64 protein-coding genes and 1 riboswitch (2 of these 65 cut by a window edge) are annotated in these 56,361 nt (G+C 37.2%); of the genes, 36 read left to right on the top strand and 28 right to left on the bottom strand.

The annotated features are described in order from the left end of the window. The 3 genes in view from HHL20_RS02330 to HHL20_RS02340 are tightly spaced (at most 44 nt apart) and all read left to right on the top strand, a layout consistent with a single transcriptional unit that may run on beyond the window. Window positions 1-1,401, top strand: partial view of a BatD family protein gene (locus HHL20_RS02330; RefSeq protein WP_169229581.1) — the 3' portion only. Its footprint begins 342 nt before the window's first position; only the last 1,401 of its 1,743 coding nucleotides appear in the window; its start codon lies off the left edge, out of view; its stop codon occupies window positions 1,399-1,401. Between the two features lie 44 nt (window positions 1,402-1,445). After that, entirely contained in the window at window positions 1,446-2,048 is a 603-nt protein-coding gene (locus HHL20_RS02335; protein WP_066441188.1) for a MarC family protein, read from the top strand. Between the two features lie 5 nt (window positions 2,049-2,053). After that, the gene (locus tag HHL20_RS02340) at window positions 2,054-2,248 is read left to right on the top strand and encodes a hypothetical protein (RefSeq protein ID WP_169229582.1); all 195 of its coding nucleotides are present in this window, start codon (window positions 2,054-2,056) and stop codon (window positions 2,246-2,248) included. Between the two features lie 83 nt (window positions 2,249-2,331). On the opposite strand, the gene HHL20_RS02345 is transcribed toward HHL20_RS02340, so the two are convergent. The 9 genes from HHL20_RS02345 to HHL20_RS02385 form a co-directional block, all read right to left on the bottom strand. Continuing rightward, window positions 2,332-3,306 (bottom strand): chorismate-binding protein, encoded by a 975-nt coding sequence (locus HHL20_RS02345; RefSeq protein ID WP_169229583.1) that lies wholly within the window; start codon window positions 3,304-3,306, stop codon window positions 2,332-2,334. Window positions 3,307-3,326: 20 nt separating this feature from the next. After that, the gene (locus tag HHL20_RS02350) at window positions 3,327-4,178 is read right to left on the bottom strand and encodes a hypothetical protein (protein WP_169229584.1); all 852 of its coding nucleotides are present in this window, start codon (window positions 4,176-4,178) and stop codon (window positions 3,327-3,329) included. 51 nt (window positions 4,179-4,229) lie between these two features. After that, window positions 4,230-5,345: an RNA polymerase sigma factor gene (locus HHL20_RS02355; RefSeq protein WP_169229585.1), complete on the bottom strand. Its 1,116-nt coding sequence runs from the start codon at window positions 5,343-5,345 to the stop codon at window positions 4,230-4,232. Between the two features lie 5 nt (window positions 5,346-5,350). Next, on the bottom strand, window positions 5,351-6,412 hold the full coding sequence (locus HHL20_RS02360; protein WP_169229586.1) for a hypothetical protein: 1,062 nt from the start codon (window positions 6,410-6,412) through the stop codon (window positions 5,351-5,353). A 98-nt stretch (window positions 6,413-6,510) separates the two neighbouring features. Further along, window positions 6,511-6,945, bottom strand: coding sequence for a PaaI family thioesterase (locus HHL20_RS02365; RefSeq protein ID WP_169229587.1), 435 nt, complete (start codon window positions 6,943-6,945; stop codon window positions 6,511-6,513). Window positions 6,946-7,017: 72 nt separating this feature from the next. After that, a complete protein-coding gene (locus HHL20_RS02370) occupies window positions 7,018-7,614 on the bottom strand; it encodes a 1-acyl-sn-glycerol-3-phosphate acyltransferase (RefSeq protein WP_169229588.1) in 597 nt (198 codons plus the stop codon). A gap of 316 nt (window positions 7,615-7,930) precedes the next feature. Then, on the bottom strand, window positions 7,931-9,652 hold the full coding sequence (locus HHL20_RS02375) for a PspC domain-containing protein (RefSeq protein WP_169229589.1): 1,722 nt from the start codon (window positions 9,650-9,652) through the stop codon (window positions 7,931-7,933). A gap of 11 nt (window positions 9,653-9,663) precedes the next feature. After that, complete coding sequence (locus HHL20_RS02380; RefSeq protein WP_029295092.1) at window positions 9,664-9,993, bottom strand: PadR family transcriptional regulator; 330 nt, start codon at window positions 9,991-9,993, stop codon at window positions 9,664-9,666. Window positions 9,994-10,204: 211 nt separating this feature from the next. After that, a complete protein-coding gene (locus HHL20_RS02385) occupies window positions 10,205-11,545 on the bottom strand; it encodes a cytochrome P450 (protein ID WP_169229590.1) in 1,341 nt (446 codons plus the stop codon). Window positions 11,546-11,697: 152 nt separating this feature from the next. On the opposite strand from HHL20_RS02385, the gene HHL20_RS02390 reads away from it, so the two are divergent. Beyond that, on the top strand, window positions 11,698-12,288 hold the full coding sequence (locus HHL20_RS02390; protein ID WP_169229591.1) for an HD domain-containing protein: 591 nt from the start codon (window positions 11,698-11,700) through the stop codon (window positions 12,286-12,288). A 285-nt stretch (window positions 12,289-12,573) separates the two neighbouring features. Here the strand turns inward: HHL20_RS02390 and HHL20_RS02395 are convergent, their stop codons facing one another. The 5 genes from HHL20_RS02395 to HHL20_RS02415 all read right to left on the bottom strand — a co-directional run bounded on the left by HHL20_RS02395 (window position 12,574) and on the right by HHL20_RS02415 (window position 17,774). Continuing rightward, complete coding sequence (locus tag HHL20_RS02395; protein ID WP_169229592.1) at window positions 12,574-12,957, bottom strand: acyl-CoA thioesterase; 384 nt, start codon at window positions 12,955-12,957, stop codon at window positions 12,574-12,576. 101 nt (window positions 12,958-13,058) lie between these two features. Continuing rightward, window positions 13,059-13,238: riboswitch (cobalamin riboswitch) on the bottom strand. Window positions 13,239-13,278: 40 nt separating this feature from the next. Next, on the bottom strand, window positions 13,279-14,076 hold the full coding sequence (locus HHL20_RS02400) for a hypothetical protein (RefSeq protein WP_169229593.1): 798 nt from the start codon (window positions 14,074-14,076) through the stop codon (window positions 13,279-13,281). Between the two features lie 28 nt (window positions 14,077-14,104). After that, on the bottom strand, window positions 14,105-14,767 hold the full coding sequence (locus tag HHL20_RS02405; protein ID WP_169229594.1) for an ATP-binding cassette domain-containing protein: 663 nt from the start codon (window positions 14,765-14,767) through the stop codon (window positions 14,105-14,107). A gap of 361 nt (window positions 14,768-15,128) precedes the next feature. After that, window positions 15,129-15,620: a YcxB family protein gene (locus HHL20_RS02410; protein ID WP_169229595.1), complete on the bottom strand. Its 492-nt coding sequence runs from the start codon at window positions 15,618-15,620 to the stop codon at window positions 15,129-15,131. Window positions 15,621-15,626: 6 nt separating this feature from the next. Next, on the bottom strand, window positions 15,627-17,774 hold the full coding sequence (locus HHL20_RS02415) for an endonuclease MutS2 (protein WP_169229596.1): 2,148 nt from the start codon (window positions 17,772-17,774) through the stop codon (window positions 15,627-15,629). A 96-nt stretch (window positions 17,775-17,870) separates the two neighbouring features. Here HHL20_RS02415 and HHL20_RS02420 point away from each other — a divergent pair, with 96 nt between their 5' ends. Beyond that, the gene (locus HHL20_RS02420; protein ID WP_169229597.1) at window positions 17,871-18,383 is read left to right on the top strand and encodes a GNAT family N-acetyltransferase; all 513 of its coding nucleotides are present in this window, start codon (window positions 17,871-17,873) and stop codon (window positions 18,381-18,383) included. An 87-nt stretch (window positions 18,384-18,470) separates the two neighbouring features. Here HHL20_RS02420 and HHL20_RS02425 read toward each other — a convergent pair whose 3' ends face one another. Genes HHL20_RS02425 through HHL20_RS02435 form a run of 3 tightly spaced genes read right to left on the bottom strand, consistent with a single transcriptional unit; the run spans window position 18,471 to window position 20,871 of the window. Then, on the bottom strand, window positions 18,471-18,977 hold the full coding sequence (locus tag HHL20_RS02425) for a hypothetical protein (protein WP_169229598.1): 507 nt from the start codon (window positions 18,975-18,977) through the stop codon (window positions 18,471-18,473). Window positions 18,978-19,031: 54 nt separating this feature from the next. After that, a complete protein-coding gene (locus HHL20_RS02430) occupies window positions 19,032-20,303 on the bottom strand; it encodes a hypothetical protein (protein WP_169229599.1) in 1,272 nt (423 codons plus the stop codon). A 31-nt stretch (window positions 20,304-20,334) separates the two neighbouring features. After that, window positions 20,335-20,871: a YceI family protein gene (locus HHL20_RS02435; protein ID WP_169229600.1), complete on the bottom strand. Its 537-nt coding sequence runs from the start codon at window positions 20,869-20,871 to the stop codon at window positions 20,335-20,337. A gap of 503 nt (window positions 20,872-21,374) precedes the next feature. Here HHL20_RS02435 and HHL20_RS02440 point away from each other — a divergent pair. Continuing rightward, entirely contained in the window at window positions 21,375-22,016 is a 642-nt protein-coding gene (locus HHL20_RS02440; protein WP_169229601.1) for a uracil-DNA glycosylase, read from the top strand. Here the strand turns inward: HHL20_RS02440 and HHL20_RS02445 are convergent. From HHL20_RS02445 to HHL20_RS02455, 3 genes are all read right to left on the bottom strand, one after another. Continuing rightward, window positions 22,003-22,497, bottom strand: a complete 495-nt coding sequence (locus tag HHL20_RS02445) for a hypothetical protein (RefSeq protein WP_169229602.1) — start codon at window positions 22,495-22,497, stop codon at window positions 22,003-22,005. The genes HHL20_RS02440 and HHL20_RS02445 overlap by 14 nt on opposite strands. 12 nt (window positions 22,498-22,509) lie before the next feature. After that, the gene (locus HHL20_RS02450) at window positions 22,510-23,001 is read right to left on the bottom strand and encodes a DUF456 domain-containing protein (RefSeq protein ID WP_169229603.1); all 492 of its coding nucleotides are present in this window, start codon (window positions 22,999-23,001) and stop codon (window positions 22,510-22,512) included. 75 nt (window positions 23,002-23,076) lie between these two features. After that, a complete protein-coding gene (locus HHL20_RS02455; protein ID WP_169229604.1) occupies window positions 23,077-24,261 on the bottom strand; it encodes a hypothetical protein in 1,185 nt (394 codons plus the stop codon). 272 nt (window positions 24,262-24,533) lie between these two features. Between HHL20_RS02455 and HHL20_RS02460 the strand changes: the two genes are divergently transcribed. The 15 genes from HHL20_RS02460 (at window position 24,534) to HHL20_RS02530 (ending at window position 39,422) form a co-directional block, all read left to right on the top strand. Then, complete coding sequence (locus HHL20_RS02460) at window positions 24,534-25,793, top strand: mechanosensitive ion channel family protein (protein WP_169229605.1); 1,260 nt, start codon at window positions 24,534-24,536, stop codon at window positions 25,791-25,793. A 195-nt stretch (window positions 25,794-25,988) separates the two neighbouring features. Further along, window positions 25,989-26,708, top strand: coding sequence for a pyridoxine 5'-phosphate synthase (locus HHL20_RS02465; RefSeq protein WP_169229606.1), 720 nt, complete (start codon window positions 25,989-25,991; stop codon window positions 26,706-26,708). A 97-nt stretch (window positions 26,709-26,805) separates the two neighbouring features. Next, entirely contained in the window at window positions 26,806-27,585 is a 780-nt protein-coding gene (locus HHL20_RS02470) for an alpha/beta fold hydrolase (RefSeq protein WP_169229607.1), read from the top strand. 117 nt (window positions 27,586-27,702) lie between these two features. After that, the gene (locus tag HHL20_RS02475; protein ID WP_169229608.1) at window positions 27,703-27,936 is read left to right on the top strand and encodes a microviridin/marinostatin family tricyclic proteinase inhibitor; all 234 of its coding nucleotides are present in this window, start codon (window positions 27,703-27,705) and stop codon (window positions 27,934-27,936) included. A 41-nt stretch (window positions 27,937-27,977) separates the two neighbouring features. Further along, window positions 27,978-28,199, top strand: coding sequence for a microviridin/marinostatin family tricyclic proteinase inhibitor (locus HHL20_RS02480; RefSeq protein ID WP_169229609.1), 222 nt, complete (start codon window positions 27,978-27,980; stop codon window positions 28,197-28,199). A gap of 86 nt (window positions 28,200-28,285) precedes the next feature. Then, a complete protein-coding gene (locus tag HHL20_RS02485; protein WP_169229610.1) occupies window positions 28,286-29,242 on the top strand; it encodes an MvdC/MvdD family ATP grasp protein in 957 nt (318 codons plus the stop codon). Continuing rightward, a complete protein-coding gene (locus tag HHL20_RS02490; RefSeq protein ID WP_169229611.1) occupies window positions 29,235-30,239 on the top strand; it encodes an MvdD family ATP-grasp ribosomal peptide maturase in 1,005 nt (334 codons plus the stop codon). The genes HHL20_RS02485 and HHL20_RS02490 overlap by 8 nt, the downstream gene beginning before the upstream one ends. Window positions 30,240-30,444: 205 nt before the next feature. After that, window positions 30,445-31,458: an NAD-dependent epimerase/dehydratase family protein gene (locus tag HHL20_RS02495; RefSeq protein WP_169229612.1), complete on the top strand. Its 1,014-nt coding sequence runs from the start codon at window positions 30,445-30,447 to the stop codon at window positions 31,456-31,458. Then, window positions 31,455-33,224: an AMP-dependent synthetase/ligase gene (locus HHL20_RS02500; RefSeq protein WP_169229613.1), complete on the top strand. Its 1,770-nt coding sequence runs from the start codon at window positions 31,455-31,457 to the stop codon at window positions 33,222-33,224. The genes HHL20_RS02495 and HHL20_RS02500 overlap by 4 nt, the downstream gene beginning before the upstream one ends. Window positions 33,225-33,267: 43 nt before the next feature. Continuing rightward, complete coding sequence (locus tag HHL20_RS02505; protein ID WP_169229614.1) at window positions 33,268-34,323, top strand: diphosphomevalonate/mevalonate 3,5-bisphosphate decarboxylase family protein; 1,056 nt, start codon at window positions 33,268-33,270, stop codon at window positions 34,321-34,323. A gap of 272 nt (window positions 34,324-34,595) precedes the next feature. Beyond that, a complete protein-coding gene (gene gldD, locus HHL20_RS02510; protein WP_169229615.1) occupies window positions 34,596-35,153 on the top strand; it encodes a gliding motility lipoprotein GldD in 558 nt (185 codons plus the stop codon). Window positions 35,154-35,181: 28 nt separating this feature from the next. Next, window positions 35,182-36,105 carry a PfkB family carbohydrate kinase gene (locus tag HHL20_RS02515; RefSeq protein ID WP_169229616.1) on the top strand — a complete coding sequence of 308 codons (924 nt, stop codon included), beginning with the start codon at window positions 35,182-35,184 and terminating at the stop codon, window positions 36,103-36,105. Window positions 36,106-36,193: 88 nt separating this feature from the next. Beyond that, window positions 36,194-37,564: a peptidylprolyl isomerase gene (locus HHL20_RS02520; protein ID WP_169229617.1), complete on the top strand. Its 1,371-nt coding sequence runs from the start codon at window positions 36,194-36,196 to the stop codon at window positions 37,562-37,564. 125 nt (window positions 37,565-37,689) lie between these two features. Beyond that, a complete protein-coding gene (locus HHL20_RS02525) occupies window positions 37,690-38,634 on the top strand; it encodes an NAD(P)H-dependent flavin oxidoreductase (RefSeq protein ID WP_169229618.1) in 945 nt (314 codons plus the stop codon). 8 nt (window positions 38,635-38,642) lie between these two features. Next, window positions 38,643-39,422 carry an alpha/beta fold hydrolase gene (locus HHL20_RS02530; RefSeq protein ID WP_169229619.1) on the top strand — a complete coding sequence of 260 codons (780 nt, stop codon included), beginning with the start codon at window positions 38,643-38,645 and terminating at the stop codon, window positions 39,420-39,422. A 73-nt stretch (window positions 39,423-39,495) separates the two neighbouring features. Here HHL20_RS02530 and HHL20_RS02535 read toward each other — a convergent pair whose 3' ends face one another. The 3 genes from HHL20_RS02535 to HHL20_RS02545 all read right to left on the bottom strand — a co-directional run bounded on the left by HHL20_RS02535 (window position 39,496) and on the right by HHL20_RS02545 (window position 41,734). After that, a complete protein-coding gene (locus tag HHL20_RS02535) occupies window positions 39,496-40,122 on the bottom strand; it encodes an HD domain-containing protein (RefSeq protein ID WP_169229620.1) in 627 nt (208 codons plus the stop codon). Window positions 40,123-40,150: 28 nt separating this feature from the next. Then, a complete protein-coding gene (locus HHL20_RS02540; RefSeq protein ID WP_169229621.1) occupies window positions 40,151-40,450 on the bottom strand; it encodes a rhodanese-like domain-containing protein in 300 nt (99 codons plus the stop codon). Window positions 40,451-40,513: 63 nt separating this feature from the next. Beyond that, entirely contained in the window at window positions 40,514-41,734 is a 1,221-nt protein-coding gene (locus tag HHL20_RS02545; RefSeq protein WP_169229622.1) for a porin family protein, read from the bottom strand. A gap of 75 nt (window positions 41,735-41,809) precedes the next feature. On the opposite strand from HHL20_RS02545, the gene queG reads away from it, so the two are divergent. From queG to HHL20_RS02575, 6 genes are all read left to right on the top strand, one after another. Next, window positions 41,810-42,760 carry a tRNA epoxyqueuosine(34) reductase QueG gene (gene queG, locus HHL20_RS02550; RefSeq protein WP_169229623.1) on the top strand — a complete coding sequence of 317 codons (951 nt, stop codon included), beginning with the start codon at window positions 41,810-41,812 and terminating at the stop codon, window positions 42,758-42,760. 333 nt (window positions 42,761-43,093) lie between these two features. Next, window positions 43,094-43,780 carry a TIGR02117 family protein gene (locus HHL20_RS02555; RefSeq protein WP_169229624.1) on the top strand — a complete coding sequence of 229 codons (687 nt, stop codon included), beginning with the start codon at window positions 43,094-43,096 and terminating at the stop codon, window positions 43,778-43,780. Further along, window positions 43,777-44,433, top strand: a complete 657-nt coding sequence (locus tag HHL20_RS02560) for a murein L,D-transpeptidase catalytic domain-containing protein (RefSeq protein ID WP_169229625.1) — start codon at window positions 43,777-43,779, stop codon at window positions 44,431-44,433. The genes HHL20_RS02555 and HHL20_RS02560 overlap by 4 nt, the downstream gene beginning before the upstream one ends. Window position 44,434: 1 nt before the next feature. After that, window positions 44,435-44,803 carry a hypothetical protein gene (locus HHL20_RS02565; RefSeq protein WP_169229626.1) on the top strand — a complete coding sequence of 123 codons (369 nt, stop codon included), beginning with the start codon at window positions 44,435-44,437 and terminating at the stop codon, window positions 44,801-44,803. Window positions 44,804-44,873: 70 nt separating this feature from the next. After that, window positions 44,874-45,332 carry an SRPBCC family protein gene (locus HHL20_RS02570; protein ID WP_169229627.1) on the top strand — a complete coding sequence of 153 codons (459 nt, stop codon included), beginning with the start codon at window positions 44,874-44,876 and terminating at the stop codon, window positions 45,330-45,332. Between the two features lie 7 nt (window positions 45,333-45,339). Next, complete coding sequence (locus HHL20_RS02575) at window positions 45,340-46,641, top strand: cryptochrome/photolyase family protein (protein WP_169229628.1); 1,302 nt, start codon at window positions 45,340-45,342, stop codon at window positions 46,639-46,641. Window positions 46,642-46,829: 188 nt separating this feature from the next. Here HHL20_RS02575 and HHL20_RS02580 read toward each other — a convergent pair whose 3' ends face one another. The 4 genes from HHL20_RS02580 to HHL20_RS02595 form a co-directional block, all read right to left on the bottom strand. Beyond that, window positions 46,830-47,291 carry a hypothetical protein gene (locus HHL20_RS02580; protein WP_169229629.1) on the bottom strand — a complete coding sequence of 154 codons (462 nt, stop codon included), beginning with the start codon at window positions 47,289-47,291 and terminating at the stop codon, window positions 46,830-46,832. A gap of 325 nt (window positions 47,292-47,616) precedes the next feature. After that, window positions 47,617-47,811: a cold-shock protein gene (locus HHL20_RS02585; RefSeq protein WP_169229630.1), complete on the bottom strand. Its 195-nt coding sequence runs from the start codon at window positions 47,809-47,811 to the stop codon at window positions 47,617-47,619. Window positions 47,812-48,052: 241 nt separating this feature from the next. After that, window positions 48,053-49,114 (bottom strand): 3-oxoacyl-ACP synthase III family protein, encoded by a 1,062-nt coding sequence (locus tag HHL20_RS02590; RefSeq protein WP_169229631.1) that lies wholly within the window; start codon window positions 49,112-49,114, stop codon window positions 48,053-48,055. Between the two features lie 405 nt (window positions 49,115-49,519). Then, window positions 49,520-49,819 carry a helix-turn-helix transcriptional regulator gene (locus HHL20_RS02595; RefSeq protein ID WP_169229632.1) on the bottom strand — a complete coding sequence of 100 codons (300 nt, stop codon included), beginning with the start codon at window positions 49,817-49,819 and terminating at the stop codon, window positions 49,520-49,522. Between the two features lie 159 nt (window positions 49,820-49,978). Between HHL20_RS02595 and HHL20_RS02600 the strand changes: the two genes are divergently transcribed. The 9 genes from HHL20_RS02600 (at window position 49,979) to HHL20_RS02640 (ending at window position 55,553) form a co-directional block, all read left to right on the top strand. Further along, window positions 49,979-50,209: a hypothetical protein gene (locus HHL20_RS02600; protein ID WP_169229633.1), complete on the top strand. Its 231-nt coding sequence runs from the start codon at window positions 49,979-49,981 to the stop codon at window positions 50,207-50,209. Window positions 50,210-50,282: 73 nt separating this feature from the next. Beyond that, a complete protein-coding gene (locus HHL20_RS02605) occupies window positions 50,283-50,486 on the top strand; it encodes a hypothetical protein (RefSeq protein ID WP_169229634.1) in 204 nt (67 codons plus the stop codon). A gap of 157 nt (window positions 50,487-50,643) precedes the next feature. Next, window positions 50,644-51,033 carry a hypothetical protein gene (locus HHL20_RS02610; RefSeq protein ID WP_169229635.1) on the top strand — a complete coding sequence of 130 codons (390 nt, stop codon included), beginning with the start codon at window positions 50,644-50,646 and terminating at the stop codon, window positions 51,031-51,033. A gap of 69 nt (window positions 51,034-51,102) precedes the next feature. Further along, window positions 51,103-51,546 carry a thioredoxin family protein gene (locus HHL20_RS02615; protein ID WP_169229636.1) on the top strand — a complete coding sequence of 148 codons (444 nt, stop codon included), beginning with the start codon at window positions 51,103-51,105 and terminating at the stop codon, window positions 51,544-51,546. Between the two features lie 10 nt (window positions 51,547-51,556). Next, window positions 51,557-52,483 (top strand): FAD:protein FMN transferase, encoded by a 927-nt coding sequence (locus HHL20_RS02620; RefSeq protein ID WP_169229637.1) that lies wholly within the window; start codon window positions 51,557-51,559, stop codon window positions 52,481-52,483. Continuing rightward, the gene (locus tag HHL20_RS19780; RefSeq protein ID WP_449386643.1) at window positions 52,480-52,878 is read left to right on the top strand and encodes a DUF4266 domain-containing protein; all 399 of its coding nucleotides are present in this window, start codon (window positions 52,480-52,482) and stop codon (window positions 52,876-52,878) included. Before HHL20_RS02620 ends, HHL20_RS19780 begins: the two co-directional genes overlap by 4 nt. Window positions 52,879-52,908: 30 nt before the next feature. After that, the gene (locus HHL20_RS02630) at window positions 52,909-54,078 is read left to right on the top strand and encodes a DUF3570 domain-containing protein (RefSeq protein WP_169229638.1); all 1,170 of its coding nucleotides are present in this window, start codon (window positions 52,909-52,911) and stop codon (window positions 54,076-54,078) included. 6 nt (window positions 54,079-54,084) lie between these two features. Further along, window positions 54,085-54,855, top strand: coding sequence for a phosphatase PAP2 family protein (locus HHL20_RS02635; protein ID WP_169229639.1), 771 nt, complete (start codon window positions 54,085-54,087; stop codon window positions 54,853-54,855). Between the two features lie 2 nt (window positions 54,856-54,857). Then, complete coding sequence (locus HHL20_RS02640) at window positions 54,858-55,553, top strand: VIT1/CCC1 transporter family protein (RefSeq protein WP_169229640.1); 696 nt, start codon at window positions 54,858-54,860, stop codon at window positions 55,551-55,553. A gap of 40 nt (window positions 55,554-55,593) precedes the next feature. Here the strand turns inward: HHL20_RS02640 and HHL20_RS02645 are convergent, their stop codons facing one another. Next, window positions 55,594-56,361: the 3' portion of an efflux RND transporter periplasmic adaptor subunit gene (locus HHL20_RS02645; protein ID WP_169229641.1), read on the bottom strand. Its footprint extends 384 nt past the window's final position; 768 of the gene's 1,152 nt are visible here — the last part of the coding sequence; its start codon lies beyond the right edge, outside the window; the stop codon is at window positions 55,594-55,596.

Genomic DNA, 56,361 nt, shown 5'->3' on the forward strand with positions numbered 1-56,361 from the left:
AATAAAATTTACAAAACCGAGCCTTTCGATATTCTTATAAAAGATGTCGATAAAAAAGCAGCCGTGGCAGCTAATATCTCTAAGGATGTCTACCTGAATATGGAGGTGGAGGACCGTGAGGTTTATCAGGATGAGCCTACCATTGCTGTTCTGAAAGTGTATTCCAGGAATATGGACAATCTGAGGAGGGTGAAAAATATACATCTTCCTGAAAATAATAATGTAGATGTATACCCGGTAAGTTTTGCGAAATCTGAAATAGACCCTTCCGATTACGGAAATATGTCCTCTCAGGTTCTTGCGGTCTTTATGATTTTTCCTAATGAGTCCGGATATGTGGAAGTACCGGGAGCTTCAGCTTCAGTAAGTTCCTATGCAGGTAAAAATAAAATTGTTTCAAACAAAGTTAAAATCAATGTTAAAAAGCTTCCTGAAGGTTCGCCCGAGTATTTTAAAAATGCGGTGGGAAATTTTAAAGTAAGCATTTCCAATATTTCCAAAGAAAAAGCTGAGGTTAAAAAGCCGATTAAAATTCTTGTAAAAGTAAGCGGTGAAGGTAATCTGAAAAATATGGAATTGCCTAAACTTGCCGAATCTCCGGATTATGAAGTCTTCGCTCCTAAAATAACTTCTAAGGTATCAACGGAAATAACAGGAATGAAAGGTGAAATTCTTGCCAATTATCTTGTCATCCCCAAAAAAGCCGGAGAGCTTTCTATTAAGACTGAAAATTTTGCTTTTTTTGATCCTGCTAAAAAAGAATATGTAGACCTTGGCCAGGAAGTACTCAAAGTCAATACGTTTTCTCATGATCAGATTCTGGAATCGCGTACTGCCGTTGAAAAAGTAAATGAGTATACGAATACTTTCCTGGAAACCGTTAATACACCTGTTTTAAAAACCACGTCTTTTAAGGTTAAAGAAAAGAACAGGCTGCACTGGAATACTCTTTTCGTAAATATTGCTATCTTAATTGCCTTATTTATAGCGTATCTTCTGTTCAAAAACTGGCAGAAAAGACGTCGCTTACCTAAAGAGGATGAGCCTGTAAAACCGCTGGGTTCTGTAGCTGAAACAGAAAAAGAAATCAGAGAGCGGCTGAAGACGGATGTCAATGATTATTTCAGCTATTTGGAAAATCTCAAAGATAAAGAAGATTATCAAAAGTTCTTTCAAACCTATGAAGAACTTGATTCTGAAGTAAGAAACCAGTATTTCCAGAGTTCGGCAGAAGATTTCGCTTTATTTCTTGAAAATTATAAAGGGGCTGCTATTGCCGAAGAATACAGAAATCTCGCACAGAAAATCCAGATCGAGAAGTATGCTCCCGTAAAATCTTCGGAAGGGATAGATATGCTTTTAAAGTCTATCGTGAATTTGTACTCACAAATTAGCAAATAGTTAATTTATTTTCATATTTTTGCGAAATTAATAATTCTAAAGGCATGGAGATTTTCAATGATTTTTCTATTAAAGAAATCGTTACCTGTTTTATGGTTCTTTTTGCTGTGATCGATATCATAGGATCTATTCCCATTATCGTAAGTCTTCAGCAGAGATTCGGTAAAATTGAAGCCGAGAGGGCAACAATTACCGCAGGTCTGATTATGCTTGTTTTCCTTTTTGTAGGAAATAAAATCCTGAAATTTATTGGGGTAGATGTCAATTCATTTGCTATTGCCGGTGCTTTTGTGATTTTTATCATTGCCTTGGAAATGATCCTGGGAATTGAAATCAACAAAACTTCCGAAGCGAGATCTGCATCCATTGTTCCTATTGCTTTTCCTTTGGTAGCAGGAGCGGGAACATTGACCACCACATTATCTCTTAAAGCTGAATTTCACGATATTAATATCATTTTTGGGATTATTCTCAATACAATTTTCGTATATTTGGTGCTGAAATCTGCTAACTGGCTTGAGCGGAAAATAGGTGATGCCACACTGGCAATCCTGCAGAAAGTTTTCGGAATCATTTTGCTGGCAATTTCAATTAAATTATTCACCGCAAATTTTGCCGAATTGGTAAAGACATATATTAATTTTTAAGAATCATGCAGAAGTTTTATAAAGTATTTTTAGTAGTATTTGTAGTGTTCATCGCCATTAATCTGTATGCGTTGGACTGGCAGACAGACTTATTGTCAGAAGATAACCTGAAGTTTGTATTTTCAGCAGCTTCAGCTTTCATTGGTATTATTTTACTTTTCGTAATGAATACATGGAGTAAAATAGGCGTTAAAAAATAAGAATTATATTAAACTATATTAACCTCTTTCTTTATTGAGAGAGGTTTTTTTGTGGAATTTGACGGTGCTGATTACAAATAAATCTAGTCAGTGATAACCTCGAGATTTTTCAGAATCGCTTCTGATTTCAGTTCTGTTTCCTGCCATTCTTTTTCAGGGCTGCTTTGGGCAGTAATGCCACCACCTACAAAAACATGTACGCTATCCTGATAAAGCTTGCAGCAACGAAGGTTAACAAAATAAAGAATACTTTCTTCAGTTTCAACTTTGATATAGCCCGCATATAGCTCACGGGGAAATTTTTCAAGCTCCCTGATTTTTTCTTTACAAAAGTTTTTCGGAATACCGCATACTGCCGGAGTCGGGTGAAGCTGCTGAATGATGCTGTCAAGATTTTCAGGATTAATTCTGGCTTTAAAATCTGTCCTCAGATGCTTAATGTTTCCGGAAATATGATCGTAAGTTTCAGATTCTTCAGGATATTCTGAATAATTTTTCAAAATATTTCGGATATATTCCGTTACAGGTTTTTGTTCTTCAATTTCCTTTTCCGACCAGCTTTCCGAAACCGGAAGCGTGCCGGCAAGACTCATGGTTTCAAACTCGTATGTGTTTTTATTGAACTTGCCCAACACTTCGGAAAATGCACCCATCCATGAAGTTTCTCCATTGATAAAAATATACCGGAATGCATTCTGATAGGAATTACAGAGATTAGTGAAGCTTTTTTTAAGATCGATCTTTCCGAAATCCGTAATTATTTTTCTTCTGGAATAGACCAGTTTGGGAAGTTGATTTTTGTTGATTACATCAATTACATCTTCAAGATTCTTAAGGTATTCGTCCTTGGTTTCAGCGATATAATGATTACTGTCGTTTGGCAATGAAGTATTAATAAGTTCGCTGAAATCTGTTTCTTCGGTCTTAATTGTAATAATTTTCCCATGATGTTCAACGGTTTCCATGCCTTCGAAAGGATGAAAAATAATATGGTTTTCATTGGGGTTACGATCTGTAGAATACAGATTTTCGTCGAAAGGAAGTTTGAAATAGATCATCTTATGGTACTTTTCGAAGATCAGCGTCCGGAGATAACATACGAAATTCCGAAGTTTACTTTTCTTTCTGCAAAGGTATTATTAGTCTTAAAAATGTCAAAATCAAAAGTGCTGTTTTTTAAGGAAACATTTTTCATCCTATATTGCTGATATTCTAATGATAAAAGCAACTTTCTGAAAAGTCTGTATTGAATTCCAAAGGAAAATCCTAGGTTTGTCTGATTACTTTTAAAATCATCCAATTTGTCCAAAACATTATTTTCAGGAACTAGAAACTGCATTTTGTAGGTGTTCCGGTTAACTAGAACTCCGGCAAAGGGACGGATATTTTTCCATTCGTAAACAAGCTTCATTTGAAATGCATACTCAAAATGTTTGTTATTAAACCTTTGAAACAGCAAAGGCTGATGATCTTGTGCAAAATAAAATCCGTTGAGGATTGTGTCGTCTTTACTGGCATCAATATCGAACGTCGAATTCCAGCGATAAATACCGGCAGATAGCATCATAAATACTTGTGGAGAAAAAATATTTCTTGAAACCCAGATATTCACATTTTCTCCAAACTGTACTCTTTCAGTGGAAACAGCTCTTGTCCAGCCACTGTTTTTTATTCCGAATCCTGCCTCAATTCCGTACTCGAAGATACCGGATCTTTGTTTCCTGATTCTGTTTTTTGTGCGCTGTTTTTCCAATTCTTCATTATAAATATTGCGGACAAACTTTTCTTCTACTTTAGGCTTTAATAACAGTAATTTATTGGGTTTAATACGGATCGGCTTAAGAAGATATACCGTATCATAAACGACAACGTTTTCGTAAACATAGACGGTATCTACTTTCTTCCGCTTTTGCGCATGAAAAATGCTCATCAACAGTATAAGAAAAAGAAAAAAAATCTTTTTGAAAATCATGGTTTCCGTTTATTTTTCAATAAATATTGTGTCTCTTCTGATCACTTTTTTCACTACAATCACCTTTTGGCGGCTGTCATCCGAAGAATCCCTGACGATTAATTTCTTATTGTTTTTTGAGGTTTTCATGACTTTCTGCTCATCAGGCTGTTGTTTTTCTGAAAGAAGATTTACTTCCTGGATTACTGTATTAGTATTGGCTGCATTTTGAACTGTGGGTTTTGCAGGGACTGGACCTACTGATGTCACATTTTCATAATGTAAAGTATTTTCATTTGTGTTTTTATTCACATCAGTTGGTCCGGATGAAGAACCTGTAAAATTTTTAAGGGACAGATCTTTTTTACGATTTATTAAGAATAAAGAAGCTATGATGATGAGAAGAAAAGTAATTCCAATCACTATTTTATTTTTTGAAGCTCTGTTTGAAGAAGAGATCATTATGCTGCCGGGTTTTGTATCCGAAGGGATCTGCAGTTTTTTGGAAGGGGATATTTTAAAATTGGCAAATTTACTCTGGAAAGTCTGCGCCCACAACAAACCGCCAAGTCCGAAAATAACAAGAACCTGAGCAATTTTATTTTTCGGGGTATTCTGATTAACAAAATTGTTCAGTAGATGATTCTGAACCGATCTTTTTGCTCTGAGCAGATGCGATTTTGAAGTATTGACCGTAATTCCCAATAAACCGGAAATTTCAGCATGAGAATGATTTTCAATGAAATATAAATTGAAAACAGATTTATGGTGAGGCGGAAGGCTATCGATCGATGACAACAGCTGTTCGTTGGTGAAATCGTAGATGAAGACGTTTTTATCTTCCAAAATAGGGTAGTCCATTTCTGTGGAGGTATCTGGAATTTCTGAGGGTTCTGTAGAGATAAAGGTATCTTTGCTGTGTTTACGGATGTGCTGAAGCGCATTATTGACAACAATTTTTTTGAGCCAGGCAAATAATGCCTTTTCGTCATTCAGCTGATCGTTCTTCTGGATGGCCGTAATGAAACTGTCGTGTACAATATCTTCTGCAGTATAAATATCCTGTATATATCTGCGGCAAATCCCCAAAAGTTTTGGGGATAGGCCTGAATAAATTTTGTTCCAGTCCGGCTTTATTTTAGACATAGTTTTTAGTTTTCTACAACATATATTGAATTGAATGTTGAGGTGTAATTTACAGTTCCGTTTGGTGTACCGTTGATACTCTGTGTTTCCACACCATTGATAAATACTTTGCCAAGATACGCATTATTTGTCGCGCTGTACTTTATCATATACAGATTGCTGTCTAGTACAAATAGATCCTGAATAAGTGGTAAAGATGAAAACGAAGGAGACACAATGCTGCTGTTCTTGAAATAATTGTAACCTGCGTTGGAATAGATTGTATAAAGATCGGCTGCATTCGCGTCAGCGGCAATTTTTCCGTAGAATGGTACAGGTAAACCATAATTGCCAATAAGCGTTTCCGTATTTGCCGTAATATTTTTGGAATAATATTTATTGTTATTCTCAAAAAGAAGTTGCAATCCGTTATTGTTTTTAGCAAAATTAAATACATACTCGGGCTGTCCGAGAGAATTAAATGTTGTGTTTTTAAAATATCCTCTGTCGACATTCTGATTGTTGTCAACAACACGCGCTGATACGTAAATGTCTGAATCATTGATGAAAAGTCCTTCTGCAGAAGGGATATACGGACTTTGGTGAAGCAGTGTTTTTACTCCGTTTTTCCAATAACACAGTTCATACCGTTGATTGGGATTGGCAGAAGATAAATTTTCAACATAACCGGCAAAATAGAGATCTCCGTTTTTTACGCCAAATGCAGTGATGTCATTTTGTGCACCGGATGGAATCCCAAGGTATTGCTTGATCTCATTTTTGGTACCGTTCTTCCAGAAATAATGAATCGATTTAAAAGAAGTCGGTGTAACACCCAAGCTTCCCATAACGTATACATTATTGTTTTCCTCCTTAATTTCAATAGCTGCTAGATTCTCACCACCGGTAAGATCCGTTTTAATGGTGTTTTTCCAATAGCAGGCTTTGTTGTTTTCTCTTCCCGCAATGTAAACATCGTAGGATTGCGGTAAATTATTAGCTGTTTCGTCATTAATGCCGGTAGTATTAGTACAAGAATTAAAAACCCATAAAACAGATACAAAAAAAGATAAAAGTAGTTTTTTCATAGAGAATTGTTTTTAAGTTTGTACCTATAAGATGCAGTATTGTAAAAAGGTTGCAGCTAAAAATAAAAAAAGCTCAAATTTTTTTGAGCTTCTTTATATTATTTGTTGATAATCGTATTGGTCATGGTGGTATGGCTGATGAGCTGGCCTTTTTCATCCCGTATCTCAATTTCGGAAACATGCATGGATTTTCCTTTCCGGATAAATCTTGCTACACCAGTTACCATTCCGTCTTTTTTGCTTCGTAAATGGTTGGTATTGATATTGGTGCCCACTCCGAAATATTTTTCGCCGTCGATAAAGATATTAGAAAGGCTTGAACCCATTGTTTCTGCCAAGACACAGCTTGCACCGCCGTGCATAATCCCGAAAGGCTGGTGAATTCTCGGCAAAACAGGCATCGTTGCCGTCAATGTTTCATTTTCAACGTCAATATCGGTAAATTTAATATCTAAAGTTTTAGCAAAGGTTTCTCCGCCCCAATCATTGATAAATTGCAATAAATCTTCCTTGTTTTTATCTTTAATGTACATGCTGATTATAGATGATAATTGATGTGAATAGTAAGTTATTAATGATGATTAATAATTTTGTTATCTCTAACGTTAATCTTTACTTTCGGAATCATTTCCCATGATATTAGGATTCCAGTTTGCCGGAACCTTAGGGACAATATCGTTTTTAATATAATATTCCTGAATTTCGGTCATAATTTCTGCAAAAGTTGCGGAAGCTATTCTTTCATAAGGAATGGTATAGCCCAGATAAATAATTTTGCGTTTAAAATCTCCTGCCGCGAGAACGATTGGTACCTTAGCCGCCAATGCCATATGGTAAAATCCTTTCCTCCATTTTGGGACCCAGCTTCTTGTTCCTTCAGGCGTAATAACGAGACTGAAATCATCCTTTGCGAATTGTTTTGCCACAAAATTCACCAGATCGTTCTTCTGGCTTCTGTCGATCCCGATCCCGCCAAGACCTTTTACAAGCCCTCCGTACCAGGACTTGGTATGAGCATCTTTAATGATTATTTTCAATGGCTTTTTAAGCGACCAGTAAGCAAGGTTTCCCAAAATGTACTCCATATTGTGAGTATGCGGGGCTACCACAAGAATACATCGGTTAAGGCTGTTCTCATCGCCCTGTAGAACGACTTTCCAGCCCATTAATTTTAATAGTATTTTGCCCAAAAGCTTTCTCATATCATCTGAATTAAAAACAAAAAAGTATAACCAAAATGGTTATACTTTACAAATATATTGAAATATTATCGCTCTTAAAACAAACCGCTGATTAAATCTACGATTTTCATTACAATTTCTAGTGCCAGTTGTATCATGATTAGTTAATATTTTTTGAGTGTTTTTGGTTATAATTTTATTTACACAAATGTAAAGCATTTTATTTACATAACGAACTAAAATTTGATTTTTTTTGCCTGTTCGTGAGAGAAGAAGGATGTGAATTTCAAACGGTTGGGTTGTCCATTCACACCTTCTGCCACTCTCTGCAGTTTAGTTATTTAGTTTGTATGGAAATTTCATTTTTATCCTCATCAACTTTGAAGTCGATATTGGCACCTTTCATTTTTTTGATATTCTGCTTTATAGAATCGATAAATTTATCTGCTTCTTTTTTAGGAACCTTTTTACCATTTACTATGATGCTGTCTTTATCATCAGAATTATATTCAATGGTAGAACCGTTAACCGTGATTTTATTATTTTCGATTCTAATGTTTCCGTCATCGTCTTTTTCCTGATCATTATCACTGATTCCATCTGCATTAAGGTCTCCATCAAAGTTAATGATGTCATTTTTAGCAGGAATTACTACTGTTTTTAATGGAAGTACCAGTTCATAATCAATATTATAGCTTCTGAATCTGTGTTCGTAAGGATATTTGATGTAATTTGGAAGGATAATTTTGTTATCTACCACTTCTACAGGAACACTTACGTTAAGCGGAAGATTATATCCTTTAGCTTCTTTTTTGATGATCAGGTACGGTGTTTTAACATCTGCTTTTCTAGTAACATCTACATGGATCCAGTCTTTTCTGTACACCGAGATTTTATCAGAATAAATATCGTCATCGTACCCTTTGAAATTCTGAGGAATAGTAACCTGCTTATAATCCACATAAATAGTATCGGACTTTGTATCAATAGAAACTTCTTCCGTATCTTCCTTATGACCTTTCAGGAACATTTCTTTTTGAGCCATGCTGAATCCGAAATAACTGCCGAGAGCGATCAGTGCAAGGAATAATGCTCCGATTACCCAGCCTGTATTTCTTAATTTTGTTTTAGGAGAGATAAGTTTAATACTTAATAATCCGAATAACATGGCAGGCAATAAGCTTCCGATGGTAATCAACGCCATGATTACGTATTTCATATTATCATTGTCAAAATAGAAGTTCATTTCGCTTACAGGAGGAAAATCACTGTCGGCTCCCATGAATCCGAATACTACGAATACTCCGATCAGACAGGATAATGACATGAATGCAAAGATTCCACCTAATATATAGCGTACAACGTTCCATAATCCGCTTCCTGCATTGTTGATATAAGGTTTGTTTTCGATATAGATTTCTCCGACCCTCTGAGTAGATTCGTTGGCAAACTGTACCAATTTGTTAGACTCATTCTTAAGATTGTCGAAGTTCATAGGCTTTCCCTTCATTTTCAGGAAATCTGCTGCTGTTTCTGCTTTTGGCAATACCGCCCAAAGGATGATATATAATAAGAACACCAATGTGGATGATACCGCAGCCGTAAAGATTCCCAGGATGAAGATTCCCAGCCAGATCGCTCTCATGGCCGTAATATCCATTCCTACATAATGAGCTAATCCTGCACAAACACCTGCAATTTTTTGTCTTTCAGGATCACGGAAAAGCTGTTTTTTATCAGAATATTCGGTCCCGGCAGTACCTGTTTTTTTGGTATTCTTCTCAGAATAATAGGCTTCTTCCTGTTCTTCAATGGTTTCAGGGCTTCCGATCTGGGCGATTACTCTTTCCACATCAGAATCATTGATTACTTCACGTTTTGCCATAGAATCTTTAAAGATTTCTACCATCCTGATTTCTATATCGTGCATTACCTCATCCGCTTCAGAAGCATCCAGAGAGCTTCGCAGAGCGTTCAGGTAATCGCTGAGCTTTATATATGCGTGTTCTTCTATAGTAAAAGAAAAACCTGCAAGTCCTATTGAGAGTGTTTTGTTCATAGCTTTGTTTTTTAATTTTTTTGAGTAATTTGGTTTACTGAATCTGTTAATTCGTTCCAGGTATTCTGAAGTTCATCTAAAAACAGTTTACCTTTTTCAGTGATCTGGTAGTATTTCCTTGGAGGTCCTCCTGTGGATTCTTCCCATCTGTACGAAAGAAACTCGCCGTTTTTTAATCTTGTTAAAAGAGGGTAGAGTGTTCCTTCCACTACATCCAGTTTTCCTTTTTTCAGTTCATCTATTAGATCGGAAACATACATTTCGCGATGATTGATGAGACTTAAAATACAGAATTCCAGAATTCCTTTTCGCATTTGCGCTTTGGTATTTTCGGTATTCATCTTTAATAAGTTTTGTTAATTAGTTACATAATTTTCGAATTCGGAACCTAGCTAGATGAACCTCTTTCGATTTTACATTACAAAGATATGTAATTAAAATGGTATTATGCAATACAAAGTAGTGGGATAATTTTATAATTATATGTAACTAATTGAAAATCAGTTAAATTATTTTTAGTGTTAAATAAAAGACGCGGAAGTTATCGGTTAATTACAGCTGATTTTTTATGATTTTACCTTTTAAGCTTACGGCTCTTAACGTAACCAATGCTTTTTTTTGCAGTTCTTTCTGGTAAGATATAAAGCTGTAGTTTTTGTAGAATTTACGGATAATAAGAGCCATTTCCATCATCGCAAAATGTTCGCCGATGCAAAGTCTGGGACCTGCCCCGAAAGGGTAGTAGGCAAAATTCTTTGCATTTTCACTATCAAAACGTTCCGGTAGAAAAGCGTTGGGTTGTTCCCAATATTTTGGATTTCTGTGAAGTCCTGAAATGTAAAGGATAATTAAAGTGCCTTTTTTCCACGAGAATTCTTTAAAGCTGTCGTCTTCCAAGGCTTGCCGGTCAATAGCCCAGGCCGGAGAATGCAGTCGCATCGCTTCTTTAATGACATTGATGGTGAAAGATTTTTTCATTAAGCTTTCTGCGGTAAAGACATTTTCGTCTTCTATTGCAATTTCTTCTTTTAATTTTTTTTCTGCTTCCGGATTTTGACTGATTTCGAAAAGAATAAAGGTTAAAGCATTTGCTGTTGTTTCATGGCCGGCAATGAAGAGGATCAGCATCTCATCCACAAGCTGTTCGTCGGACATCGGAAGTTGTGTATCTTCATATTTTGCGTGAATCAGCATATCCAGCAAATCGTTCTTTTCTAATTTTGAATTCTTTCTTTTATCCAAAACACCCTGAATAATATGCTTTGCCTGCTTACTTTTTCTTATATTTTTATCTGTTATTCCCAGAATATTTAAAGCCTGGGTATAAAAAGGGATTCTTACTTCTTTTGCAAAAATTTCCTGAATTTCGGTAATGATTTTGCCTAATTCTTTTACTTTTTCTTCATCAATATCTGAACTGAAGAGGGTTTTGGCAACTATATTGAAAGCCAGTGTATGGAAAAATTCATATAAATCAATTTCCGTTTCATTATTAAAAGACAGGAATGCTTTATCAATTTCCTCTTCCATAATAGAAACCAGGTTGGTGATTTTTACCTTGCTAAAACCTGGCTGGATCAGTCTCCGCTGTTTCAGCCAGTCTTTTCCGTTGTTGGTAAGTAAACCGTTACCGAGATATTTCCCTAAAGTGACCGATTGTATTTCAGATTTGAAATAGTTTTTGTGGTTTTGTTTTAAAATATATTCTATGAATTCTTTATCCTGGGAAAAAATAAAATGCTTATTGGTAATGGCAGTTCTTAAATGATAGCTGTCTCCTGCAATGGCATGATTTCCATTAATAACACCCAAAGGATCCTTTACTCCGTTAACGAGAGAGTAGAGTTTCCTTTTTCCCGTTATTTCTGGTGGATAATTATATTGTACTGCCATAAAAAATATTTATAATAAAAATAATACTAATCTTCTAATAAAGAAAACTTTACTTTTAAAGTTTTAATTTTGTACTAATGAAATTAGTCATTTTTTAACATAAATAGTTTGAATTAATTTCAATTCAATACATATATAATATACATAGACCAATGAAGATCCAAAAGGAAATTGATTTTATCCTCGCAGTGGATGCACTTAAAAATGTACAACGGAGAAACTTTAATGCCGACGATTCCAGAAGGGAAAATACTGCGGAACATTCCTGGCAGATTATTATCCTTGCCCAAATCTTATATCCCTATGCTAAAAACAGAGCAGATATTGATTTGCTTAGGGTTATCAGAATGCTCTCCATTCATGACCTAGTAGAAATTGAAGCCGGAGATACCTTCCTGTTTGATGAAGCGGCGATGGCCGGAAAATTTGAAAGAGAAAAAGTTTCCGCTCAAAAGATATTCGGAATTTTAGATGAACCTTTACGCTCTGAATTTTTTAACCTCTGGCTTGAATTTGAAGAAGAACAGACTCCGGATGCTATTTTTGCCTGCGCGATCGACAGAATCATGCCTTTCATCCTGAATTCGCATACCTCCGGTAAAAGCTGGACGGAAGCAGGGGTTACGGAGAAACAAATCCGAAATATGCTTGAGAATGCGATCAGCAGGGCATCTGATGAACTTGGCGAAGCTTTTCAGTTGCTTTTAATTAAAAATCTGGAAGCCGAAAAGGTGTTGAAGTAAGTTTTAACTCATTTTTTTATACTTTAAAAAATATCCTACAGATTTTACAAATTTCTCGAATGATTCTCTGTATTTTAAATAATATAAAAGATGAATCTGTGAAAATCTGTGCAATTTGTGGTTTGTAACAATATCTTCCACAATAAGTTTCCCACAAATTACGCTGATGATTGTATATATTTTCAGCTAAAAATTTGGTATAGATACAATTTGTGAATCTGTGCAATCTGCGGGAAATAAAATAAAGCTTCGGCGGCCTTTGGCCGCCGAAGCTCAGAATAGTATTTATAGTATCTGGATTGGTTTCTTGAATTCATCAATCGCCACAAAAGTAAAATCCCCGACGATTGCTCTTTCCCTTTCGTAAGAATACATCTGCTCAGTATAGATTTCCACATTCACTTTCATACTGGTTTTCCCGACATGTACTACTTTCCCGATCAGCTCTACGATCGTTCCGGCAGGAATTGATCTTTTAAAGTCGATCTTATCACTGCTTACCGTTACCACGCGTTTTCGGGCAAATCGTGTTGCGGCAATGAAAGCGACTTCGTCCATGAGCTGCATGGCAGTGCCTCCGAAAAGAGTATCGTAATGGTTGGTCGTGTTGGGGAAAACGGCTTTGAAAATTCTGGTTTCCGAGGTTTTAATTCTTTCTTCTGTAGTCATATTTCATTTAAATTAAAGCGAAATGAAAGTTGAAAACAACAGAAAAAGCAGAGCATAAAATCCCTGGGTTCTATAGATCAACAAACTTCAAATCGCGAAAGTTTTATTGTAAGAAAAAGGCAGGTCTCCTGACTTGTAACATCTTTATTTCCTTCCCGTAACATTTTACAGTGGATTATTAATAAAGACTTCAGTTACTTACAGTTGCGCGACAGTTCGTGATTTTCACACGATTCCCTTTTAATCTGCAGTTAAGCAAAACCAATTTCCTGAAAGCCAAAAGCTCGACTTTCGGCAGCAAAAATAATGAATATTACTGAATTATTCCGGGTTTTTGTAGATGATCTGGCTTTGTACCTTCCCCTGTTTGATGGTCCAGATCGTCGTATATCGGTTTTCACCGGCACCATTGGTCATATAAAGAAAAATATGGTCGTTATCAATGGCTGTTACGCCAACGTTATTGAAATCCATGGTCGGCTGAAACATATTTTTAATAGCATCTCTCACAAAAACAGAACCTCTTCCGGGCTGCTGAACCCTTACTGATTTTATTTCTGTTATTCCTTCAGGGATTTCTTTGCCTACACCCCAGGATTTTACTTTATCGATTTTGATGATGTTTCCATCAGCATCTTTTTCCTGCTTTTTAAGCTTGGCATACGAAGGATAAACGTCGATAATCACTTTCGTTCTCTGATTTCCCGGAATTTTAGGATTGGTATCATCCGTAAAAATAAGCGACTTTCCGTTTTTAGATTTTGACGGAGTGAATGGTGGAAGCTTATCAATGAATACCACCCGGTTTTTATTCACCATACCTTCTTTAGTAATACTGTCGTAGCGTACAAAAGGTTTGTCGGTATCATCTTTTTCAGGATATTTGATCCAGATCCATTCTGTTTCTCCCGGAGCGGGTTTCACATAAATAAAAACATCGCCGGTTTTCATACGGATCTTATCGATGATTTTACGGTAATCGTCTTTATGGACGCGCACCATGGCGTAACCTTCTTCTGCTTTTACCACTCCGAAAGGAACTTTATTCTGGGCTTTGGCAAAAAACACAAAAAGAAAAGTAAAAACGGCTATATATAATGTTTTATGTATGGACATCATGAATTTTTTGGATTGTCAAATATATAAATTAAATGTTTTTCGGAAGATAATAATGGAGCCGCAATTCTCTTAAATCTTTAATTTGTCTTAAGTAAGCATCTGAAAGCAGGTAAATTTCATCTGAAAGCTCCAGTGCATATTCAGTCATAAAATTAGATATAATAAACCCTTTCTTTCTGGACATTTCTTTTATCATTCTCATTACCTTTTCCGTAAGAATAGGTGACAGGCCGCTGTAAGGCTCCTCCAGTAAGATAAAATCAGCGTTAGAGTGGATGATCGTTAATACTTCCACCATTTTTCTTTCACCTCCCGAAAGATTTCTCATCGTTCTGCTTAATAAAGGCTGAATAAGATCTGAATTAAAAAGTTTTTGAGTGTTCGCTTCATTACAGAATAAAGAAATCAGGTTTTTAATTTTAATATCTTTTGGAAACACGGGTGTTTGGGGAAGATAGGCAATCTTATTCCTTCTCTCAGACTGTTTGGTGAGAACCTGATTATTGAATTTAATAAACTGAGATTCTCCTTTCAGAGTCCCAAAAATAATTTGCAGCAATGTAGATTTTCCGGAGCCGATAGGTCCCAATAAAGCCACAATTTTTCCTGTTTCGCAGTTTAAATAAACATCCTGTAAGACTTTCTTTGAACCGTACGATTTTGTGACACTGTCAACGTGAAGCTTACTCATAACAATTTGGAAATAAGGTTGATTATAAATCCGATTGAAACGGTTGTGATCCAGAGAAGCTGCCTTGAAAATCCAAAATTAGCAAAAAACAAATATTCCCTTTTCAGTCTTAATTCATAAATCAAAAAATGAAATGCAGGTAACATCACCAGAAAGCAAAATCCGAAATTGCCCATGCTAAACCCCGTCTGAAAAGCCAGCACTACAGAAAATAGTGCCGCAGGGATCAATAGTTTTATATAGAAAATCCAAAGAATTTTTAGGGTTTTGATCATATTTCAAATGTAGCAATATAACAGAATACCATGCTAATTTAGAATAAAAAAAAGAGTGCTTTTCCGGCACTCTTTACTATTTTATTTCAATCGTTTCTGAGTTTTGCTTTCACATTATTCTTTCTGATAAGATCTCTAAATTCTAAAATCTGGTCTTTTGTGAAAAACTTTTTAGGAACCATATTCATGGTCTGGGCAGTTTGATAGATCAGAAACCAATCTTTATTTTCCTTTACTTTATAAATTGAATTCCATGTAAAATCCTCATCAAAAGTTTCCCCTTTCATCTGGATTTTTTCATCCGTAAAATTGTAGGAAATATATTCCTGAATCTTTTTATTGGATTTGAACGCAAACTTTAAACGAAAAAATGACCGGATCACAACAAATAAAAACATGATCACAAGCCACATCGAAGCCGATAGCCAAATCTCTTTTTCAGAATAATCATCCGCATACTGCTTCATGATGAAAAACAACAAAATCATCAAAGGAAAAGCAATAAGCCTCACTAGTGAACTTTTTAAATGAAACATCAAAAAATCCTGAAAAGTAATCAGCGTCTTTACAGTCATCATCTAACATCAAATTCTCTCCAGTTCATCCGCATCAATGGTCGTTTTGAACGTTCCGTAATTCACCACCACCTTTTTCTTGGAAATTTTTTCAATGGTTCCCACACTTGTGCTTCCGGCGATACGAACTCTTTGTCCCACTTTCATCCAGAGTGAACGGTCAGTTTGCCTTTTTTCTTCCAACTTCTCATTCGTTTCGGCAATTTTTTCAATCACGTCTTCTTTTTTCAGCTGCTGCGTTATTTTGCGCTTCACCACCTGCAGCCGCTTGCTTTCGTCTTTATCAGCTCCAATCTTACGGAATTTTTCCTGCTCCAGGAGTTTCACAAAATCTTTCACCACATCTTTTCTCGATTTGCCTTTGGTATAGCTGTCGATAAACGTTTCAATCTTATTCCCGAACTGCAGTTTACGGTGTTCCTCTTCATACAATTTCTGGAAATTATACAATTTTTGCTGAAGTTGCTCATTCAGCTTTTGAAGGTTGTCGCGTTTGTCCTCAACAGATTCCTTTCTTTCTGCAAGATCAGATTTCAGTTTTTCAACCTCATACTTTTCCTGCTGAAGCTTTACAATCGTTTTATCAAGATTTACAATGTCATGTTCCACCTTTTTCTTGGCAGAATGAATGATGAACCTTGGGATTTTATTTTTCTCTGCAACTTCAAAAGTAAATGAACTTCCGGCCTGTCCCACCTCCAGTTTATACATAGGTTCCAAAGTATCTTCATTAAAGAGCATGGCTGCATTCTGTGCATTCGGAAGCTGTTCTACCACCAGTTTGATGTTGGTGTAATGCGTGGTGATAATTGCAAAGCTCTTTTTATCATAGAAAAACTCCAGAAAACTTTCCGCTAAGGCACCTCCCAATTCAGGATCAGAACCTGTACCGAATTCATCGATCAGTAAAAGTGTATTGGCATCGGCTTCACGGATAATGCCTGACATTTTCCTCAGTCTTGAAGAATAAGTCGATAAATGGTTTTCAATAGATTGGTTATCGCCGATGTCAGTCATGATTTTCTCGAAGAAAAACATTTCGGATTTTGGATGCACAGGAACCAGGATTCCGCTCTGGATCATCAGCTGAAGCAATCCTACGGTCTTCAGGGTAATTGATTTTCCGCCGGCGTTCGGTCCGGAGATACAGATAATCCTGTTATGTTCCGTGAAGGTAAGCGTCTGAGGATAAATCGTTTTATTTTCTGCTTTATTTCTTAAAAACAACAAAGGATGAAAAGCATCTCTTAGCCTCAGTGTTTTATGGCGGTTGATTTTCGGTAAAATACCGTTAATAAGTTCGGCAAATTTGGCTTTAGCTCTTGTTAAATCAAGATCAAAAATATATTTCTGGTATCTCCACAAATGAGGTTGGTATTCGGCCAATTCTGCAGTAAGCTGTCGTAAAATTTTATCAATTTCCTTCTTTTCTTCCTCTTCGTTTTCTTTAAGCTTAAAATAATGCTTCACCACAGAATCCGGCTGGATATAAGTAATAGAACCGGTCTTTGATAATCCCAGCACTCTTCCCGGAACTCTTTTTTTGAATCCGGATTTTACGGCTAGAACCCTCTGGTCATCAATAATCGTTTCGCGAATGTCATCTAAAAATTCACTCTGCCCGTAATTAAATAGAGCGCGGTTAAAGTTTTCCTGAATCGCTTTTTTAGCATGCTGGATTTCAGTTCTCAGAACTTTTAAAACCGGTGAAGCTTCACTTTTTACCTCTCCGAAACGGTTAAAAACCTTATCTACTTTATCAATAATTTCCTTTTTGAATTCCAGTACAGCAACATCATTCATCAATGTAGGGAATGTTTCTGGCATGGTTGGGAAAAACTTCTGAAGTTTTCCGATCTGTTCCGTGAGGGTTTTTATTTTGATAAAAGCGCTGTTTTCAAGGCGATAATTCTCAATCAGCATTAGTTTCAGTTCGCTTTCGATATCTTCATACTCGTCGAAAGGAACGGCATTGGAGCTTTCAAAACTGGATAAATATTCTGAAGTTTTCTTCAGGGAAAGTTCGGCCTCATCAATTTCCATCGGACGAAGCTGAAGAATTTTTTCTCTCGTCTTCGGAGAATATGCAAAAGGAGAGATCTCCGCGAGTAATTGCGGAAACTCTAATTCATTTAAATCTTCTTTATTTATAAACACAGTGCAAATTTAGTGAGAAAATGTGAATTTTAATTTGAAAATGAGCTAATTTGAGGATTTGAAATATCTATTAATCATGTTTATTATATTTGACCTATGAAACTGGAAACCGAAAGACTGCAATTAAAAGAAATCAATGAGCACCACGCCGAAAATATTTTAAAAATCAGGAGCAATGAGGTGATCAATCGATTTATTAAAAGGAATTCTCCCAAAAACAATTATGATGCACTGCAGTTTATTCTCATGATTAAAGAAAGAACGAAGAATAATCAGACATTCTATTGGGGGATTTCTTTAAAAGATCAGCCGGATCTTATCGGAACGATTTGTCTCTATAATTTTTCGGAAGACCGCAAAACGGCGGAGGTCGGTTACGAACTGCTGCCCGATTATCACGGTAAAGGAATGATGTCTGAAGCCTTGAAAGCTGTTGTGGATTTTGCTTTTACGGATTTAATTTTGGATGAAATCGTAGCCATGACACACAGAATGAATGATGATTCCAAAAAGCTTCTTCTACGTCAAGGTTTTATTTGGGAAGAGGATAAAAAAGATGAAGGTTCTCCGGATAATCTTGTATTCAGTCTGAAGCGCAGCAATAGCTGAAATTAAAAATAAAAAAGTCTGCAGTATTTTTTTCTGCAGACTTTCATCAATCTCTAAACATTTCCTTATGAACTAAACGGGATTTTTTTATTGAGTATTTGCTGCCAGCGCAAAAACGAGATTAAGATCGTCCTTTACTACAATCATTCCGCCCATTTTTGTCGGTGGCAAAATATTAAAATCACTGAACTTCACGCTTCTTTTTCCGGTAAGCTTTCCGTTTTCAAGGCAGAACGTAATATTGTATATCTTGCTCCGGTTGATCATCTTTACTTCAATCTGTGCATTATACACTGCTTTATTCTTGTCTAAAGAAAGAAATCTGATATTGAGATAAGGATGGTCTTCTGCGGAAAGGGTTTTCTGAAAATCGGAGGTCATCATTTTATTGCGGCAGTCGAAATCATCAACTTTTAATGCAATGTTCGGAAGGTTTCTTTCGCTGATGCTAAAATTTCCTCCTGGTGTTCTGAATGTATTGTTGGTACATTTAAATGTATTGATATTGGTGCTTCCGCTGATCTGAATATAGTTGTCCTGAGCGCTCATGAATATTCCGAATAAGAGCGGAACAACTGTTAAAAAAGCTTTCATAATTCAGGTGGTATTTTGAAAAAGGCTCTATTTGAGCTTTTCTTACATTAACATTTAGAAAGAAATCGCAGCTTCCAGAACAAATCCGTTGAATTTGCCGTCATACAGAATGCTTGAAGCAGGATAGCCGTCATATTTCTGATTCACATATTCCACTTTGGTGAGGATGTTTTTGGTCATGAACCATCCTCCGCCAATATTGTAACGGGTAACATCCACTTTGTCTCCCGTGGCAAGCTCACCTTTTACAAGATTGTATCTTCCTCCTACATACAGATTATCGTTATTTCCGAATCGGTAGAGAAGTTCTGCGGCATACTGGTTCCAGGTTCTGCGGTCGATTTCTGCAGTATTTCTGCCGGATGCATTTTCAAAAGTTCCGAAGAATTCAAGGCCTTTGTATCTTACAAACGGGTTGATCATAATGGAGGTAACTTTGTTTTTAAAGTCCGGCACTACCTGGCCTGATCTGAAGTTGGCAGAAGAAGTGGCAGCTGCATTTTCCATTACATAGTAATATCGTGATCCGGCTCTGTCGCCGTCATAAAAGTCGAGTCTTTGGGTATTGGCAGTGTTGTAAACGGAACCGGTAATGCGTACTCTCAGATCGCTGTTTAACTGCTTGTCATAGCCTATTTTAGCATACAGAGAAGGGCTGGTTCCGCCGTTGGCATTCTGGTTGAGTCTACCGTTGGTAATACCTCCCATTCCGATAAAGCCGTCTCTGCGATAGTAATATTCAGCAAAAACCATTGTTGCATAAGCGTCCATCAGGTAATTTCCTACAAACGGGTTTTGGGTAGTGTAGGCGTTGTCGCTTCTTCTGAAGTGCACATCCCCGTAATTAATTTCGTCATGACCGAATTTTATGGTTGAATATTTCATAAAGTCGCTCAGAAAGTCTTTTTTGATGAAATCAAGCTTATCAATCTGAATGTAGCCTCCTTTTACGTAGGTTTCATTATGGTGGCGGGAGCTTAAAAAGGTTCTTAAGTGTAAATTGATACCGTCATATAAAGCCACATCAATATCAAGGTTGGCTGTAGCGAGGTTAAAGTTGTTTCCGATGTCGTAAAGCTGGGTTGCCGGTACGGTCTGGTCGGCGCCGCTTTCATGTTTCAGACCCTGGAATTGCAGTGCGAACGCTCCACCGATTCTTACTTTAAGTTTTTCAAAGGTTGTTACAGAATCTTTAGGGTTTTCAAAAATATTAATGCCTCTCTGGTCTCTCGGTTTAAGGTTGTCTAAAGGAAACTGCTGTGCCTGTGCGGCACCGGCAAGTAAAATGGTTCCTAATAAAGCTGCTTTTATATAAATAGTTTTCATAACGTTTTATTTTTTTAATGTTGATTGTAGTTTATTGTGCCGTAATATTTACTTTGATGGTAACTTCGTCTCCCGTTTTGATGCCCATGAATCCGGGTCTGCTCATTCCGAAATCTGAAAGTTTTAAGGTTTCGGTTCCATAAATGGTGTAAGTGTTTTCATTTTTAGCAACGCTTACGGGAAAAGAAACATTTCTGGAAACTCCTGCAATAGTCAGTTTTCCGCTTACATTACTTTTGCCGAAATTGATGGAAGCTGCCGAAAAGCTGATGGTAGGATATTGTGAAGATTTCAGGGCTTCGTAGGCTTTGTTATCCATGGTGCTTCCTTTTTTACTTTTCAGGTTTTTTACGGGCATGGTAAAAGTGGCGTTGGAAATACTGTTTCCGTTGACAGTTCCTGTAAAATAAGCTGCTGAAGAATTCATTTCCCAGTCGTGTAAAGGAGAAGTTCCGTTAACGGCAATTACTGTTGTCTTCTGATTTATTTTTTGAGCTTCTGCATTTTGATAAAAAAATAATGTTCCGCATAGCACTGTAGCATTCAAGAAAATTCCTAAAGTTTTCATATCGACAAATATTTATTAATTATGTTATGTAATATTCCTTTGTTTTATGATATAAAGGTAGAGTTTATGTTAATTTTATCATAATTTTTGAATATGATATAAATCTTTACCGTAGGTTTGATTATATAATTTTTATTGAAAACAGTACTTATGTTGAAAATTGTTAAAGCCTGGGCGATAATTGTGATTTTTCGTCCGTTTATTTGCTTAAACGTATCAGAAAAAATAAATCATGTAAATAGCAGGACGGTAAATGATGATGAAAGTCAGGGGTAATTTCTTGCTCGTAATACAAGAAATAATTAGTTTATACATATGATGCAGAACCGCATTTCGAGATGTCACGATATATTTTTATATTTGAAAATAATACCAGCTTGATTTTTACAGAGTATTTCCTGATCAGGAACGGCAGAAGGTACTAAGCTGGCAATACTTTTGATCTTATCAATCAGCTTTGGAAATTCAATAGAAATAAAATCATCCGACAAATTATTTAGAATATGACCTGGACAGAAATATTAGCCCCGATAAAAAACACTGAATATTTTACCAATCTTTGGGAAAAAGTAAAACAGGAATACGCAACAACAAAAGTTTTTCCTCCCAAAAGCCAGATTTTCAGGGCACTTGAAATAACTCCTTTTGATGAGGTAGAGGTCGTGATTATAGGGCAGGACCCTTATCATAATGACTATCAGGCAAATGGTCTTTGTTTTTCAGTTTCCGAGCAGGTTTCTGCACCGCCTTCGCTGAAGAATATTTTTATAGAGCTTAAAAATGATATTGGTGTAGAACGAACTTCAAAAGAACTGGATGACTGGGGAAAACAGGGAGTTCTGCTTTTAAATGCAACGTTAACCGTACGTGCCCATTCTCCGAATTCTCATAAAGATCTGGGCTGGGAAAAATTCACGGATTTTATTATCAAAGAAATTTCTGATAAAAAAGAAAACGTTGTGTTTGTATTGTGGGGTGCTTTTGCACAAAAAAAAGCCGAACTCATTGATCCGGCTAAGCATTTTATATTAAAGTCTGCGCATCCTTCTCCATTTTCTGTTCACAGGGGGTTCTTCGGAAGCAAACCTTTTTCAAAAATTAATGAATATCTGAGTTCTAAGGGAAAGAAACCTATTTCATGGTAGAGCTAGTATCGGTTTTTTTAATCGTGATACCTATTTTATATTTTCCTTTAAGACCTTTGGATCCTTCTGCTGATCCGGGATACGGATTTACTTCCGTTAAGGTGATGGTGTATCCGTTAAAATCAGCCGATTGATGATAATTTCTTCCCTTATTGTCCAAACTTGCAAGAGATAGGGTCATCGGTCTTGTTGCGGTTCCCATGACTTCCACTTGAGCTACGGCAACCCCCGCCCAGATACAGTTGACATCTTTCGGGCAACGGCTGTCTTCCGAGATGCCTTTGAATGTTACGTTCATCTGGTATTCGTCCAGAAATCTGTTTTCACTTTCATTGAAGTAGATTACAGACCCGTCGGTAGTGCCTTTTGTAAGATTTCCTGAAGTTTCCACGTTGTCTTTTGGCGGAACCTGCGCTCCTTTTTGTGTTTTGCAGTTGATTAATAATAATCCTGCACTTAATATAATGGCTTTGTATAACATTTTGATTCTTTTTTAAATAATAGCAAGCATATCCAGTACTACCACCAAAAACATTGCCACACCTACTACAAAACTAAATCCTGTTCCGTATATAAAACCTATGAAAGCTCCTTTTGTGGATCTCAGAGCCTTGTTCATATCTTTACTGTCATGCAGGAGTTCTCCGATAAATACCCCTGCAAACATTCCCACTAAAAATCCCAAAGGAATAGGTAAAAAGATTCCTCCAATTGTCCCTATTACTGAGCCGATGCTTCCCCAGCGTGTTCCTCCGTATCTCTGATTCGTTTTCGCCGGAATGACATAATTAAGAATCACGGAAGCAATCGTAAGAACTACAAATGCCCATATGTAGATCATGCTAAGATCTGCGTCAGTACCGAATTTATAGATCAGAAGTCCGCAGATGCTTAGAAGCAAACCGGGTAAAACGGGTAGAAAAGTTCCTAAAATCCCTAAAAACAAAAGGATAAGGCAGAGAATATCAATTAAGGCTGTGTCCATTTTTTTAATTTAATGAAAAGATATAAAAAAAAGTGGCTTCAGAAAAGCCACTTCCATGTTTAAGATGAAGTTTTATTAAAGGTTTAAAATTACATACTGTAGAATAGTGCCGGCATTACCTATATTTCCGGAAGCGTGATTGTGGAAAGTGGTATAGTAAATATAACCGCTGTTTGAAGATCCTGAACAAGGCCCTACCGTTGCACCTAATGCCACCAGGTAAGGAACTACCGCTTGAGGAACAGAAAGGCTGATCTGGATATTTCCCGGAAGCGTAACGCAAACCGTTACAAATGTTGTGTTGGGAGCGTTTCCGATAGGAGTAACAGGAATTCCCGTTGCTGCAAAATGATTGGTTCTGATCATTAAAGCGTCATTGGTAGAAGACTCCTTAACCAGAACTTCCCAGTAAGCAGGATCGTAGTTGATTATTTTTTGCCATGTTCCCAAATCATAGTCAATGTTGAGGTTGTTAAATCCTAAAGCAGAGGTAAGTCCGGCATTGTTTACCGTAGCACTTACGTTGCCTGAATTTCCGATATTTTTAGAACACAGTTTTGAGTCAGGTACAAATCCTCCCGGCAATGAGCAGTTGTTGGTGTTGGTGGTTCCGCCTACTAAATAAGCAACATCCCAGTCTGAAGCGTAAATACTTCCTCCGTTGGCAACAAAGATCGCCAAATTGGCATCAATGGCAGCGTATAGCGCAGGGTTGGTATAGTAGCTGTTTCTGGAGCCGCAGTTGAGAAATATGATGTCGTACTGCGCAATTGTGTTCATGTTGGCAAGATCATTATTGTTGATCTCGGTAGCCGTATATCCTAAAGTCTGAATGATGTCTTCTATCTTATCATACGTTCCTTTTACATAAGCGATTTTTGCAACCTGGTTAAGTTTTGTCTGGCTCGCGTCTAGCGCAACCGTTTCGTTGTCTTTTACCATTGCAGGAATTTCAGTGCGGAAATTGGTACCGTTACCGGTCTGGATGTAGATGGTACGGTTTCCGGCCGGAGCGTCAAGTGTAAAATTACCTCCGGAATCAGAAGTGGTATGATAGATTTTATACTTGTCATCAAAAGTAAAAACAGAAGCCCCGCCGACAGGTTTGGTTCCGTTTTGTGACATTACTTTACCGGTAAGCTTTCCGGTTTTTACGGCCGTATTTGTATTTTCGGTAATTACCGGGGCATCTTCTCCTCCGGAACAGTTAGCTAAAAGTGTGAATACACACAGTAAAATAAAGAAGTAGTGTTTTCTCATATGTATCAGGTTTTGATTTGTTTAGTTTATATCAAATTTAAAAATAAATTGAATATAAAATCATAAAATAGCGACTATTTTTAAAATAATTTATTGATATTGTGTATTATATTTAAATTTTTCATTTATTGAAGCGGGTTTGTGGACAGGTCTTAATTTTAAAAAAAATTAAAAAAACTTCTGTCAAATTCAAACCGGAAGTTTGTTTTGGGATAAAAATTGCTGCACTATATTCTGTTAAAAATCATACTTATTTTCCTAAATTTGCTGTAATGAACGACCAACTAGAAGAAACAAAAGATCTCATACAGGGATTAAGCGAGCCTCTTTACCGATACATCAGCCGCATTTCACCATCCGGCTTTGAGTTTGTATTTCATATTATTGTAAAGATTCTTTTGCTTATTGCTATTTTTCTGGTTTTTGATTTTATTTTTAAAATTATAATCAACAGCGTTTTCAGGATTTTTCGGAATAAAGAAAAATATCCGGTAGTAAACTCCATCTACGAATCAAAAATTACCAATTCTATTGCTCATCTTTTCGCGCTCCTCATTATCGGAAGTATTCACGAATCTATATTCTACGGAGCTCTAAAGAATACGACCATATTCATCATCAGATGTGTAAATCTGGGTCTGGTAATGATCTTTGCCGGAATGTTGTACAGAGGTCTGACGGCTTTCAGGAATTATTTCGTCATCAAGCAGGATTTTTACAAAATCATGGCACTCAATGCTATTTCTGAAACAGTGAAGATTCTTGGGATTTTCATCTTTTCGGTACTTGGGATCTGTGTGATTTTCGGGATCAAAGGAACAACCATTGTCGGTAGCTTGGGAGCGATTACTGCTGTTCTGGTTCTGGTTTTCCGTGATACGATTTTAGGATTCGTTACCGGGCTGCATGTGGCAACTTCCAAAAACCTTAAAGTAGGGGATTGGGTAAGCATTCCGAAATACAATGTAGAGGGTAATATTGCTGAAATCAACCTGTTGACAACAAGAATCAATAATTTCGACAGAACATTTTCCACCATTCCTACCTACGATTTGCTGACCACGGAGATTAAAAACCTGCAGGTTATTTCCGAAACCAATGCCCGAAGAATCAAGAAATCTATTTTCTTTAATATCAACTCGTTTAAATTCCTTTCGGAAGAAGATATAGAACGTCTTAAAAGTATTAATCTTATTTCTGACTATCTCGAGCAGAGATCTGTCGAGCTGAAAAAAGAAAAAGAAAATATGGCGCATAAGGAAGAGATCATCAACGGCAGGCAGCTTACCAACATCGGAGTTTTCAGGTATTATGCTCAAAAATATATAGAGCGTATTCCGGAGCTTGATAAAGAAGGCCCGATTATGGTCCGTCAGCTGAACAGCACGCCGCAGGGTCTTCCTCTGGAGATTTATGCCTTTACCAACGATACCGAGTGGGTACGGTTTGAGGAAATACAGTCTGATATCTTTGATCATCTCTTGGTTGCTTCAAAAGAATTTGATCTGGAAGTAATGCAGGTAAAAGTTTGATTTTTCAAAATAAATAACGCTGTAGCTGTTTATTATTTGGTTTTTTCGTTTCTCAAATCTGGATTTTATCAATAGCTTTGTATCTGTAAAATTTATCACAGGTCTGACGGTATTATCGGGAGCATGCTGCGTCATTTTGAATTTCTGCTAATTGCTTTATCCTTAAGAACTGTACTTCAAAAACTTATCAGTAAAATGACAAAACTTAGTGTAAACATTAATAAAATTGCAACCATAAGAAACGCAAGAGGAGGTGAAACGCCAAGTGTAACGGAAGCTGCAATAAAAATTCAGGAATATGGAGGGCAGGGAATTACCATTCACCCAAGGCCGGATGAGAGACATATCACCCGAAAAGATGTTTATGACCTTAAACCGATTGTAACAACAGAATTCAATATCGAAGGAAATCCGCACGGGCCCTTCATCGATATGGTTTTAGAAGTGAAACCTGAACAGGTAACCCTGGTTCCTGATGCTGATGATGCCATTACTTCCAATGCGGGCTGGGATACCAAAAAACATCTTGATTTTCTTACGGAAATTATTGCTGAGTTTAAAAATGCAGGAATCCGCACCTCAATTTTTTTAGATCCTAATCCGGAATTGGTAGAATATGCTGCAAAAACGGGAACCGACAGAATTGAACTCTACACGGAAGCGTATGCAAAAAACTATACGGTAAATAAAGAATTAGCTTTAAAACCCTATTATGATACGGCAGTGGTAGCGGCAGATTTTGGTCTTGGACTGAATGCCGGCCACGATCTGAGCTTGGATAATCTCAAATATTTTGCAGACAATATCCCTAATTTACTGGAAGTTTCCATCGGTCACGCTTTAATTTCCGAAGCTTTATACATGGGGTTGGAAAATACGGTTCAGGCCTATCTGAAGAGACTGGCAAAATGGTAAAAATGAAGACTTGAAGCATTAAGACGAACTTGCGTTTGTATACTGTTGTTTAAATTTTTGGCACCTTCAATGCTTTCTCCTTAAAAATTAAAAAATTATGGAAATTTTAAATTCAAAAATATTCGGCGAAGACCTTTCGTCAACACCACTTCTGGTGTTCCACGGATTATTCGGAATGCTTGATAACTGGGGTACTTTCGGAAAAGATATGGGTGAATTTTTGCCCGTACATCTTATCGATCTTCGCAATCACGGAAGAAGTTTTCATTCGGAAGATATGTCTCATGATGACCTCGCAGAAGATATCTTGAGATATATGGACCATTACGGAATCGCTAAATCTCATATTTTAGGACATTCGCTGGGTGGAAAAGCGGTGATGCAGTTTGCTGTAAAATTTCCGGAAAAAGTGGAAAGTCTCATTGTAGTTGATATATCGCCAAAAGCGTATCCTCCGCACCATCAGGGGATTATTAAAGCATTGGAGACGGTTGATTTTAATACGGTTTCCTCAAGAAATGACGTGGAAGCAGTGCTCAGTCAATATATTCCTGAAAAATCTACCATTCAGTTCCTGACAAAAAATTTATACTGGGACGATAATAAAAAACTGAACTGGAGATTCAATCTGAAAACCCTGTCCGAAAAGTATAATGAATTTGTATCCAATGCTATAAAATTCGGTGTTTTTGAAGGCAAAACTTTATTCATTGCCGGAGAAAAATCGAACTACATCCTTCCTCAGGATCATTTTGCGATCAGGCAGCAGTTTCCAAAAGCTGAATTTGTAACAGTAAAAAATGCAGGACATTGGGTTCAGGCAGAAAATCCCGTAGATTTTGCTAAGGTTGTTAAAGAATTTTTACGTATCAATTAAAATAATTTTGTTATTTGTTTTAATTTGTTAAAATTTTCTTAAAAATTATTTTATTCTTCTTTAGGTGATTTTTTTTTAATACTTTAGAGCCATTCTAAATCATTAAATATTAATACGATGGAAGGTAAAAAATCAAAAAAACCGTTCTTTGCTTCATTCCTTGAAAAGCAAATTCAGGATCCGGAAACAATAAAAGGAGGTACTGTAACTTCTGTATTACTTGATAGTACAACAGGAGTATTGAAGGACAGCGGTACTTCAACCACTCTGGATAATGTTACGAAACCGGGAGGCGATCATGTGACCATGAAGTATCCTTCAGATGGTGACGAAGATGCAACGGCAGTTTAAAAACTAAGCAACCCACAAATTAAAACTCTAAATTAATTATTATGAAAAACAAAAATTCAAAAAAGAAACCTTTTTTTGCTTCTTTCCTTGAAAAACAACTTCAGGATCCCGAAAAAATCAAAGGTGGAGGTGATGTTACCATTGCTACACAAGATGGCGTAATTACGACAAAAGAAGCTGATACTGTAACTAAGCCGATCTATGACATGGCCCATACAATGAAATATCCGTCAGATGGTGACGATGATGTTCCTACTGTATAATAAACTTGTTGATACAGAATACATTAACAAATCAATAATTAAAAGGAAACTTACACCATAAGTTTCCTTTTTTAATAAAAAGGCAAATGATTCTTTGCATTACACATTCCCGGGATTTTTATAATATTGACATCTTTTTCGAATACCTTAAGGGAAAAAATACTCCTTATTTCAGGCTGAATTCCGATCAACTGAACCATAGTCAGAAGATCAGCATTGGTCAGAACTCATTTGAAATCACAGACGATTCAGGAAATACCGTAAAATCGGAAGATATTAAAGCGGTATGGCACAGAAAATCGTGGCAGATTAATATTCCTGAAGAGCTGGATGAGGCTTACAAAAATATTTTTCTTAAAGAATATTCAACCCTGAGATACAACCTTTTCACAGCACTTGAGCATGTTCCGTGGATTAATCCTTTCGAAATTGAAAACAAAATAGACGGCAATAAGATGCTTCAGCTTAACCTTGCTGAAAAAAACGGTTTAACAGTGCCTGAAACCTTGTTTTCTAACGATGCAGACGCTATTACAGCATTTTTCCACAGCCATTGCAACGGAAAAATGGTGGCCAAGCTTCATGGTGTCATTTCAAAATCCATGGGCGGAGAAAACTTTCTTTCAACCCAGATTATTGATAAAGATTCAATTGAGGGCATTGCGGATATCGAATATTGCCCGATGATCTTTCAGCCATACATTGACAAAGAATATGAATTGAGGATTGTTTATCTCGACGGAGAATTCTTTACCGGTAAAATCAATAACAGTGAAAATGCCGACTGGAGAATTGCACACGGAAATTACTTCTGGTCAGAATATCATCTTCCCGAAAAAATACAGGAAGGCCTTACTGCAATGATGAAAGAAATGGGTCTTTATATCGGAGCCATAGACATGATCCGAGGAAAGGACGGGAAATATTACTTTCTGGAAGTAAATCCGCAGGGAGAGTGGGGAATGCTGCAGAAAGATCTCAACTTTCCTATCGCACAGAGAATTGCCGATAATCTTATAAAAAGAATGAAAACCAATGAATAAAATTTTAATAATTACCCATACCGCAGATAACTTTTCAGTCGAAAAAGTAACCGAATATATTGACAAAAACGGATGTGAAGTCATCCGCTTTAATGTAGACGAATATCCTTTAACCAACAAACTATCTTCCACTTTTCAGGATGGAAAATGGACCACCATTCTTGAAACACCTGAAAAAAAGCACCGTCTTGATGATATTTCATCAGTCTGGTACAGGAGGGCTTACAATATCGGTCAGGGTCTTAGAGAAGAAATTGATGGGAAGTTCTACGGTGCAGCAATGGGAGAGATCAGAAATACCCTGTTTGGCTTTTTAGAATCAGTTGATGTTTATTCCCTGGGAAAGCCCAGTGTTTACAGAAGGCTTGACAGTAAGGAAGAGCAGTTGAAAATTGCAGATAAAATAGGCCTTAAAATCCCTGAGACCTGCATTACCAATAATCCCGAAGAAGCAAAACAGTTTATTGTAAAACACCGGAACGTCGTAGCAAAAATGCAGACCGGTTTCGCCATTTATGAAGATGGGGTAGAAAGTGTGGTGTTTACCAACGTTGTCAATGAAGACAAATTGGATGAGCTGGACACCCTTTTATACTGCCCGATGCAGTTTCAGAAAAAGATTGAAAAGAAAAAAGAGCTTCGGATAACTGTTGTGGGAAGAGATATTTTCGCTTTTGAAATTGATTCCCAACAGTCGGATGCGGCAAAAATCGACTGGAGAAAAGATGGGGTCAACCTTATTGACAAATGGGTTCCAACAGAACTCCCCTCTGATGTTGAAATGAAATTGCTGGAGCTTCTTGATGTCTATCATGTAGATTACGGAGCCATCGATATTATCGTTTCTCCGGAAGACGAATATTATTTTATTGAAATTAATGCAGCGGGAGAATTTTTCTGGCTGGATAATCTTACTGAGGAAAACCTGATTTCCAGGAGTATCGCAGACCTTCTTTGTGATAAAGCTCCCAGAAGAAGCAATGCCGTTTTAGCATAACATAAAAATGATTTTTTTTAATTTTGATAGAGCGGGCATTGCCCGTTTTTTTTATCTGCAAAAAATTTTCATTATTCTTATTTTGGATATTGTTGAAGATAATATAATTTAGAACGAATTAAAAATGGAATTCTCCGTTAAAAATCGCAAATTTGCAAATACGGAGAATGTGAACATAAATGAGTCAACCAAGTAAATATAACGGATGGTTTTTGTAACGGGTGCTACCGGGATTCTCGGCAGGGTCATCGTTTTGGAACTTCTTAAAAAAGGGAAAAACGTTCGCGCTGCAAAGAGGGCCGCAAGCAATTTAGACGATGTAAAACGTTCCTATTCATTTTATACGGAGAATCCCGATGGTTTTTTTAATAAAATAGAATGGGTGAATGTAGATTTTGATGACATTCAGTCGATTCAGAATGCACTGCATGGTGTTGAAGAGGTTTACCATTGCGCTGCCAAAGTAGGTTTTAACCCGAAGGATGATAAGGAAATGTATCATACCAACGTAAAAGGAACCCAAAATCTTTTGTACGCCTGCGAAGGATCGGAAGTGAAGAAATTTCTTTTCGTAAGTTCCATCGCTGTTCTTGATCTTTACAATGAAAACGGTGAACTCGACGAAGATTCGGATTTTAATCCCAAAGAAGACCATTCTGCCTATGCCATCTCAAAACATCTTGCCGAAATGGAAGCCTGGAGAGCCTCTGCCGAAGGAATGAATATTGTTATCGTAAATCCCGGAATGATCGTTGGAAGCGGAAACTGGGGAAACAGCAGCGGTGACATATTTCCTACGATGGAAAAAAACAGCTTTACTTTTTCCGGAGGAACCAGCTATGCAGATGTAAGAGATGTCGCTGAAATATCAATTGAACTGATGGAAAGAAATATTTTCGGAGAGCGGTTTATTATTATTTCTGAAAACAAAAAATATGCGGATCTGGCAAAACAGATCAGAAAAGAGCTTGGCCTGAAAGAAGCAAAAATACTTTCAGAATTCCAGCTTAATATAGGAATAGTAGCCAATACGCTTTTCGGATGGCTGATTCCACAACTTAAAATGGTCACCAAATCAAATGTGGAAGCGATTTCCCGGATGAATATAATATCAAACAGTAAAATAAAGGAAAGGCTGAATTATACTTTTATCCCGTTGGAAGAAACCATAGACTTCCACCTTAAGAATTATATTAACGATAAAAAGGCTAAACAATGAATCTTGCGGAGGCAATCATTCAAAAAAATATAGAAAAACATCCCCTGAAATCTGCAATCGGTTTTAAAAAAAAGAAGGAAGGATGGAAAGAGCTCAGCTGGAAGAAATTCTCGGAAATTATTTTTAAAACAGCCAATGCTTTAAAAGAAGCCGGGATAAAAGAAAACGATAAAGTTTCTATCTATTCCGACAACTCTTCGGAATGGATGATCTTTGATCTGGCGGCGTTGTCATTGGGTGCGGTTACGGTTCCCATCTATTCAACCAATAATGCAGAGCAAGCAGAGTATATCATCAAAGATTCCGGGTCAAGAATTATTTTGGTAGGAGATCAGGCTCAGTATGATGCCTGCCTTGAAATTGTACAGAAAAAGGAATGCAGCCTTGAAACCATCATTGTTTCTAAAAAAGCAGTCTGGATAAAAAAAGAATTCAGCAGTTTTTACCTTGAAGATTTTATTGCAAAGTTGCCGGCAGAAGCAGAATTTTGTGCTAAAGAAAACGATGATGTCGCAACCCTTATTTATACTTCCGGAACTACCGGCACGCCGAAAGGGGTGATGCTTACCCACGGAAATTTCATTAAAGCTTTTGATGCGCATTTTGAATTTTTTAAATTTAAAAATTTTGAAGAAGAACTTTCACTCGCATTTTTACCGTTAAGCCATGTTTTCGAGCGAAGCTGGAGCCTGCTTTGTCTGTATGGCGGTGCAAAAGTATATTTCCTTGAAGATCCTAAAAATATTGCAAACACATTAGAAGAGGTAAAGCCCACAATGATGTGTGCCGTTCCGCGATTTTTCCAGAAAATCTATGCCGGTGTGCTGGAAAAGGCGGAAGAAGGCTCGGCATTAAAGAAAAAAATCTTCGACTGGGCCGTAAAAACAGGTTGGGAGACTGCAGAATTGAAACGGAATGAAAAAACAGTTCCTTTCAGTTTACAAATAAAACAAACTCTTGCTGAAACGCTGGTTTTCAGCAAAATTAAAAATAAAATGGGAGGCAGGCTCTGGTTTTTGCCTTGTGGCGGAGCTTCTTTATCTCCTGAAGTTACCCGTTTTTTTGAATCCGTAGGAATTCATGTTACGGTAGGATACGGACTCACGGAAACTACCGCTACACTCACTCTTTTTCCATTCACCCATTTCGAACACGGAACAAGCGGAAAGCCGCTTCCGGGAGTGGAAATCCGCATTGGAGATCAGGATGAAATCCAGGCCAGAGGAAACGGAATTATGAAAGGGTATTACAATAACCCCGAAGACACCCGGAAAGTTTTTACCGAAGACGGCTGGTTCAAAACCGGTGATGCCGGAAAGATCGATGAAAAAGGAAATCTTACCATCACCGATCGTCTGAAAGACCTTATGAAAACATCCAACGGGAAATATATTGCTCCGCAGCAGATCGAAAATCTCCTCACCAACAATAATTTTATCCAGCAGATCGTAATGATCGCGGAAGGAAGACAATTTGCTTCGGCACTTATCGTACCCAATTTTGAGTTTTTGAAAGATTACCTTAAAAAGAATAATATTCCTTTTACCAGTTGGGAAGAAGTGGTGAAAAGCAAAGAGGTGAACGATTTTTATAAACAGAAAATCAAAGAACTGCAGGAACATCTTTCCGACTACGAAAAAGTGAAAAAGTTTACGCTGATGCCGGCAGAATTTGAGATCAATACAGGAGAGATCACACCTACGCTGAAAGTAAAAAGAAATGTGGTTCTTAAAAAATATGCAGACCTCATTGATGAAATGTACTGAAAACAGGAATTGAATATTGGCGCTTATTGACAAAAACAGAATTATGACAACACAGGAATTTTTAGGAAATAACGAATTTACCATACACAACCAGACGGTTTCAGATAGCTGTCCGTCCAACATTGCACTGATCAAATATTGGGGCAAGTACGAGAATCAGATTCCTGCGAATCCGAGCATTAGTTATACATTAAGCCACTGTAAAACCAATACCACCATAGAATTTTCAGCAAATGAACCGTTTTCCGTGCAGACTTTCTTAGCAGGTAACGAAGAACCTAAATTTGCAGAGAAAATTGAAAAATATTTCAGCAATATCGAACAATATCTTCCCTGGATTTTAAAAGGAAAATATATTATCAGGACGGAAAATACCTTTCCTCACAGCTCAGGAATTGCCAGCTCCGCTTCCGGTTTCGGGGCGATTGCTAAATGTCTGATGCAACTGGACGAAAACTTTTCAGGAAAAATTTCTGAAGAAGAATCCCTGAGAAAAGCGTCTTTCCTGGCAAGACTGGGAAGCGGAAGCGCCTGCAGAAGTCTATACAACGGACTTGTTGTCTGGGGAGAATGTCAGATAAAAGAAAGCTCGGATCTTTTTGCGGTTCAGTATCCTAACGAAGAAATTCATGAAATTTTTAAAGATTTTAATGACTGGGTTCTGCTGATCCATGAAGGACAGAAAAGCGTTTCCTCAACAGTAGGCCACGGCCTGATGAACACTAATCCCTACGCCGATAGGAGGTTTCAGGAAGCAAGAGAAAATTTTGGACCCATGAAAGAAATCCTCGCCGCAGGAGATTTACAGAAGTTTATTAAACTCGTAGAGCATGAAGCATTAACCCTCCATGCGATGATGATGATGAGTGATCCTGCATTTATCCTGATGAAAACAGGAACCCTGGAAGTGATTAATAAAATATGGGAGTTCAGAAAAGAAGCCGGTCTGCCTTTATTTTTTACACTGGATGCAGGAGCCAATGTTCACCTGTTATTTCCTAATAACGGCTCCGAAGAAACAATAAAATCATTTATTGAAACGGAATTGCTGCAGCATACGCAGAACAACGGGGTTGTAAAGGATGTAATGAAGTTTTAGATCAATTAAATAATAAACGGACTTTTTGAAGTTCGTTTTTTGTTTATAAACTTGTTGACGAAATTAACCCCATTTCACCATCCGGATTTAAGAAACGCACTTGAAATAATATGTTCTTTAAAACCTTATAAAATTTAATGTTAAATAATTTTGGTTTAAATTAAAGTTTTAGGGTACGGTGTATTTAAAACATCAGTGTAAAATTGCTCTTACAGATTGAAATGCTGAAATTTGTCTTCCGAAATCTGAAATCTAATTTGTACTTTTGCAAAATGTTTAAAAACGCCATTTTTATTTTTATTGCACTGGTAATGGTGTCCTGTTCCAAAGACCCGGTTCCGAAGCCTTACGGCGAACTTCGTCTGGAATATCCTGCACCGAAATATCAGAAGTTTGAAAACAACTGTGCCTATACTTTTGAATATTCTGATTTTGCAAAAATTACAGATGCCAAAAGACCGTGCTGGTACTACCTGAATTATCCCAAAATGAAAGCCAAAATATTTGTAACATATTACCCGATACAAAACGATTTTGCCGCCCACATTCAGGAAGCTGAAAAAATGGTGTACGAACATACTATAAAAGCAAGCGCCATTGATACCAAGTCATTCGAATATCCCGATAAAAAAGTCTACGGAAATTTCTATGAGCTTAAAGGTCAAAGTGCTTCAAACCTACAGTTTTACATTACGGACAGTACAAAACATTTTGTGACGGCCTATTTATATTTCAACACAAGACCGAAGCCGGATTCTCTGGCACCCGCAGTAGATTATATCAAAAAAGATATGAAACATCTGCTCGATACATTTGAATGGAAAAATTAATTACTCTTAAATATACTTTGAAAAAAATATGAAACTTTTAGTTGTAGGAAGTGTTGCATTCGATGCAATCGAGACACCGTTTGGTAAAACAGATAAAATTTTAGGAGGTGCAGCAACATACATCGGGATCACTTCTTCTGTTCTTGGGGTAAAATCAGGGATTGTTTCAGTAGTGGGAGGAGACTTTCCGCAGGAACACCTGGATATGTTTACCGGCAGAGATATAAATATCGAAGGCATTGAAATTGTAAAAGAGGGAAAGACATTCTTCTGGTCCGGTAAATATCACAATGACCTTAATACAAGAGACACATTGGCAACAGAAGTGAACGTTCTGGAAAACTTCGATCCTAAAATTCCTGAGTCTATGCAGGATGCAGAGATTTTATTATTAGGAAACCTTCATCCGGGTGTACAGCTTTCCGTATTGGAAAAAATGCACAACCGTCCGAAACTGGTAATACTTGATACCATGAATTTCTGGATGGATACTGCATGGGATATCTTAATGGATATGATTGCCAAAACAGATGTGATCACCATTAATGATGAAGAAGCAAGACAGCTTTCAGGAGAATATTCGTTGGTAAAAGCAGCCAAAAAGATCCACCAAATGGGACCGGAGTATGTCATCATTAAAAAAGGGGAGCACGGTGCTTTGCTTTTCCACGACAGTAAAGTATTTGCCATTCCGGCGCTTCCTTTGGAAGAGGTTTTTGATCCTACCGGAGCGGGGGACACTTTTGCAGGAGGTTTTGCAGCTTATTTGGCCAAAAAAGGAAAAACGGATTTCGAAACCATGAAATCTGCACTTATCGTAGGTTCTGCAATGGCATCATTCACTGTTGAAAAATTCGGAACGGAAAGAATCGAAGAAGTAAACGAAGCCGATATGTTCGAGAGATTAAGACAGTTTAAAGAATTGACCACTTTTGATGTCGAACTACAATAAACAGGTCTTTTTTAAGAAATATTTATAATAAAAAATTTAGTGTAATTCATTAAGAATTCTAAATTTGCAACTTGTTTAAAATAGTAAAATGATAAATAAACTTAAGATCACTTTTCTTTTTGGAATTTTCATCATCTTGTTTGGTGCAAATACGATGAATGCTCAGCTGAAACAAGGAGATTTAGTGGATGGTATTGCTGCTGTGATCGGTGATGAAATTGTTCTGGAGTCAGATGTAAATGAACAGATGAACTACGCCAAGCAGCAGGGAGCAACCAATATAGATAAGTGTGAGTTTTTGGAAAACCTTCTCAACAATAAGCTTCTCGTGTATGAAGCAAGAAAAGATACGTTGATCGAAAACCGTTCTGCTGCCATTAAAGAGCAGGCCAACGCAAAATATCAGCAATTGGTGTCACAGTTTCCTGATGAGAAAACAATGCTGGCTGCCTACAAATTCCGTAACGCATATGAAATGAAAAATGCCATTGAAAAAATTGATACCGATCAATATTACGGACAGGCAAAATACCAGAGAATTACGGAAAAGGCAGACGTTACGCCTAATGAAGTAACGGATTTCTATAACATGTACAAAACCCAGCTTCCGGAAGTGAAAGATGAGGTTTCTCTGTCGCAGATTATGATGTTTCCTAAACTTACGGAGGCTCATAAAGAAGATCTTATCAACCGTCTGAAGAAGATTAAAAAAGATATCGAAGGAGGCGAAAGCTTCGAAAGCCAGGCAAGAATTTATTCCGAAGATCCGGGATCTGCCTCAAACGGAGGGCTCATGAAAAATATTTCCAAAGGCCAGATGGTAAAACCTTTTGAAGCCGCCGCCCTGAATCTTCAGGAAGGCGAAATTTCAGAACCAGTAGAATCGGAATTCGGATATCATATTATACAGCTGGTAAAAAGATCAGGAAAGATCTATGATGCAAGACATATTCTTTTAATGGCGACACCTACGGATGAAGAGATCAAAACGGCAAAAGTAAAGTTAGACAGTATCAAAGGATTAATTACCAGTGGGAAAATAACTTTTAAAGATGCTGCGTTCAGATTCTCTGACGATAAAAGAACAAAATTCAATGCCGGAGTTATTCCAGGGGCAGATGGTTCAAGCAAAATAGAAAGAGAATCGGTTCCCGGAACTATAAGCTATGAGTTGGCGGGCCTCAATAAGGGCGATATTACCAACGCATTTGATGATAAGGATGAAAGAGACAGGAAAGTTGTAAAGATCATTAAAATAGAAGATGTAATCCCTTCACACCAGATTACCCTGGAAACAGATTATGACAGAATTAAGCAGATGGCACTCAACAAAACAAGAAATGAAATGGTTGAAAAATTTGTAAATTCTAAACTGACTACAACATTCATTTCCATAGACGGCCGTTACGACAGCTGCGCTTTTAAAGGGAACTGGAAGAAAGATTCAATCAAAAAATAATACAAAACCTTCAGAATTTTCTGGAGTTTTTTTTATGCTTAAAACTCCCGCTAAATCTTAGTTTTTATTATTTTTACAGCATGAGCAATTTTATAGATTTCGATTCGGCAAAAAAACTTCATGATATGCAGAAGGATCAAAACAGAATTACACAACTTTTTAATATTCAGTATCCTATTATTCAGGCAGGGATGATCTGGCATTCGGGATGGAGGCTCGCCTCTGCAGTATCCAATTGCGGCGGCCTGGGACTTATTGGTGCAGGAAGCATGTACCCCGATATATTACGTGAAAATATCAGGAAATGTAAGCAGGCAACAGATAAACCTTTCGGGGTTAATGTTCCCATGCTTTACCCGAATCTGGATGAGGTAATACGGATTATCCTCGAAGAAGGTGTAAAGATTGTTTTCACATCAGCCGGAAATCCCAAAACCTATACCGAAATGTTACAGAAAGAAGGGCTAAAGGTAGCTCACGTAGTATCATCCACCAAATTCGCTATCAAATGTGAAGAAGCCGGTGTTGATGCTGTAGTTGCAGAAGGTTTTGAAGCCGGAGGCCATAACGGGCGTGATGAAACCACGACATTCTGCCTTATTCCGAATGTGAAAAAACATATTTCAAAACCATTGATCGCAGCCGGAGGTATCGCTTTGGGTTCCCAGATGAAAGCAGCCATGATCCTCGGAGCAGACGGAGTACAGATCGGTTCCCGCTTTGCCGCAACTACCGAAGCGAGCGCCCACGATAACTGGAAACATAAAATAACCGAGCTACAGGAAGGAGATACGCATCTCACCCTAAAAGAGCTGGCTCCCGTAAGGATGGTTAAAAATAAATTCTTTAACGAACTTGAGGAAATCTATAATAACGGAAGAAATAAAGAATCTCTCATAGCCTCCCTGGGACGGGCTAGAGCCAAAAAAGGAATGTTCGAAGGTGATATGGATGAAGGCGAGCTTGAAATCGGGCAGGTTTCAGCGTTGATTGATGAGGTGCTTCCTGTAGGAACCGTATTCAATAACTTATTGGAAGAATTCAGAAACACAGGAAATCCGGTGATATAATTAAATTCATGGAGGAAAGAATTATTGATGTAAAAGGTAAAAAGCTCTATGTAGAATACAATGATTCATTCGAAAATCGGCCAACAATTGTTTTTTTACATGATTCACTGGGATCAGTACAGCTTTGGAGGGATTTTCCTGAAAAGTTGGCTGCAGAAACAGAATGTAATATTTTAATATACGATCGCTTAGGTTATGGTAAATCCTTCCCGATGTCTACTCATGAAAGGGATAATGATTACATGGAAACCGAAGCAGATGTCCTGAACGATTTGCTTGAAATACTAAATATCACGGAAGCGATTCTCTTCGGGCATAGTGACGGCGGAACCATTGCCTTAATAGCAGCTGCAAAATTCCCGAAAAAAATAAAAGCCGTCATCTGTGAAGCCGGGCATATTTTCGTGGAAGATATTACCGTAAAAGGTGTGCAGAATGTCTTCGATGCTTATACAACAACTAATCTTCCCGAACGTCTTGCCAAATATCACGGTGAAAAAGTTGAAATGCTAGTAAAAGCATGGACGGAAATATGGCTGAGTGACAGGTTCAGATGCTGGAATATAGAATATCTGCTTAAGGATATTCAGGCTCCTTTATTATTTATTCAGGGTAAAAATGATGAGTACGGAACCTTGCATCAGGTTGAGAAAACACTTTCCGGTGTCAGCGGAACTTCCGAAAAATTCATTATTCCCGATGTTGGCCACACACCGCATAAAGAAGTTCCTGGATTGGTGTTGAAAAAATCGATGGAGTTTATATGTGAAGTTAATACAATTCAGTAGACCGGGTAGAATTGCCAGAATATCAACAGGAGCGGGCTTTAGCCCGCTTTAATTTAAAATTGCAACTTTGGCTTTAGCCAAAATTTAAATATTCGATTTCCGAAGTAATATTTTTTCTGGCCTGTTCCTCATATTTCTCTTTAAAATATTCCGTCTTAAAAATACTTTCTGACTCCAGAAAATGCTGCAATACTTTTTTTCTCCCCGGATTATAAAGGAAATCAGGATAAATGGAGTATTCCTTTCTTACTTTTTGATTATAGTCCAAATATTTTTCGGGTTTCTGGCCGAGAATCGAGAGATCAGCATCCACTAAATAATTGGTGTCAGCATCTCCGGATTCCTGATTAAACTTCGTAGCGATAATCTGCCGTGAAACTTTTTCAATAAATCCTTCTTCTGCGCCAATTTGCCGCAAATGTTTCTCTGCAAAATCCGCACTTTTTTCTTCATTGGATTTTGAAGAAGCATTATAGATCACGTCATGATAAAACACCGAAAAGGCAATGGTAGTATAATCTTCTAAAGCGGCTGTCACGTTATTGAGTTCACGAAACATGTTTTCCAGATGTTCAGAATTGTGATAATATCTGCCCTTTTCGGAATATTTTTTCTCAATTTCCATCCATAGACTTTCAATAAGATGTTGATCCTGTGTGTAATGTAAACAGAACAGTGAAAATCTTTCTTTTAGTTGCATAGATAATATTAAAATAAAAAAAGGAACTTTAAAAAGTTCCCTGATTTGCTTCTATAGCCTGCTTCAGCTCTGCCCAGCCTCCACCGTTATAGCCTTCTTTCAGTCCTTGAGAATTAAGATATTCTAAAGCCTTTCCGCTTCTGTTTCCGCTTCTGCAGAAAATAATCACCGGCTTTTCGATAGACAAAATCTCTTCTTGCCTGTCTTCTACTTCTCCCAAAGGAATATTTTTAGCACCATCAATGCTTCCGTCCATTTCCAGTTCCATAGGTTCGCGAACGTCGATTAATGCATAATTTCCTGATTTTAAAACTTCTGATAAAGACATGATCGTTTATTTTAATTAAATATTAAACGAAAATACGTAAAATATTGATAAATAGCCAGAGTTTTAGAATAAAGTGTAACCGAGAATTAGCGAGGCGGTCTGATATTTTGTGCTGAGATAAGAGCTTTCTTTCACAAGGTCTCTTTGTGTTGCTACCCGAATCTCAATCAAAAACTTATCATTGTACTTATAGCCTGCGCCAACGGCCAGATTGCTACCGGAAGTAATCTTATTGTCTGTAGAATAAACATTGAGTGTAGAACTCAATGGAAGGTCAAGTACAAAAGCAGCGTTAAAAAAAATCTTAGACTTATCATTGAGAAATATGTAATATCTAATCCCAATGGGAATTTCTATAGATTTATAGTCAATACTGTTTGAATATTTTAAATCGGAATATTGTTGTTCCGGATATATAGAAGATTCGTTTTCGGCTTTGTAATACTGATAAGTTGGCTCAGCAAAAAGTGACCATTTATTTTTATTAAAAGGCAATGTAAATTCAGCTTCAAGGCCAATTCTGAAACTTGATTTACCATCAAATTTAGTAGTTCTGGAAGAAAAGGAAGATGAACCTGTCGCTTCAAGCGAAGAAAAATTAATTCCCGGTCTTATGTTAAGATGAAATGTTTCTCCTTCCTTTTGAGCTGCACTGTACTTATTTTCAATATTATTACCTGCTTTACACAAATTATAATTCGAAAACAAATTTGATAAATCTTTTATCTGATATTTTGCAGCTTCAATTTTTTTATTGTCAACACCGCAGTCCAGAATTTCGGCAATCTGGTTTTTGTAATCATCATTGTATGCAACCTGACCATTATTAACGAAATAGGGCTTATATACTAATTGTTTTGGTTCGGAATCATCAATACTAAAGAAGAACTTGTTGGTATTTTCATTTTCATAATACAAAAGATCAGCTTTACCATCTAAAATATATTTCAGAAATACTGTTTTTTCAGAAAATTCAGGTTTACGATCGTTAGATAGATTGTCTAGTTGATTAGGTGAACTGTCTAACATCACCGTTTTTCTTATATACCTTTCTGTATTTTCAATTCCGAATTCCTGAACATTGCTGATTTTTTCCTTTTTTACATCTTCAGAACCTAAATCTTTATAAGTAAATTCTGTAGGATTGTTTTTCCAACCGATATTTTTGATTAAAACTTCAGTCTTTTTGCCCGAATTATTAATAAAATACCCTTTTTCGAATTTGATTTGTGCATTGAAAAATCCTGCTGCAGCAAGAAATGTAGATAGAATGACTTTCTTCATGGTTATAATTAGATTCTATAGTGAATTTTGAATGCGCAAATTTATAAAATAATCTTAGTTTTGCAAGGTAAAATCATGAATTCAAACGCTGAAAAATATTCACAGTTGATAAAAGCCAGGGCAAAAAGTTTTGGCTTTCAGAGCTGTGGTATCTCTAAAGCCGATTTTCTGGAAGAAGATGCAAAACCTCTAGAACAATGGCTGAAAAATAATTTTCATGGCGAAATGAAATACATGGAAAATCATTTTGATAAAAGACTGGATCCGAGGCTGCTCGTTGAGGGTTCAAAATCGGTGATTTCTCTTTCTTATAATTATTTTCCGGAAGAGAAAATTTCGACACTGGACAATTTTAAAATCTCAAAATACGCCTATGCGGAAGATTACCACGAGGTTATTAAAGAAATTCTTCGGGAAATGGTTTCCGGGCTGCAGGAAGAGATCGGCGAATTTGCCTTTCGGGTTTTTGTAGATTCTGCACCGGTGCTGGAAAGAAGTTGGGCCAGGAAGTCAGGAATTGGCTGGGTAGGGAAGAATGCCAACCTCATTACCAAACAGAACGGATCATTTTATTTCCTCGCAGAAATTATTTGTGATCTGGAACTGATTCCCGATCATCCCACAACAGACCACTGCGGAACCTGCAGAAAATGCATTGATGCTTGTCCGACAAGCGCTATTGTTTCCGATAAGCTTATTGACGGAAGCAAATGCATATCTTACGCTACGATTGAGCTGAAAAATGAAATTCCCGATTATTTTAAAGATAAAATGGACGACTGGATGTTTGGCTGTGATGTCTGTCAGGATGTCTGTCCGTGGAACCGGTTTTCAGTACCAACACAACAAAAGAAGTTTGCTCCGAATGAAGCGTTGAAAAACTTTAAAAAAGGAGAGTGGAAAGAGCTTACACAAGAATTGTTTTCGGAAATCTTCAGGAAATCACCCGTTAAAAGGACAAAGTTTGCAGGACTGAAGCGGAATATCGAATTTCTGGAAAACAAGAATATGCTGGATAATTTTTAGAGACAATTTCCTGTCTGGAATTATTGAGGTTCCAAAGTAAAAAGGGTAAACGGCCAATCCTTAAATCAGTATTTAAAGAGGCAAGACTTAATAAATAGAATAGTTTCTAAAAAAGAAAATTGACTTCCTGAGATTATTTTATCCCATCGAAAATCAACGTTTTTTTTGAACTCTTTTTGGAGCTACTTTTACTCTTATTTTAAATCTTTTGTTGGATTTAGCGTTTTTCTGCATATTTGTGAACATTTTGTACTTAAATTTAGAGAAAAATTTACTTACATCCAATACTTTTGTGAAAATTATTATTAAATTTTATTAACTATATTTATAAGCATGACTGCGAAAAAAATGGTGTTTATCATTCTGAAAATTGTAGGGATTATTGTAGGAATTGTTGTTTTGTATGTGGCATCAGGATATTTGATTCCCTTTATCGAAGTTTCGGAAAAAGAGGATGGGCAAAAGAAAGAGATTCCTATTTATATTTATACCAATGGCGTGCACACCGATATTGTAATGCCCGTAAAAAATGAGCTTCACGACTGGAGCTCCAAAATTCCTTTTACCAATACAAAATCCGGAAAATCCGATTTTCAATATGTAGGTATTGGCTGGGGTGATAAAGGGTTTTATCTTGATACGCCTACCTGGGCCGACCTTAAATTTTCAACTGCTTTCAAAGCTGCTTTCTGGCTCAGCGAATCTGCCATGCATTGTACTTATTATAAGAAAATGAAGGAAGGAGACGACTGCAAAATGATCATGATCAGCAAAAATCAGTATAAGCATCTGGTACAATTTGTAGAAAGTAAATTTGATACAGATGCGAATGGAAACTATATCCTGATTCCCACCAATGCGGTCTACGGAGAAAATGATGCATTTTATGATGCTAAAGGCAGATACAGCTTCCTTGATACCTGCAATACCTGGGCAAATAATGCACTGAAAGCGGCCGGACAAAAAGCTGCATTGTGGACGCCTACTGACTACGGGATATTTCTGCACTATAAAGAATGAGAAAGATCTTTTATTTTGGGATTGTATTTTTGTACGCATCTCTTTCCTGCCAGAAAGAACAGCAGCAAAATAGCTCCGGAACTTCTTTAACTGAACAAAAGACTGTTGCATATAAGGCTGAGGCTGATCTTAAAAAGATAAGTCTAAAAGCCCGTGAAGCTCTGCAATTCTGTAAAAAGAATCAACTGAATACCGATTTCTGTATTCTGATCGACATGAGTATGCATTCGGGACTGAAAAGGCTTTTTCTTTGGGATTTTAAAAAGGAAAGTATTACTGCATCTTATCTTGTAGGCCACGGTTGCGGCAACAATCGCTGGAGCGCTGATGAATCACGCAATAGGCCTCAGTTCAGTAATGAGGATGGCAGCCATCTTTCTTCTTTAGGGAAATACAGGCTTGAAGGAAGAGGGTACAGTAACTGGGGAATAAATATCAAATATCTAATGCACGGACTGGAAAATACCAACAGTAATGCTTTGAAAAGAGTTATTGTGTTTCATTCGTGGGAAATGATGGGTGATCAAGAATCTTTTCCGAAAGGATTTCCCGAAGGTTGGGGCTGCCCTACGGTATCTAATAATGCTATGAAAGAAATCGATCCGCTCTTGCAGCAATCCAAAACTCCTGTCCTGATGTGGATTTATAATTAATATGAAGAATCATGTGTTTCTCTTGATTATTGCTTTGTTTCTTACAGGCTGTGGTTCTGGTAAATTTACTGTAAAGAGAAGAATCATAAAAGTTTACGAAAACGACAGCGTTAAAGTCCTCGTTGCTGACAACAATGATATTATTGAAACTTTCAAAGATGAAAAAGGAAAGAAATGCAAAGAAATCGTTTTAGGCAAAAAATATAAATTCAAAGTATACCCGGTAAGTGATCTGTTTCAGGGATGTTATTTTGAACCCACTTATTTTCTGGATAATGATACAGTTACCATTAAATATGCCCGATATTTTACTGCTTCTCAATTCAAAAATTACTGTATTAAAAATAATATATTAAATTTGCAGTATTAGTAATTTATTTTACTTTTTTACTGTGTAATTTAATGTTGTGGTACTTTAATTGTATTTGATTGAGAAAAAGATGAAACATACATTATTCCGCGAGCAGCAGCTGCATTGTGACATAAAAACAGCCTGGGAGTTTTTCTCAGCGCCTGGTAATCTTTCTAAAATTACCCCCAAAGACATGAACTTCGTGGTGCGTACAAAGTTTGAAAATGATGAAATATACGAAGGAATGATCATCGATTATTTCGTTTCACCCATTTTGGGCATTAAAATGAAATGGAAAACAGAAATTACTCAGGTAGATTTCAGAAAAAGCTTTACCGATTTTCAGAAGGAAGGACCTTATAAACTCTGGAATCATCATCATGAATTTATTGAAAATGAACAAGGCGTCTTAATGAAAGATACGGTTGATTATGAACTTCCTCTAGGATTTCTCGGAGATATTGCGCATGTATTGTTTGTAAAAAGCAAACTCGAACATATCTTCGATTATCGTTTCAAAGTACTCGAAAAATACTTCAATCAATAAAATATTTATGACTGAAGTAAAGGATAAAGTAAATATATTCTGGTTCCGCAGGGATCTTAGGCTACATGACAATTGCGGTCTTTATCATGCTTTAAAGAAAGAGCATAAGGTGCTTCCTGTTTTTATTTTTGATAAAGAGATCTTAGATCAGCTGGAAAACAAATACGATAAAAGAGTAGATTATTTCCACCAGGTTCTGGAAGAAATTCATCACGAACTTGAAAAGCACAGCAGCGGAATCACTGTTTTCCATGAAAAACCACTCGATGCCTTTAAAATACTTATAAAAGAATATCAGGTTGATACGGTTTTCTGTAATGCAGATTATGAGCCTGAAGCAATTAAAAGAGATCAGGAAATAGCAGGTTTTCTCAAAGACCATCAGGTCAGCTTTAAAAGTTACAAGGATCAGGTAATTTTCGAAAAAGATGAGGTGATGAAAAACGACGGTACGCCGTATACGGTTTATACGCCTTATTCAAAAAAGTGGAAAGAACTCTTTAACAGAACTAACATTGAAAATTTTGAAACAGATTTTTCTAACTTTCTTTCGTACAGACCTGCTAGTTTTCCTCGTCTTGAAAATCTCGGATTTAAGAAGACCGGTCTGGATTTTAAACATCCTACGTTAAATAAATCGATTATTGACGATTACGATAAATACAGGGATTTTCCGGGAATGGAACATACGACTCATTTAGGTGTAGCCCTGCGCTTCGGAACCATATCGGTGCGCAGTTGCGTTCAGTTTGCCGTGAAACACAATGAAACCTGGCTGAACGAGCTGATCTGGAGAGAATTCTTCATGCAGATCCTGTATCATTTCCCGAAAGTCGTCAATCATTCTTTCAAAGAGAAATATGAAGCCATACAGTGGCGAAACAACGAAAAAGAATTTGATCTCTGGTGCAAAGGGAAAACCGGATATCCCATGGTTGATGCAGGAATGCGTCAATTGAATGAGACCGGTTTCATGCACAATAGGGTAAGAATGGTGGTGGCAAGTTTCCTGACTAAACATTTATTAATCGATTGGAGATGGGGTGAAGCGTACTTCGCAGAAAAGCTGCTGGATTATGAGCTGTCTTCCAACAATGGCAACTGGCAGTGGGCTGCGGGCTGTGGATGCGATGCAGCTCCATATTTCAGGGTCTTTAATCCGTCTGAGCAGGCGAAAAAATTCGACAAAGATCAGAAATATATTAGAAAATGGCTTACTGAAGATGAAATCAACGCAGAGGAAATTGTAGAACATACTTTCGCCAGGAAAAGAGCACTCGAAGTTTACGGAAAAGCGGTAAAAAATTAAGAGCTTGTTTTAAATTTTATTTAATACATTTCTGATAGCTTTTTCTTAATTTCGAAATTAAAAAACTTTGTCTATTCTTAAGTTAACAGTAATAATTTTAGTACGTTGAGCTTAAAAGACTTAATTCCTTAATGTTTAAAAATTAAAATTTAAAAAGGCTCTAAATTCTTTTTAAGTTTTAATAATATTTATGGACGTAAACCAAGTTTTTTCAACGCATTCGCATTTAAAAATATTTCATCAAATGACGTCAGAGCTTCCACATTGCTGAAGCTCTGAAATGTTTTATTATTTTTATTGAATGAAAGCTCAATGGAAGGATTGTATGTTGCGGTAATACGTACTACTGAATAACCGTTATACGCAATTGTAAATCCTTCGAAAAGGCATTTATCTTCTGCCTTTCGGTATATTTTATATTCTTCGAATGCCGTGCCGTCAGTTTTAGTTCCTTTCTTGTTGTGTTCAAGGGATTTCCATGAAGAATAGTTTTTAGGCTCTTTAAGGATGCTTCCTTTGCCATCTACCGGCACAAACATGCCCAACCTCAAAGGCTTTTTAAGAAAAGTTGCATAATTATTCATCAGTTTCAGGGTCTGAAGATCTGCATATCCTTCATGGGAATAATATTCTATAACAAAATCTGTCATAGGAATTAATTTATGAGAACTGACTGGCATATGTAAAGTTTCTTGCGGCAAAATTAAAATATTATAGTTGAAAAAACGAAGATAAATAAATTGCTAAAAACAGGAAAACTATTTTATCCCACAATAGAAAAAAACAAACCTCCTACATTTCTGCAGGAGGCTGATGACATATATAAATAAGATTAAATCAATTCAATAATGTCGTTTCAGGTAATATATTCAGGATGAGAAAAATCGATAAAATCGGATATTATCTAGATTTGGCTAACTGAGAAAGTTCGTCAATACCTTTTTATCTCAACTGTCAATACCTTGACATTCGGCATTACGCCAACTTTACGTTCACTGCGTTTAAGCCTTTCTGGCCTTGCTGAACTTCAAAAACTACTCTGTCATTTTCCTGGATAGATCTTGAAATTAATCCGGATGAATGTACGAAAACATCTCTGCTTCCGTCTGCAGGAGTGATAAATCCGAAGCCTTTTGCTTCATTGAAAAATTTTACTGTGCCTTCTTGCATTGTAAATGGTATTAAAAAATTATTGGTAAGTCAAAAGCCTTGTGCTCTGACTTGATTGTTAAAACTAAATGGTGGCTGAAAAAGTAAACTGAAAGAAAATATTATCTATGCTCTACAGAATAGCAAAGGCAGAAACCTGTTTTGTTCTGCAAATATACAAAAAATATATATACTACAGTTAATTTAAATGATTGATTATCAAAAATATATTTTTATATTATAAAACTGATACAATTCTCAATTAAAATTTATAAACAAGCGCATTGATATTCATACCCGCTCCTACGGATGCAAAAAGCACAACATCACCCTTTTCTATCGTGTGGGATTCCAGTTCATCCTTCAGGATCATAGTAAGCAGAGAAGGGATCGTTGCAACGCTGCTGTTACCCAGTTTGCTGATTACCATTGGCATAATTCCCGGAGGCGCGCTCATCCCGTAGAGTTGGTAAAATCTTTCCACAATCGCTTCATCCATTTTCTCATTAGCCTGATGAATAATAATTTTACTCAGATCATTGATTGAATATCCGCTGCTGTCAAGGCACTTTTGCATCGCAGTCGGCACATTGGAAAGCGCAAATTCATAGATTTTCCTTCCGTCCATTTTGATATATTTCGTATCCGGACAGCGCTCATTATTATATGATTTCCCGAAATACAGAAAATCTTTTTCGTTCAGCGTATGAGAAGCCGACAAATGGGACCTGATTCCGGAATCATCCGCATCATTGGCATCAAGAATGACTGCTCCCGCTCCGTCTGCATAGATCATGCTGTCTCTGTCATGAATATCAACTACCCTGGAAAGCGTTTCAGCGCCTATTACAAGACACCTTTTAGCAATTCCCGAACGGATGAAGGCATTCGCCTGGATTATCCCTTCAATCCACCCCGGACATCCGAAAAGAACATCATATGCCACGCAGAAATTATTCTTTATCCGTAAAGAATGTTTTACGCGGGAAGCAAGGCTCGGAACCGTATCAGACTGAATGGTGCCAAAACGCACATCGCCAAAATTGTGGGCAAAAATAATATAGTCTAGAGTCTCAGGATCAATACCCGAATCTTCTATTGCAGATTGTGCCGCAATAAGACCCAGATCAGAAGCTACCTGCGTGCTGCCGGCATATCTTCTCTCTTCAATGCCTGTGATTTTTTGTAACTTTTTTGTAATAGATTCATTACTGTCTTTCAATAAGATGCCCTCCTCATCTAGAAATACATGATTACCGAAAAATAAATTGCTGATGGTTTCTGAGGGTATGTAATTCCCTACACCGATGATTTTGCTTGTCATACCAAAAAAAAGATTCTAATCCTTAACTAAAATAAAATAACTGAAATAACTGTTCACTCCGAAATTCATAAACTTATGATAATACATGAAGTTTACAGCGTAGCCGGCGAACATTCGCCTGAATACCGGAATCCTGATTACAAATCTTCTGATATATTTGTTGAATCCTGATCATTAAAACAATAGATATACAAAAATGTAATACATAATTATAAAAAATTGTAGTTTTTTTCTATATCACGATAAAGGTAGTTCATTAAAAATGAAAACTACTATAAATGCTCTTAATTTACTAAAATTTAACATTCATAGAATAATAATTTTCACAATTAGAAAACTTTGACAGGTAAATAAGCCGGTGGGGAAGATGCAACCAGCTTTACATTTTGCATTCGCTACATTATTTTAAAGCTCCTTCTCAAGGATTTCCACAATTCTGTCAATCACATCCTGCTTCTTCGACTTCTTATTATATGCAGACTTCGGTTCAGAAACGATGCTCGGCTGATTTTTATTGAACAGCGCATACAGATCCAGCTCAGGATGTTTTTCAATATACCAAACCAGAAAATTAAGAGGCATTGCATTTTTTCCCGAAAAATAAAGCTGAATCGACTGAGGTGTTACGCCATAAGCGTCTGCGATTTCCTTCATGGTTTCACCTTTACTCTTGCTGTATTCGCGGATCTTTTCGTAAATTTTCATATTGAGTTTTTTTCTTTAATAAAACAAAACAATAAAATATTGTTAAAAATTCAATAATTTGTTGTTTTTTAATATATAATTGTATATTTGCTTTTAAAATGTCTATCCCGACAGACACAAAACTACGAAAAAAGGTTAAACAAAATTTTATTCATTTCTATGAGCACATTGATGAATCTCTCTCATCAGGAGAAAACCGGCGAAAAGCTCGATTTTATTGAGCAATGGCTACCAGCACGCTATACCACATCAGTCAATATCATTCTGAAAGAAGAACCGAAAGATCCCGCATATATAAGAAAAGTAAGAAAGAAAAAAGTAAATGATAACAAAGTTATCGACGCACTTTACAAAGTATCCCTTATCAATAAGCTTCAGACTGAGAACTAATTGATCACAACCATTATCCTATTGAAAAAAATATTATATTTATCACGAACACATAAAAACTAACACAATAACTATGGAAAAAAACGAAACCGTAATTACCGAATGCTTTAAATGTGGAACCCGCTACGAAAACCATTTCAGTGCATCTCCCTGCTGCAAATCCATTGTGATAAAAGTAGACAAAAACGGTACCCGAACAACCATCACTTTTCTCAGTACACTCTCCAAATCGCATTCTCAATCTGAAGAAAAGGAAGCTATGGTAAATGCAGTATAATCCTGCAAATCCCGCAGATTCCTTGGAATCTGCGGGAATCTAAACACCCTTCGGAGCCTTCCGGTATAGAAAATACAGCCGTATAAAAGCAACTTAAAAAAAAATTAAAATGTTAATTTAAAGTCATTCTAAACGAAACATTTTATAAATTTGAGTGGTGAAAAAGTTGATTTCCATACTGTTCCTCTCATTATATTTGGTTTCTACAACTGAGTTGTATCAGCTTTTGAAAATCCCGACTTTAATAGAACACTACTGTGAGCATAAAAAGCTCAATCCGGAAATGCCGTTCAGCGCATTCCTGAAAACCCATTACAACCATCCGGTGAAAGACGGAGATGACGGCAAAGACCAGAAGCTGCCTTTCATCATTCATTCCACACCGCTGGCTTTGGTATTTACCGTAATCAATCCGGGATTCAGCTTTGAACCCAGGAATTCTACCCTACAGCAGTTAACGTTAAATAAAATACAGGCAAAGGACGAAGACTTCCGCTACAAAGGATTTGCGGGCTCCGTATGGGAACCTCCAAAGTATTTTTTATAATTCCGTTTAAAATTTGATTTAATCTAAATCAAACCCATCGTCAATTCTAAATTATTATAACATTAAATAATGAAAACATTATTATCAGCCATTTTAATGGTTGTATTTTCCGTTGGTTTCCATGCGCAGAGCAGACTGGAAACCGCCAAAAAAACAGCAGCAGAAAACAAAGAACTTATTCTGCTTAACTTTTCAGGCTCAGACTGGTGTATTCCGTGTATCAAACTGCATAAAAATATCATTGAAACCGAAGACTTTAAAAAGCTTGAAGCTGAAAACGTCATTCTTTACATCAATGCAGATTTTCCCAGAAACAAAAAGAATCAGCTTTCTGCCGAACTGAAAAAAGAAAATGCGGCGCTGGCGGATCAGTATAACCCGAAAGGGCTTTTTCCCTATACAATTCTGTTAAATGCAGAAGGAAAAATTCTGAAAAGCTGGGAAGGACTGCCCTCTGAAAATGCATTGGCCTTCAGTAAAGAAATCCGTTCGGTAAAAGAAAATCAAAAATAAATTGACGCGTATGCTAAGAGAATTCAAAAGACCTCAAAAACTGATGGGGAACGCTTTTGAAATCACCGTGGTAGAGAATGATGAAAAAAAAGCTGAAGATCATATCGATGCAGCCATTCATGAAATACAGAGAATCGAAAAACTTCTCACCACTTTCAGTGAAGAAAGCCAGACCAGCCTTATCAATAAAAATGCAGGCATAACTCCTGTACAGGTAGATCTGGAAATTTTCGACCTCATTGAAAGGAGTATAAGAATTAGTGCTGTTACAGACGGGTATTTTGACATTTCCTATGGCGGAATTGATAAAAGCTTCTGGAATTTCGACTGTGAAATGAAAAAGCTTCCCCATCCTGAGCTCATTAAAGATCACCTGAAACTCGTTAATTATCAGAATATTATTCTTGATCGTAACCAACAGACCGTTTTTCTGAAAGAAAAAGGAATGCGGATCGGTTTCGGAGGAATCGGAAAAGGATATGCTGCGGAGATGGCAAAAAGGCTTCTTCAGAAAAGAGGCGTGGCTTCAGGAATTGTCAATGCTTCCGGTGATCTTACGACATGGGGAAATCAGGCGGACGGAAAACCCTGGACCATAGGAATTGCAGATCCTGACCACGCCAAACAGCCATTTTCCTATATGAATATCACCGACATGGCGGTTGCAACATCAGGAAATTACGAAAAATTCGTCATCATCAACGGAAAAAAATACTCGCATACCATCAATCCCAAAACCGGAATGCCTGTTTCAGGCGTCAAAAGTGTTACCATTTTTTGTCCCAATGCCGAAATTGCCGATGCCATGGCAACGCCCGTAAGTATTATGGGAATTGATGCCGCGCTCAATATGATCAATCAGATCAACCATTTGGAGTGCATCATTATAGACGATCGGGACAAAATTTATTCATCTCAAAACATTAATTTAAAATGAAAAACCTTATAAAAAATAGTCAAAAGCTTATCAAATATTTATTTGGACAGCTAAGAACTTCGTTCATAAACTTCGAAAAAACATTCGTTTTTGCTTCATTTATGTCTTCCACTCCCGCTTGTCACTCTGAGCTTGTCGAAGAGTCCGTTCAAGCCGGGCTGCGAAGATTCAGCGCTTTAAATTACAGAATGATTGCTATTCTTTCAATATTAGCAATTCCGTTTTTGAACTCCTGCACCACCGTAAAAGAGTACGAAAAAAATAAGCTCAACGACGCCGAAATGGTACTCGGAAACAGGCCCATCGAAAAAACTGAGCTCAGCTTCCAGTCTTACAGAGAAGGCTCTTCCGGAGCAAACGCAGGAAAAGTGGGCGGCGGTTGCGGATGTAATTAAAAGGAATTGTAAAATTTAAAGTGATCTAAAATGAAAAAATTGATTATAAGTGCAGTTGCCCTTTTCGGAATTTTTAATGCAAAAGCACAGGAAAACACGAATAATGAACAGCCTAAAAAACTGACATTTGATGAAGCCAACCTGGTTTCAAGCTACTATAAACAGGACGGCAATAACTCTGCTGTTACAGGTGGCACGGGTACTGAAAAACTTACCGATATCTCCAATACCATTGATGTAACGATGGTAAAATACGATAAAAAAGACAGAAAAAACAAATTTGGTTTCAGTGTAGGAATAGACCATTACACCTCTGCATCATCCGATATGATCGATCTGAAGGCCAATTCGTCCGCATCCCATGCAGACAATAGGATTTATCCTGCTTTAAGCTGGAGCCGCGAAAATGAATCCAAAGGTACCACTTTGATGGCGGGAGTTTCTACCTCTTTCGAGTTTGATTATCAGTCTTATGGTGCCAATATCGGCTTTTCACAGAAAACAGCAAACCGAATGGGAGAGTTTACGGCAAAATTCCAGGCTTATCTGGATCAGGTAAAGCTTATTGCTCCTATCGAATTAAGAGCCAATGAAAATTACGGGACAAGTGGCAGAAACACTTTTGCGCTTTCTCTGGCATATTCTCAGATTATCAATCAGAATTTCCAGATCGAGATTCTGGGAGATGCCGTTCAGCAGACAGGCTATTTAAGCCTGCCATTTCACAGGGTGTATTTTAATGATAATTCGGTGCATCAGGAAACACTGCCGGATAAAAGGTTTAAAATTCCTGTAGGTTTGAGAGCTAATTATTTCCTGGGAGATAAAGTAATTCTAAGAGCTTACTACAGGTATTACACTGACGACTGGGGATTAAAATCCAACACATTCAGCCTGGAAACACCGGTGAAGATTTCACCTTTTGTTTCGGTAAGTCCGTTTTACAGGTATTATTCCCAAACTGCAACAAAATATTTTGCACCTTACCAGCAGCATACGGCTTTCGATGATTTCTATACGAGTAATTATGATCTGTCAAAATTCGACAGCCATTTTTACGGGGCCGGGATCCGCATCAGTCCGAAAAACGGATTATTCGGTGTGGAACGGCTGAACATGATGGAAATAAGATATGGGCATTATACAAAATCGGTAGGTATGAAATCTGATATTATTTCCTTAAATTTAAGGTTCAGATAATAACCTATGAAACCACCACTTATCACAATTTTTTCTGCTTTGATCTTTTCTTATTCTTTGAACGGACAGATCAAAGCAGATTCTTCCGCATCCGCTGAACAATTTAAATATCAGGACAGAGCCTATCAGCCAAGCTATAAAAAGCTCATCGTTCCGGCCGTTTTTATTGGGTATGCAAGCATAAGCCTTACTTCTGATGCCTTGAAAAACCTTAACCGATCTACCAAATATGAAATCGGGGAGCATCAGCCGCGACATATTAAGCTGGATAACTACACCCAATATCTTCCGGCAGTAATGGTGTACGGATACAATCTTGCCGGAATTAAAGGAAAACATAATTTTAAAGACCGGACAATCATCTACGGGACTTCACAAGTAATTTCCGCAGCTTTCGTTCTTCCTCTGAAACATCTGGTGAAAGAAGAACGGCCGGATGGCTCCAATCATCTTTCATTTCCTTCCGGACATACAACGGCCGCTTTTTCATCGGCTCATTTCCTTTTCAGGGAATATAAAGACGAACATTTCTGGCTGTCTCTTTCCGGTTATCCGATTGCAATTTTTACAGGAGTTTACAGAACGCTCAATGACAAGCACTGGGTGGGCGATGTTGTGGCTGGCGCAGGATTCGGGATTTTAAGTACAGAATTGGCCTACTGGCTGTTTCCGAGAATAAGTACATTATTTAATAAAAAAGATTCTAAAAGTTTTACCATGATTTATCCGGTTGCGGATGGTAAAAATTTTGGGGCAGGAATGGTTTTAAACTTTTAATTATGCATCATCTTTTAGAAAAACATTACGTAAACAGAGTAGGGTGGCTTCGTGCAGCGGTTTTGGGAGCCAATGACGGATTACTCTCCACCACCAGTATCGTTATTGGAGTTGCAGCAGCATCGCCGGAAAGAAATACCATTATTCTGGCTGCTCTTGCCGGAATGATTGCCGGCGCGATGTCTATGGCAGCAGGAGAATATGTTTCCGTAAGTTCGCAGGAAGACACCGAAAAAGCAGATCTTCTGAGGGAAAAGCGCGAACTTGAAGAAATGCCGGAAATCGAACTCCAGGAACTTGCTAAAATCTATGAAAAACGTGGTGTAAGTAAAGAAACAGCTTTGCGCGTGGCCACCGAACTTACGGAACATGATGCTTTAGCAGCACACGCTCACGATGAATTGGGAATCAATGAAATTACGCAGGCCAAACCGTTACAGGCAGCCATCGCTTCTTTCGGTTCTTTTGCGTTGGGTGCTTTGCTTCCTTTTATTGTTTCGCTGGTGGCACCCATCAAAGAGATGGTGTATTTCCAATACGGATTTTCAATTGTTTTTCTGATGATCCTTGGTGCTATTTCTGCCAGGACCGGAGGCTCAAAGACCGGTATTGCAATCCTTAGAATATGTTTCTGGGGAACTGTGGCGATGGGTGTTACAGCATTGATTGGGCATCTTTTTGGAGTAAGTGTTTCTTAATTATAAAAAAAAAGAGCTGTTTCAAACAGCTCTTTTATCATTATTCTGCTTTGTTCTTCAGCAGCATCAGAAGACTGTAAGCTCCTTTCTGTACTATTCTTTTATTTTTAAAATGATCTGCCTTTACCACTTCGGTAAAATGGTCATCCGATATTCCTGTATTAATGGGAATCATTTTGTATTTTTTATTTCCGAGATCTTCAAAAACATAGTTTTTATTCTCAAAAGAAATTACGGATTCATTAGGCAGAGAAAGTGTGTAGAGGCTGCTTACGGTAACTTCCGCATTGATGTACATTCCTTTCATGAATTCAGGATTTGGGGCAGAAAGCTTTGCTACTGCGATTGACGAGCCTCCGTCTTCGATATTCGGAACGATACTTACAATTTTTGCGTTGGCTTTTTTATCGGGGTTTTGGTTGTTGTAAACCAGAATTTCCTGTCCGTTTTTTATATCATTCACATCATTTTCAAAAACTTTTAATTCAAGCAGTAAGCCGGCAGGATTGATGAGTTCAAATAACGTATCCGAAGGATTGATATATTGTCCGTTATTCACAAGGATTTTGCTTACAAAACCACTGAACGGTGCATAAATATTGATTCTGCTCCTGATATTTGATGAAGTTAATCCCTGAGCATTAATTCCGATGATTTTCAGCTTCTGTTCAAGACCTTTTAATGTAGCGGCAAAGGTTGTGTATTCTGCCTGGGCGGTTTGGAGTGTTTTGTCGCTGCTTGCTTTGCTGGCATTCAGTTCTTTTTGCCGGGTAAAGTTCAGTCTTGCGGATTCGAGCTGTGCTCTGGT

Origin of the sequence: Chryseobacterium cheonjiense (assembly GCF_012927265.1) — a bacterium.
GTDB lineage: Bacteria > Bacteroidota > Bacteroidia > Flavobacteriales > Weeksellaceae > Chryseobacterium > Chryseobacterium cheonjiense.

Bases quoted from the DNA above. Each gene is read 5' to 3' on its own strand.
- HHL20_RS02335 (WP_066441188.1), top strand. From the start codon at position 1,446: ATGGAGATTTTCAATGATTTTTCTATTAAAGAAATCGTTACCTGTTTT.
- HHL20_RS02340 (WP_169229582.1), top strand. From the start codon at position 2,054: ATGCAGAAGTTTTATAAAGTATTTTTAGTAGTATTTGTAGTGTTCATC.
- HHL20_RS02345 (WP_169229583.1), bottom strand. From the start codon at position 3,306: ATGATCTATTTCAAACTTCCTTTCGACGAAAATCTGTATTCTACAGAT.
- HHL20_RS02350 (WP_169229584.1), bottom strand. From the start codon at position 4,178: ATGAGCATTTTTCATGCGCAAAAGCGGAAGAAAGTAGATACCGTCTAT.
- HHL20_RS02355 (WP_169229585.1), bottom strand. From the start codon at position 5,345: ATGTCTAAAATAAAGCCGGACTGGAACAAAATTTATTCAGGCCTATCC.
- HHL20_RS02360 (WP_169229586.1), bottom strand. From the start codon at position 6,412: ATGAAAAAACTACTTTTATCTTTTTTTGTATCTGTTTTATGGGTTTTT.
- HHL20_RS02365 (WP_169229587.1), bottom strand. From the start codon at position 6,945: ATGTACATTAAAGATAAAAACAAGGAAGATTTATTGCAATTTATCAAT.
- HHL20_RS02370 (WP_169229588.1), bottom strand. From the start codon at position 7,614: ATGAGAAAGCTTTTGGGCAAAATACTATTAAAATTAATGGGCTGGAAA.
- HHL20_RS02375 (WP_169229589.1), bottom strand. From the start codon at position 9,652: ATGAACAAAACACTCTCAATAGGACTTGCAGGTTTTTCTTTTACTATA.
- HHL20_RS02380 (WP_029295092.1), bottom strand. From the start codon at position 9,993: ATGAATACCGAAAATACCAAAGCGCAAATGCGAAAAGGAATTCTGGAA.
- HHL20_RS02385 (WP_169229590.1), bottom strand. From the start codon at position 11,545: ATGGCAGTACAATATAATTATCCACCAGAAATAACGGGAAAAAGGAAA.
- HHL20_RS02390 (WP_169229591.1), top strand. From the start codon at position 11,698: ATGAAGATCCAAAAGGAAATTGATTTTATCCTCGCAGTGGATGCACTT.
- HHL20_RS02395 (WP_169229592.1), bottom strand. From the start codon at position 12,957: ATGACTACAGAAGAAAGAATTAAAACCTCGGAAACCAGAATTTTCAAA.
- HHL20_RS02400 (WP_169229593.1), bottom strand. From the start codon at position 14,076: ATGATGTCCATACATAAAACATTATATATAGCCGTTTTTACTTTTCTT.
- HHL20_RS02405 (WP_169229594.1), bottom strand. From the start codon at position 14,767: ATGAGTAAGCTTCACGTTGACAGTGTCACAAAATCGTACGGTTCAAAG.
- HHL20_RS02410 (WP_169229595.1), bottom strand. From the start codon at position 15,620: ATGATGACTGTAAAGACGCTGATTACTTTTCAGGATTTTTTGATGTTT.
- HHL20_RS02420 (WP_169229597.1), top strand. From the start codon at position 17,871: ATGAAACTGGAAACCGAAAGACTGCAATTAAAAGAAATCAATGAGCAC.
- HHL20_RS02425 (WP_169229598.1), bottom strand. From the start codon at position 18,977: ATGAAAGCTTTTTTAACAGTTGTTCCGCTCTTATTCGGAATATTCATG.
- HHL20_RS02430 (WP_169229599.1), bottom strand. From the start codon at position 20,303: ATGAAAACTATTTATATAAAAGCAGCTTTATTAGGAACCATTTTACTT.
- HHL20_RS02435 (WP_169229600.1), bottom strand. From the start codon at position 20,871: ATGAAAACTTTAGGAATTTTCTTGAATGCTACAGTGCTATGCGGAACA.
- HHL20_RS02440 (WP_169229601.1), top strand. From the start codon at position 21,375: ATGACCTGGACAGAAATATTAGCCCCGATAAAAAACACTGAATATTTT.
- HHL20_RS02445 (WP_169229602.1), bottom strand. From the start codon at position 22,497: ATGTTATACAAAGCCATTATATTAAGTGCAGGATTATTATTAATCAAC.
- HHL20_RS02450 (WP_169229603.1), bottom strand. From the start codon at position 23,001: ATGGACACAGCCTTAATTGATATTCTCTGCCTTATCCTTTTGTTTTTA.
- HHL20_RS02455 (WP_169229604.1), bottom strand. From the start codon at position 24,261: ATGAGAAAACACTACTTCTTTATTTTACTGTGTGTATTCACACTTTTA.
- HHL20_RS02460 (WP_169229605.1), top strand. From the start codon at position 24,534: ATGAACGACCAACTAGAAGAAACAAAAGATCTCATACAGGGATTAAGC.
- HHL20_RS02465 (WP_169229606.1), top strand. From the start codon at position 25,989: ATGACAAAACTTAGTGTAAACATTAATAAAATTGCAACCATAAGAAAC.
- HHL20_RS02470 (WP_169229607.1), top strand. From the start codon at position 26,806: ATGGAAATTTTAAATTCAAAAATATTCGGCGAAGACCTTTCGTCAACA.
- HHL20_RS02475 (WP_169229608.1), top strand. From the start codon at position 27,703: ATGGAAGGTAAAAAATCAAAAAAACCGTTCTTTGCTTCATTCCTTGAA.
- HHL20_RS02480 (WP_169229609.1), top strand. From the start codon at position 27,978: ATGAAAAACAAAAATTCAAAAAAGAAACCTTTTTTTGCTTCTTTCCTT.
- HHL20_RS02485 (WP_169229610.1), top strand. From the start codon at position 28,286: ATGATTCTTTGCATTACACATTCCCGGGATTTTTATAATATTGACATC.
- HHL20_RS02490 (WP_169229611.1), top strand. From the start codon at position 29,235: ATGAATAAAATTTTAATAATTACCCATACCGCAGATAACTTTTCAGTC.
- HHL20_RS02495 (WP_169229612.1), top strand. From the start codon at position 30,445: ATGGTTTTTGTAACGGGTGCTACCGGGATTCTCGGCAGGGTCATCGTT.
- HHL20_RS02500 (WP_169229613.1), top strand. From the start codon at position 31,455: ATGAATCTTGCGGAGGCAATCATTCAAAAAAATATAGAAAAACATCCC.
- HHL20_RS02505 (WP_169229614.1), top strand. From the start codon at position 33,268: ATGACAACACAGGAATTTTTAGGAAATAACGAATTTACCATACACAAC.
- gldD (WP_169229615.1), top strand. From the start codon at position 34,596: ATGTTTAAAAACGCCATTTTTATTTTTATTGCACTGGTAATGGTGTCC.
- HHL20_RS02515 (WP_169229616.1), top strand. From the start codon at position 35,182: ATGAAACTTTTAGTTGTAGGAAGTGTTGCATTCGATGCAATCGAGACA.
- HHL20_RS02520 (WP_169229617.1), top strand. From the start codon at position 36,194: ATGATAAATAAACTTAAGATCACTTTTCTTTTTGGAATTTTCATCATC.
- HHL20_RS02525 (WP_169229618.1), top strand. From the start codon at position 37,690: ATGCAGAAGGATCAAAACAGAATTACACAACTTTTTAATATTCAGTAT.
- HHL20_RS02530 (WP_169229619.1), top strand. From the start codon at position 38,643: ATGGAGGAAAGAATTATTGATGTAAAAGGTAAAAAGCTCTATGTAGAA.
- HHL20_RS02535 (WP_169229620.1), bottom strand. From the start codon at position 40,122: ATGCAACTAAAAGAAAGATTTTCACTGTTCTGTTTACATTACACACAG.
- HHL20_RS02540 (WP_169229621.1), bottom strand. From the start codon at position 40,450: ATGTCTTTATCAGAAGTTTTAAAATCAGGAAATTATGCATTAATCGAC.
- HHL20_RS02545 (WP_169229622.1), bottom strand. From the start codon at position 41,734: ATGAAGAAAGTCATTCTATCTACATTTCTTGCTGCAGCAGGATTTTTC.
- queG (WP_169229623.1), top strand. From the start codon at position 41,810: ATGAATTCAAACGCTGAAAAATATTCACAGTTGATAAAAGCCAGGGCA.
- HHL20_RS02555 (WP_169229624.1), top strand. From the start codon at position 43,094: ATGACTGCGAAAAAAATGGTGTTTATCATTCTGAAAATTGTAGGGATT.
- HHL20_RS02560 (WP_169229625.1), top strand. From the start codon at position 43,777: ATGAGAAAGATCTTTTATTTTGGGATTGTATTTTTGTACGCATCTCTT.
- HHL20_RS02565 (WP_169229626.1), top strand. From the start codon at position 44,435: ATGAAGAATCATGTGTTTCTCTTGATTATTGCTTTGTTTCTTACAGGC.
- HHL20_RS02570 (WP_169229627.1), top strand. From the start codon at position 44,874: ATGAAACATACATTATTCCGCGAGCAGCAGCTGCATTGTGACATAAAA.
- HHL20_RS02575 (WP_169229628.1), top strand. From the start codon at position 45,340: ATGACTGAAGTAAAGGATAAAGTAAATATATTCTGGTTCCGCAGGGAT.
- HHL20_RS02580 (WP_169229629.1), bottom strand. From the start codon at position 47,291: ATGACAGATTTTGTTATAGAATATTATTCCCATGAAGGATATGCAGAT.
- HHL20_RS02585 (WP_169229630.1), bottom strand. From the start codon at position 47,811: ATGCAAGAAGGCACAGTAAAATTTTTCAATGAAGCAAAAGGCTTCGGA.
- HHL20_RS02590 (WP_169229631.1), bottom strand. From the start codon at position 49,114: ATGACAAGCAAAATCATCGGTGTAGGGAATTACATACCCTCAGAAACC.
- HHL20_RS02595 (WP_169229632.1), bottom strand. From the start codon at position 49,819: ATGAAAATTTACGAAAAGATCCGCGAATACAGCAAGAGTAAAGGTGAA.
- HHL20_RS02600 (WP_169229633.1), top strand. From the start codon at position 49,979: ATGAGCACATTGATGAATCTCTCTCATCAGGAGAAAACCGGCGAAAAG.
- HHL20_RS02605 (WP_169229634.1), top strand. From the start codon at position 50,283: ATGGAAAAAAACGAAACCGTAATTACCGAATGCTTTAAATGTGGAACC.
- HHL20_RS02615 (WP_169229636.1), top strand. From the start codon at position 51,103: ATGAAAACATTATTATCAGCCATTTTAATGGTTGTATTTTCCGTTGGT.
- HHL20_RS02620 (WP_169229637.1), top strand. From the start codon at position 51,557: ATGCTAAGAGAATTCAAAAGACCTCAAAAACTGATGGGGAACGCTTTT.
- HHL20_RS19780 (WP_449386643.1), top strand. From the start codon at position 52,480: ATGAAAAACCTTATAAAAAATAGTCAAAAGCTTATCAAATATTTATTT.
- HHL20_RS02630 (WP_169229638.1), top strand. From the start codon at position 52,909: ATGAAAAAATTGATTATAAGTGCAGTTGCCCTTTTCGGAATTTTTAAT.
- HHL20_RS02635 (WP_169229639.1), top strand. From the start codon at position 54,085: ATGAAACCACCACTTATCACAATTTTTTCTGCTTTGATCTTTTCTTAT.
- HHL20_RS02640 (WP_169229640.1), top strand. From the start codon at position 54,858: ATGCATCATCTTTTAGAAAAACATTACGTAAACAGAGTAGGGTGGCTT.